This is a genomic window from Flavobacterium sp. (genome assembly GCF_027531905.1).
Classification (GTDB): Bacteria; Bacteroidota; Bacteroidia; order Flavobacteriales; family Flavobacteriaceae; genus Flavobacterium.
Window position 1 is genome coordinate 1 of sequence record NZ_JAPZSU010000013.1, and the last position, 57,671, is coordinate 57,671.

The following is a 57,671-nucleotide window of genomic DNA, read 5'->3' on the forward strand; positions in this document are numbered from 1 at the left end:
ATTGTTGATGGTTTGTTGTTGATGGTTTGTTGTTGATGGTTTGTTGTTGATGGTTTGTTGTTGATGGTTTGTTGTTGATGGTTTGTTGTTGATGGTTTGTTGTTGATGGTTTGTTGTTGATGGTTTGTTGTTGATGGTTTGTTGTTGATACGTGAACTATAATTTATATTATGTAAAATAGAAAATGCAATATTTTAAAACAAATGGAATCGTCTTCAATTTAAACAATTTTGAGTAATCTATTTATTAACTAAATCTTAGCGTTTGTAGCCATTGGTTTGGCATTAAAACTTGGATTGATTCCTTACTTTTGTCCTCCAATTATTTTACACCATGAAAAAACATATTTCACTTCTAGTAGTAGCGATTTTTTTAATTATGCAATCCTGTTTTGCTTGGGGAAAAAAAGGTCACGCCTTGGTTGCTGAAATTGCCTTTACTTATCTTGATCCTTCGGTACAAACCATCGTGACAAAATACCTAGATGGCCGCTCCATTCAGGATGCCGCCAATTGGATGGACGAACTTCGAGACGATCATTCCTACGATTATCTAAAACCATATCATTATGTAAATTTTGACAAAGGCGCAAAAGTAGTCAACCACGAAGGCGACAATATCATTTTCCGACTGACCCAAACCATACAGGAACTAAAAAACTACAAAAACCTCTCCGATAAAGAAGTAAAAATGAAAATCTGCATTATTTTCCACTTGGTGGGCGATTTGCATCAGCCGCTGCATGTTGGTTATGGTGCTGACAAAGGCGGAAATACCCAACAAATAAACTACAACAGAAAAGGTACCAACTTGCATTCTTTTTTCGATAGCGGCATCATCAATGCTAGAAACATTTCCCTCAGCGATTGCTTGGCGCTTAACACCTATTCCAAACACCAAATCAAACGCTTGGGCAAAATTAATACCGTAAAATGGGCCAAAGAATCCCGAAGCTACTTGCCTACTATTTACGATTATAAAAGCAATGTCATTAGCGAAACTTATGTAGACACCCAAACGCCAATCATAAAAAAACAATTACTACATGCTGGACTTAGACTAGCTGCTGTACTTAGTTCGATTTTTGGCTAATTCAATTTAGATTTCATTAAGTAAGCTTGTCTATGTTTAGAAGCAGCACTATTTTGCTATACCACACGAGTCGTCCCGCTGTACGTTATATCTTGCTAGGCGAACCCCGCCCAGCAAGGATGCCACTTCCATCGGGGCTAAACTAAAACGTAAGGTTTTCATAAGCCATCTTTTCACAATATAACAATTTAGTACAAAACGATTCAAATATTACAATGTATTGACACCTAACAGGTTTTTAAAACCTGTTAGGTGTTGTTCTATAAGGTTTGCAAAACGGAGCTATAGTTCTTTAAAATAATCTTTGCTTATCTGAGTTTGGGAGATTTATTTGTCAATTTTTTGTGCTATAAGAGTAAAACTCATTGGAAATTGGACTGCATCATTTTGTAAAGTTTTGTAGGTATCGGAAATGTCTTGTGAATATTCTCCAAAATGTGTCAGTTGAAGTTCGCTTGTAAAACAAGCACCTAAAATATCTGAGATTGTGTGTGGAAACCAGTATGATGTGGCTTTTGCTTGCCCTGTTTTGTCAATATACTCAGGCACAATTTCATCTTTAAATGGTTCTTTCTGGAAATAAGATGCATCAATTTGGTGAGGTGGTACAGGATTAAACATTCCTAAAATTGGATGTTGCTCATAAATGAAAATTTGTCCATTAGGTTTGAGTAACTTATTTACGATTTGGAAAAATTTTGAGAGGTCAGGCATCCATCCTAAAACACCAACCGTTATATAAACTAACTCAAATTCACCAAAGTGATTTTCGTTAATTTCATAAATGTTTGTACTCTCAAATTCAACAGAGTGTCCTGAAGCTTTTGAAAGTTGTTTAGCTTGCTGAATAAATTTTTCTGAGATATCTATTCCCAAACAATATCCAGCACCATTCTTTTTAAGGTTTATTAATTCTGTTCCATTATTACAGCCAATTTGAATCACATTTTTTGCTGTTACGTCAATTCTAGAGTTGAAAATACATTGTTCAACTTCATCAAAAGTTGTAAAGTTTTTTTGTTGCACTCTTTTTAAAGCATCATTAAACCCATCTGCTTGGTAAATATCAGTAGTTAGTTCCCACATTTTTCGGTTAATTTCAATATGATTTATTTTGTCTGTCATTTTTATTTAAAGTAGTTATACGATTACCTCCCGCCTGACCCAATTGCAAGGATTTGCAATCTGTCCGAACAAAGCAGATCAACATTCAAAAATATAATAAAAGCTACAAAACAAACCAATACATCACTTATATTTCTTTGTCTTAGAGTTGATATTTCGATAGGAAAGAGGAGTTTTTTTTATATCTTTTGAAGAGGTTTGCAAAACTGTACTAGCGGGTTTGACCCTGATGTTTTTTTGAGAATATAAGAGAAAACAAAGAAGATAAGGAGGATTAAAAATGTTGTAACTCCCTCATTCTGTCAAGGATAGTAACGAAAAGCCCGTAAAGGAAGCCGTTCTTTTTATAAAACAAACCCCAAAAGAGCGACCAACGGAAGCTCCTTTTGGGGTTATGTTTTATGAACGGGTTCCTGCGGACTTGCAGTGGATAGCCTGCCCGGACAGCCTATTCGAACTCCTGTTTTTGAAGTAAATACTAGAGCAAAAAAAACCGTCTCTTTAAGAAACGGTTTATTTTTTTTATTTCGAAAACTCTACTTTTTTCAATTTTTCCCATCCGCCGCGAGTGAAATCTGGAATTTGAACGGGTGCTGAGTTATTATCTAACGAAAGTTCTGTTAAAGGCGCCAAACAAGACCATTCGGCCAAATCGTACACGTCCATATCTAGTGGTAATCCTTTTTGTAAACAATAAATCAAACGATAATCCATGATATAATCCATACCGCCGTGCCCGCCTACTTTCTTGGCTTTTTCCTCGATATCAATTACAATTGGGTTTTTGTATTTTTTCATTAACGCTTCTTTGACTTCTTTAGGAACGTAACTATGAGCGTTTAAATTTTCGTGATTTGGTGCTACATCTTTATCTAAATTTTTAGCATCCAAAGCATAGCCTTCTAATGGATATTTGTTAGCAAAACCTTTGGTTCCCGTTAACTGATACATTCTTGAATACGGTCTTGGGTTCGCCACATCGTGCTGAATTTGAATGGTTTTTCCTTTTTCGGTACGAATCATGGTCATGGTATGATCGCCATTGCGAAAATCTTTCAACTCTTGTCCTTTGGTTTCCTTTATGAATGCTGGGATTCCGACCGCTTTAGTATCCATAGACACTAAATAATTCATTTTGTCGCCACGATGAATGTTCAAGGCCAAACAAGCCGGTCCCATACCATGTGTAGCATAAATATCACCACGGTGTTTTGCGTTGTAATCTAAGCGCCAATTGTTCCAATATTCTCCCCAATACGGCTCCAAATTATGAATATAAGCTCCTTCTGCGTGTAAAATTTCACCAAAAAGACCTTGTTGCGCCATATTCAAGGTTGTTAATTCAAAAAAATCATAGACACAATTTTCTAACTGCATACAATGTTTACGGGTTTTCTCGGAGGTGTTGATCAAGTCCCAAATTTCATCCATAGTCATGGCTCCAGGTACTTCAATCGCAACGTTTTTGCCATCTTTCATGGCTTGCACGCCAATTTGTGCATGATGTTTCCAGTCGGTGGCGATGTAAACCAAATCAACATTTGGAAGCGCAGTAACTTGTCGCCAAGCGTTTTCATTTCCAAAAAATTCTTTGGCTTTTGGGAACCCATTTTTTACTAGCGCTTCGTTGGACGCTTTTGTATTGGTTTCAAGCATATCGCAAAGTGCCACTATTTCTACACCTGGAATTTGTGTCATGCGCTCAACTGCATCAGCACCTCTCATCCCTAAACCAATAAAAGCAACTCTTACTGTTGGGATTGGTGCAATAGCAAGGCGTAATACATCGGTTTGTCCTTTGGGACGTTTAGGGGTTGGTGTTTTTATCATTTGAGCACTGGCATGTTGCCATCCCATAAAAAGACAAAAAACAAGAATAGCGTTAATGAAACGTGTTTTCATAATTGGTATAGTTAATTTAGTGGTTAAAGTTATTTTTTAAAAAACATATTCAAGTCTTTGAAAACAAATTTCAAAAGATCAATGAGAATAAGTTAAAAGTTATTATTAATGAGATTACTAACCAAAAACTACATTTGGACTAATGACCCAATAGTAATTTGTTGCATGGATTTGAGGGTTTCTTCACGAACAGATATTAATCCATGGCGCAAATGGCAAGTCGCTTCATTTTTACAATCTGCACAAGGTTCGTAAAAATTAAGTGAAGCACAAGGTAGCAAAGCGATTGCTCCATCAAACAAGCGATGTACATCGGCCAAGGTAATATCATGTTTGGATTTCAAAAGATAATATCCTCCTAGCTTACCTTGCTTACTTCCAACAAAATGCGCTCGTTTTAAATCTAATAAAATTTGTTCCAAAAATTTCTTTGGGATATTAGCTCCCTCAGAAATGGCAATGGTTTTGGCTATTTCACCTTCTTTTTGTTGTGCCAAATAAAGAAGTGCTTTTAAAGCATACTTGGTTTTTTGTGATAGCATTTTGATTATTTTCTGCTAAAATACAAAAAAACCAATACAGCTGATATAAATTATATAGTTCGTAATTTTCTGTGCTTTCTAGCTTTAAATTCGTGTTGAATTTACTTCAATAAAAAAATAAATGTTTTTTTTAATCAAAGGAGATTTATATAATCACTATTTGTTGACGCATTATCAATTTATTTTTCGAGTTCTCGGATGTAATTGACCAATTTCCATCGTTGCTCTTCGGTTAATAGTTCTTCATAAGAAGCCATTGGAGGTTTTCCATTGGTTAATTTCCAAAAAATTACACCATCAGTTTCATTTTTAACTTTGAGAGCTAAGAAATTGGCAGGTTTTCTTTCTAATGTGAGACCAGCTTCACCGTTGCCTTTTCCTTTAATTCCGTGACACAGCACACACATTTGTTCAAAAATATGTTTTCCTTCTACAGTTGCATTAGCATTTCCCTTAAAAGGATTTTTGAGTGCTTCGGCTGATTTTGGAGCTTTCCATTCAGCCTCTTGCGCAAAGGAAAAATGTCCTCCGATGATACATAAAACTATAACAAATACATTGGAAAAATAGGTTTTCATGGCGATATCGATTTAGAATTACACTCAAATTTATAACAATTGCTAGGTGAAAAAACTGATAAATATCATTTATCCTCAATTTTGCAAAAAAATCATAACATTTTGGCTACTAACTATGTATAAAAAAAACACCTCATATCAAAAGAATGAGGCGTTTAGGTAAGTAAAAAATTGATTTTTACAAGATATAATCGGAATTAATAAAATTAGATTCTTTGCTATCTAATAAATCTTGTAAAATAGCATTATTATAAGCATTGTCTTTTGAAGCTACAAACGTCCTTATTGAGAAAGAACGTAAAGCATCATGAATACTCAAGGTAGCCACAGCCGAGTCTTTACGACCTGTAAAAGGAAACACATCAGGTCCTCTTTGACAAGAGCTGTTGAGATTTACTCTACAAACCAAATTGACCAAAGTATCAATTAGTGGCGCGATGGTTTTGATGTCTTTTCCAAACAAACTCACTTGCTGTCCGTAATTGGATTCTGCCATATCGTTCAAAGGTTCTTGAATGTCTTTGAAGGATAAAATTGGAACTATAGGACCAAATTGTTCTTCGTGGTACACACGCATCTCTTTGTTTACTGGAAAAACAACCGCTGGGAAAATTGAATTCTCGGTTTTTTGCCCTCCTTTAGCATTGATAACTTTTGCTCCTTTGGCGATGGCATCATCAATTAATTCTTGAATATAATTGGGTTTTTCAACTTCTGGAAGTGGGGTCAACATAACACCTTTTCCCCAAGGATTTCCGTACTTTAATTCATCTACTTTTGCTGCAAAACGCGTATTAAATTCGCTTGCTATAGATTCATGTACATACAAAACTTTCAAAGCAGTACAACGTTGCCCATTGAACGAAAGAGCACCTGTGATACATTCTTGAATCGCTAAATCCAAATCGGCATCAGGCAAAATGATTGCTGGATTTTTGGCTTCTAAACCTAAAACCAAACGCAAACGGTTTTTATTAGGATGCTGATCTTGTAAAGAAATAGCTGATTTACTATTACCAATTAATGCTAATATATCTACTTTTCCCGATTGCATCACCGGAGTGGCTACTTCCCTACCTCGTCCATATAAAATATTTATGGCACCTTTAGGGAAACTATTTCTAAAAGCTTCTAATAAAGGAGAAATCAATAAAACTCCGTGTTTTGCAGGTTTAAAAATTACTGGATTTCCCATAATCAAAGCGGGAATCAGTAATGAAAAGGTTTCATTCAAAGGATAATTGTAAGGTCCTAAACAAAGTACAACGCCTAAAGGACCACGGCGAACCATGGCATGAATTCCTTGAACTTTTGAAAAATGAGCGCTACTCCTATTTAACTCCTTTAAACTTTCGATAGTGTCGTAGATATATTCTACCGTTCTGTCAAATTCTTTTTCGGAATCACCTAAGGTTTTACCAATTTCCCACATCAACAATTTTACGACTTCCTCTCTCGTATTTTTCATTTGAGAAACAAAGTTTTCCATGCACTTAATACGATCCGCAACTTTCATGGTGGGCCATAACCCTTGACCATTATTGTAAGCTGCGTGAGCTGCTTCAACCGCTTCTAGAGCTTCTGCCTCCCCCATAAATGGTATGGAGCCTAATAATGTAGGAGCATAATCAGCTGTAGAAGAAATGGAAGAATAAATGGGAGTGGTTTTTCCAGTCCATTTTTTTAATACTCCATTAACCAAAAAAGTATCTTGATTGAGTAAAGTGGTTATTTGATATTCTTGAGGTATTACATCCATTGATAAAATTTTAAAGGTTAATAAAGAGAATTTTTCAACGCAATTAATCAGGCGCTACAATCTCTCCGTTCCATGCCAAAATACCTCCTAATAAGTTATAGGCATTTTCAATACCCAATTCATTCATGATTTCACAAGCTTTTGCACTTCTTGCACCAGAACGACAGTACACGTAATAATTTTTAGTTTTGTCCAATGCTTCTATGGCTGCAATAAAATTTGGACCTTGGTGAATATCAATATTTATCGATGAAGCAATCATTCCATCATTGTATTCGTCTTCAGTTCTTACATCAAGTATAACTGCATTTGAATCGGCTTCTAACTGCTCAATCCAATCTTCTTGTGTTAAATTCATAGTATTTTTTTTTGTAAAATTACGATGTTTTACAGAAACAAAAAGACGCATAAATGTTAAATGGATATTATTTTGTAGAAAACGATGTAGTAAATTACAAATAACAACAAAACTACATTTTTACATAGTTATTAGTAAAAAAGTATAATATTTCATAAATAAGTGTGTAATTATTCAATTTATGACTCAATTAATATCATTTAATCAGTAAATACAAAACACAACAGACAAGTTCTTTTATGCTATATTTGTAGTGTTAAAAACACACACATTTAATACTCTCATAGATGAGCTCTTCTTTACAACAAATTTTTCCCTCCTTCTCTACCCCATTAATTGAAGCTATCAATCAAAATGCGAACGAACAATTTGTATCTGCTGGAACTGTGATTATGCGAACAGGGCAATACATCAAAAATACGATGCTAGTGATTAGTGGTAAAGTTAAGATTTACCGTGAAGATGAAAATGGTGGGGAATTTTTCATGTACTATTTACAACCTGGTCAGGCCTGTGCGCTCTCCATGGTGTGCGCAACTAAAAGCGAAAAGAGTCAAATTATGGCTAAGGTGGTTGAAGATGCTGAACTCATTTCGGTACCATTATCATTGATGGACAAGTGGATGATGGAGCATCGTTCTTGGTATGAATTTGTAATAGCCACTTACCGCAATCGTTTTGAAGAGGTATTAGAAGTATTAGATAGTGTGGCCTTTAGAGCCATGGATGAACGTTTAGAGTTTTATCTAAAACGCCAAGTAGCTTCTTGTGACTGTAAAGATTTAAAATTGTCGCATCAAGAAATCGCTATGGATTTGAATACTTCAAGAGAAGTCGTTTCGAGGCTTTTAAAAAAAATGGAGCAAAGAGGCTTATTAAAATTACATCGCAACCATATTGAAGTGGTAACAAAATAATCTCAAGGAACTCCATATCGCTTCCATTACTTATTCGATACATTTTACTAAAATACATCAATGTGACTAAAATTACAATGCGATAAAAAGTAATGTCACATCTTTGCTGCATAAAAAAAAGATTCATGGAATATATTGGCTATTTTGCTTCAATAATTATTGGTTTATCACTTGGGTTGATTGGCGGTGGAGGCTCTATTTTGACGATACCTATTTTGGTTTACTTATTCAAAATTGATCCCGAGTTAGCGACTAGCTATTCTTTATTTATTGTTGGATTATCGGCTCTTTTTGGGTGTTATAGTCATTACAAAATGGGAAATCTAAAAATCAAAGCCGCTTTATATTTTGCGATTCCATCGGTATTTTCGATACTAATTATTAGAGAGGTTATTTTTCCAAAAATTGCCTCTACCCTATTTTCTATAGCTAATTTTCAAGTCTCTAAAGACTTTTTAATTATGATTGTCTTTTCTGTATTGATGATATTGGCAGCGGTATCAATGATAAGAAGACAATTACCAGAAATTGTATCCACTTCTACCAATTATCTTCAATTGGGAGTTATTGGATTTGTGGTTGGAATCATTACTGGTTTCTTGGGTGCTGGTGGCGGTTTTTTAATTATACCAGCCTTACTCTTTTTTGCCAATTTACCAATGAAACAGGCGGTTGGTACTTCGCTTTTAATCATTTTTATCAATTCGGCTATTGGCTTTGGAGGCGATTTATACATCGGAACCCCAATAGACTATACTTTTTTACTGACTATTGCCGCTATGGCTTTTATCGGAATTCTAATTGGGATTCAGCTTTCTAAAAAAATTGACGGAGCCAAACTCAAACCGCTTTTTGGTTGGTTTATTTTGGTGATGGGGATTTACATCATTACCAAAGAAGTCTTTTTTTAACCCATAAACATGTAACATTTATCACTTTTTCTATAAAAAATCAATAGTACCTTTGTGTACTCAATAAAACAAAATACCATGCAAATAGAACAAATATACACAGGTTGTTTAGCTCAAGGAGCTTACTACATCACTTCAAATGGAGAAGCAGCTATTATTGATCCTTTGAGAGAAGTACAACCATATTTAGACCGTTTAGAACGAGATGACGTTCGATTAAAATATATTTTTGAAACACATTTTCATGCCGATTTCGTTTCGGGTCACTTGGATTTGAGCAAGGCTACTAATGCTCCCATTGTATATGGACCAACTGCAAAACCAGAATTTGAAGCTATTGTGGCTACAGATAATCAGATTTTTGAAATTGGAAACATCAAAATTAAAGTATTGCACACTCCAGGACACACTATGGAAAGTACTACCTATTTGTTGATTGACGAAACAGGTAAAGAACATGCCATATTCTCTGGAGACACTCTATTCATTGGAGATGTAGGACGTCCTGACTTAGCACAAAAAGCCGCTGGAATGACACAGGAGCAATTGGCAGGCATCTTATTTCATTCGTTAAGAGATAAAATTATGACTCTAGCTGATGAAGTGATTGTGTATCCTGCGCACGGAGCTGGAAGTGCTTGTGGTAAAAACATGAGCAAAGAAACAGTTTCTACGATTGGACAACAAAAAGCTACCAATTATGCTTTAAGAACCAATATGACTGAAGCCGAATTCATAAAAGAAGTAACCGACGGTTTATTGCCTCCTCCAGCCTATTTTGGAATGAATGTAGCCATGAATAAAAAAGGCTACGAAAGTTTTGAAAAAGTATTACACAACGGTATGAAAGCACTTTCGGCTACTGATTTTGAAAGAATAGCTGATGAAACAGGTGCTTTAGTTTTAGACACCCGAAATAATGGTGATTTTTATAAAGCTTTTATTCCACAATCAATTAATATTGGAATCAATGGTGATTTTGCTCCTTGGGTGGGCGCCATGATTGCTGATGTTCAACAACCCATACTTTTGGTTACCGAAAAAGGAAGAGAAGAAGAAACCGTTACCCGATTGAGTCGTGTGGGCTTTGACCATATTTTAGGACATCTTGAAGGAGGTTTTGAGTCTTGGACAAACGCCAATAAAGAAATCGATACGATTAATAGAATTTCAGCTGCTGAGTTTGAACAAAAGGTAAACACCGATAAAGATGTAATTGTTGATATTAGAAAAGAAAGCGAATATTCAGCTGAACATATTGCCGAGGCTTACAACAAACCGTTATCAGCCATCAACGACTGGATAACCACTATCGACCCGAAACAACATTTCTTTATGCATTGTGCCGGTGGATATCGTAGTATGATTGCGGCTTCTATTTTGCAAGCAAGAGGGTTTAGAAATTTCACTGAAATAGAAGGCGGTTTTAGCGCAATAGCAAAAACAACCGTTCCTAAAACGGATTTTGTGTGCCAAAGCAAAGTATTGAAGTAAGGTAAAGGTTAGAAATTAGAGGTTAGAAGTTTTGCGTTCTTTGCGTAATCCATAGCGAACCTTGCGGTTAGAAATACAAGAAGTAAAATACTACTTGAAAAAGACAATACTTGAACAAATAGTACATTAACAACTAAAATTAATCATCATGAAAAAAAACATGGGTGTTACCGACAAAAGAATTCGAGTTTTCATAGCCGTCTTGCTTTTTGGGCTATACTATTTCAAAGTAATTGAGGGAACTTTGGGTATGATTGGATTAGGGTTAGCGCTAGTATTTGTGTTAACGAGTTTTATTAGTTTTTGTCCGTTGTATTTGCCGTTTGGAATTTCGACGATTAAAAAAAAATAAGTATGAAGGATTTGAATTGTTGTGTAACGAGTTGTGAGAAACCATTAGACGAATCGTATTGGGATTTGCAATACCAATCTGAAACTACAGGTTGGGATTTGGGAGCGATTTCTCCACCAATCAAAGCATATATTGACCAATTGAAAGATACTGCAATTTCGGTATTGATTCCGGGTTGTGGGAATACGTATGAAGCGGAATACCTTTTAGAAAAAGGGTTTACCAATATTACTGTGATTGATATTGCTCCAACTCTAGTTGAAAAGTTAAAAGAAAAATTCAAAAGTACAGCTGCTATTCGTATTATTCAAGGGGATTTTTTTGAACATCAAGGCAGTTATGATTTGATTTTGGAACAAACTTTCTTTTGTGCTTTGCCTCCGCAAATGCGTCAAAAATACGTTTGGAAAATGCATCAATTAGTGTCCAAAAATGGAAAAATAGCGGGGCTACTTTTTAATCGCAGTTTTGAGGTAAGTCCTCCTTTTGGTGGGAGTAAAACCGAATACGAACAGTTATTTTCAGAAGCTTTTCAATTTAAAATTCTAGAAACATCCTATAACTCGGTTACGCCTAGAGCGCAATCGGAATTGTTTTTTGTTTTTGAGAAAAAATCGGAAGTGATTGTACAATGTTTTGCTTTGAGTGGCATTACTTGTTCGAATTGTACGAAAACGGTACTTCAGAAAATAGGTGCAATTCCAGAAGTAATTAATGCACAAATCAATAGTACTTTTACTGATTTGATTGTTATGAGTACCAACGAAATCTCTCTAGAACAATTGAAAGAAGTACTTGCTTATGAACCAGAGTACAGTATTGCGCTTGTTGATTAAACTTTCGTACTGTTGTATGCTTTTGAAATCATTATTTTTTCAAGTTAAAGGCTAAAGTATTTAAAATATACCTACAAGGTTTTGAAAACCTTGCAGGAAATTGAACTCAAAAAAACACCTATAGGATTTCGAAAACCTTGCAGGAAATCGAATTCAAAATATACCTACAAGGTTTTGAAAACCTTGCAGGAAATGAAATTCAAAAACACCTATAGGATTTCGAAAATCTTGCAGGAAATTGAACTTAAAAATACCTACAAGGCTTTGAAAACCTTGCAGGAAATGGAGTTTAAAAAAGGCTTAAAATTTTTTGAAAACCTTAAAGGAAATTGAACTCGGGTTTGCAAAATAAAGAATAGCAACAATGAATACTAAGATGCAAATTGCTGCTCTTTAACCCCGATAGCAGCGGCATCCTTTGCTTTTTTCCTTTAAAAAAGCAAAGATATAGCGGATAGCGGGACGGTGTTTCCTGAAATGCCCATTTGTTGCTGTTCCTAAAAATAATAATAAATCAAAATTATAAACACAAAAATGAAAACACTTTTATTTAGCAATTGGCATTTGATGCGCTGGGTTCGATTGGTTTTTGCCCTATTCTTATTTGGAGAGGCTTATGCTACTCGAGAATGGTTTTTTATTGTTTTTGGTTTGTTTTTCTTATTACAAGCTTTGTTTAACTGGGGTTGCGGGGCAAATGGTTGCGCTATTCCTAAAAAATAAATAGACTATGAATGCTTTTCAAGAATTGATACAGAAAGACCAACCTGTTTTGGTTGACTTTTTCGCGACTTGGTGTGGTCCTTGCCAAATGCTCGCTCCTATTCTAAAACAAGTAAAGGAAAGCCTTAGCGAACGTATCACAATTATCAAAATTGATGTGGACAAAAATCAAGCGATTGCGGCTCAGTACCAAGTAAGCGGGGTGCCCACCATGCTTTTGTTTCAAAACGGAAAACAATTGTGGAGACAATCTGGGGTGGTGAGCAAAGATGAATTGGTCAAAATTATCGTAGAAAAAAGCAACTCATGAGTAAACAAGTTATTATTGTAACTGTAATTGGAATCGCTATTGGATTACTCGCAGGATATTGGTATTATGCAGCCATTGGTTGCTCTTCTGGGAGCTGCGCTATTACCTCAAAACCAATCAATAGCACTTTATACGGTGGGTTATTGGGAGGATTAATTGGCAATTTGTTTGAAAAAAAGAATAAGAAATAATTCTCCTTAATCTTTTACATGTAACCATTTTAGGATCATTTGCTCTAAATCGTTTGGTAAAATAGGTTTTGATAAATAGTCATTCATTCCAAATTTTAAACTCTTCTCTCTTTCCCCATCCAAAATTCCTGCTGTTAGTGCAATAATGGGAACATTTTTATACTTTTCTATTTTTCTAATTGCTGTAGTTGTTTCAAAACCATTCATGATTGGCATTTGAAGATCCATTAATATCAAATCAAATAGCGTTTCATTAATACAAACAAGTGCTTCTTCTCCATTTTGAGCTTCTACAATGGTAGCTTTTGGGATAATTTTTTTTATGAGGGTAACTGCTAAAAAACGATTTACAATATTGTCTTCGACAATCAAAACTACCGCTTTTTCTTCTATAGCTTTTTTTTGTTTTCCTGTTTCAATTATTTTTTCCAATGATTTCATTTTCTGTACATTATTTTTCAAAGATAATAGAAAAATTAGAATTCCCTATCTTACATATTTTGTCTTTTTTTTTGTAATTGTTTATTATAGAACGAAATAACTCATATTATTCAGCATCTTATGTTTAAATCTAAATAAAATGTTAAAGTTTAAACATTTGTATATACATATAAAAAAAGTGATACATTTGTATCGACAAATAAAGTAAGTACAAACATGAAAATAGAAGAAATTTTAAAAAGCACTGTTGATTATAACCCGTCAACACGTGTAAATTTGAATATCATGTATACTCAAATTGTTATTTCAGAAAGTTTTAATGAAATACTGAAACCACATGACATATCTAGTGAACAATATAATGTATTGCGTATTCTGAGAGGACAAAAAGGAAAACCTGCTAATATGTGTGTAATTCAAGAGCGCATGTTGGCCAAAACAAGCAACACCACTCGTTTAGTAGATAAATTATTGTTAAAAGATTTGGTAACACGTAATGTTTGTCCTGAAAACAGAAGAAAAATTGAAGTTTTAATTACAGCAAAAGGACTTGCTCTTTTGGAAGAATTAGAACCACAACTTAAAGTACATCAAGAAACATTTGCAAATAATTTAAGTCTAGAAGAATTACAACAATTAAATTACTTATTAGAAAAATATAGAACTAAATCAATATAAATCAATCAATATGAATACATTTTTAGACCATCAAAATTGGAGATACGCAACTAAAAAATTCGACGCTAGCAAAAAAATAAGCACCGAAGATTTGAACACCTTAAAAGAAGCCATTCGTTTGAGCTCTTCTTCTTATGGGTTACAATTATACAAAGTTATAGTTGTTGATAATCCGGAATTAAGAGCCCAGCTACAACCGGCAGCTTGGGGACAAAGTCAAATTACAGAAGCCTCTCACCTATTTGTTTTTGCCAATCAAACTGTTGTTGGTAACGAAGATATTGAGGGGTATTTAAAAAATGCAGAACAAACTAGAAATCTGCCAGAAGGCGCCATGAATGCATACGGAGATTTTATGAAAGGCGGTATACTTACTATGCCAGAAGAGGTAAAAAAAGTTTGGACAGCTAAACAAACTTATTTAGCTTTGGGTAATTTACTTAATGCGGCTGCTGAATTAAAGATTGACACTACTCCGATGGAAGGTTTTGACCCTGCTCAATTTAATGCTATTCTAGGTTTAGATAAACTTAACTTAAATGCAGCAGTTATTGCAGCCGTAGGATACCGTCACGACGAAGACAAAACGCAACATTATGCAAAAGTTAGAAAATCTACTGAAGATTTATTTATTACACTATAATTAACAATTCAAAAATTAATATTAAAACCAATTTACACATGAAAAATTTAAAATCAATTGCATTAGCATTCCTAGCTTTGGTTACAGTAACAGTAACGGCACAAACAAAAAAAATTAACGTAGCTGGAAGCTCTATCGAATGGTTGGGTAAAAAAGTAACTGGCCAACACAATGGAACTGTAAACTTCAAAGATGGTGCTTTAGTTTTCAAAGGAAAAGCTTTAAAAGGAGGTTCTTTTACAGTAGATATGAATTCTTTAACCGCAACTGACTTAAAAGGAGAATACCAAGGAAAATTGAATGGTCACTTAAAGGACGATGATTTTTTTGGTACTGAAAAATTCCCTACAGCTACTTTAGTTTTTAAAAATATTGGAGCAAAAGCCAAAGATGTGTATGCGGTAACTGCAGATTTAACCATCAAAGGGATTACAAAACCTGTTACATTTGATATTACTGTAAAAGGCAATACTGCAACAACAACCTTCAACGTAGATAGAACGAAATATGGTATTGAATATAATTCAAAATCAATCTTTTCTGCTATTGGTGACAAAGCGATCAATGACGAATTTGAGTTGAAAGTGACTTTGAAATTCTAATTTCAGCCCATTATACTTTAAAAGCCTCAATTATGTTGGGGCTTTTTTTTTAAATAAATTCAATGTAAGTCACTTTACCAAATCGTAAAAAAATGATTAAATTCATCAGGAAATACACCTTTTTAATAATATATTCTTAACCTTTTTTAGTTATTATTTTAAAACACTACTACTACATTTGACTTGTTAAATAAGCCGATCTTATCAATAGACTTTATTTTAAACAATCGTAAAAAATGAAAAACAAAGTAGTACTTATTATCTGCACCTTGAGCTTTTTTTCTTTATCGGCTCAACAAGTAAAAGGAATTTATGGCTCTTCAAATTGGATGGACAATTGGACCAATTTTAAACCAAGCACAACAGAATATCATGAAGCTAATGCGATCTTAACCGGAATAATCGACAAAGACACCAAATTAGATAGCAACAGCACCTATCGCTTGGAAGGAACAGTATATGTTATCAATAACGCTACATTAACTATAGAAGCTGGCACCATTATAAGAGGGGACGATATGACTTGTGGTACCCTTGTCATAACAAGAGGTGCCAAAATCATTGCTGAAGGAACAGAAAAAAATCCGATTGTTTTCACATCAAACAAAGCAACATCTGTAAGAAAACCAGGTGATTGGGGCGGAATTTTGTTACTTAGCGACGCCCCCATCAATAAAGCTGGAATCAATGGTCAGTCTTTATTAGACTTTAACTTGGATGCTTCTAAATGTACTTATGGAGGCGCAAATCCAGAGGCTAATTCAGGTATTCTGAAATATGTTCGCATAGAATATGCTGGAAGAAAACTAAATGCTTTAAAAGAGTTAAATGGTTTATCATTGGCTGGTGTAGGTAAGCAAACCACGCTAAATCATATTCAAATAAGCTATTCAAATGACGACTCTTTTGAATGCTATGGTGGAGATGTCAACCTAGATCACTTGATTTCTTATCGTACTACTGATGATGACTTCGATTTTACTCAAGGGGTGCAAGCTACAATCACTAATACTATTGCTATACGTCATCCGTTTTCGTCAGATGCTTCTGGATCAAGATGTTTTGAAGTAGATTCCTATGACAAAATTGAAAATGCTGACCCAAACAAAAAACTTACCACTATCCAAGCAAGCAATATCACACTAGTTAATCTTGAAGAAAACAACCAAGGTTTAGTAAAAGAATCCATTCATCTTAAAGAAAAATGTTATTTCTCTTTAAAAAATAGTGTAGTCTCTGGTTTTGCACCATTTATATTATTGGATGGAAAAATTGGCCTTAACCCAGACAATTTAGCTAAAATTATACTAAAAGACATTGCTGTAAACAACTGCAAAGGGTCTATTGTTAGTGAAGATCAAAGTTTTAACGACAAATTAAAATATTGGCCAGATCCAGCAGCTATGGGAATTGAATTTACAACCACTCCAATTGTAAATTTGTTCAAATCCTCACAAATAAAAAGCAATCCAGATTTTAGAATAAAAGAAACTGCCGTATTAGTAAGTACGAACTAAAAATAACGTTACTTCATCGCTGATTCACTTTTACAAAATAAAAATTATTGGTAAAGAGCTAATTGTACTTCAATTAGCTCTTTTCTATTTTACTGCATTTCTAGCGACTTTTTTATCAATAAAGAAGATAAATATACATCAAAAAACTATTTTTAGTATAAAACTGTTAAGTTTTGGTTATTGTTATATTAATTTATTACTTTAGTTTTTTAGTTAACCAAAAACAAAGTAAAGCCCCACTTTAAAACAATAAAAATGAAACAAAAAATCTTACTTATTATTTGTATTACCTACAGTTTAACTCTTTTTGCGCAAAAAAGTAATGGTATTTATGGAGACTCTAATTGGATGAACAATTGGACTAATTTTAGACCTGCAACAGCAGAATATCCAGAAACCAATGAAGTATTGCCAGACATTATCGACAAAGATACCAAACTAGTAAGTACCAAAACCTACCTTCTAAACAACAGGGTGTATGTGACCAATAATGCTACACTTACAATTGAACCAGGTACTGTAATCAGAGGAGGTGTAGGCGATATCGACTATTGCGGAACCTTAATCGTTACGCAAGGATCCAAACTTATTGCTGAAGGGACAGAAAAAGCACCAATTGTTTTTACTTCTGAAAAAGCAGCTACGGTAAGAAAACCAGGTAATTGGGGTGGAATCATCATCCTAGGTAATGCGCCAGTAAACAAAATTGACAAAGACAACAAGCATGTTTTAACAGATTTCAATCTCGATACTTCAAAAGCTACCTATGGCGGTGATAAACCAGAAGATAATTCTGGAAGCTTAAAGTATGTTCGCATTGAATTTGGTGGAAAAAAAATAAACGGTTCAAAAGAAATCAATGCGCTTATCTTAGCTGGAGTTGGAAAAAAAACAACCTTGAGCCATATTCAAGTTAGTTACTCAAATGGTGATGCTTATCAAATATCAGGTGGAGAAGTGGCAATGAATAACGTAATTTCTTTTAGAAATGATGACGATGATTTTGATTTTTCAGAAGGAACTCAGGCAACACTAAATAATAGTATCGCAATTCGTCACCCTTTTTCTTCTGGTTCAGGGAATTCAAGATGTTTTGAAATTGATTCGTATGACAAGCCAGAAAATGCCGATATGACTAAAAAGCTTACGAATGTAAAAGCGAGTAATATCACTTTTTTAAATATTGAAGAAAACAATCAAGATTTAGTTCGTGAAGCTATTTATTTAAAAGAAAATACTAATCTATCTTTTACTAATAGCTTAGTTTCTGGATTTGCACCTTTTTTATTACTTGGAGAAAAAATAACACTTTCGCCTGAAAACTTTTCCAAAATTGAATTAAAAAACATTACACTTAATCGCTGTAAAGAAAATTTAGTTAGCGAGGAGCAAAGTTTTAATGGAAAACTAAAATATTGGCCAGATCCCGCTACAATGTTTGACATAACCAATACTTTTATTGCTGATTTATTTGGTTCTATAGACTTAAAAAACAATCCTGATTTTAGAAAAAAAGAAAATGCTATTTTAGTCAATAATCGTTAACAAAAAAAACGAATAAAAGGATAACTGTTTGGGATTTAACAAAAAACAATAAAATAATTATTTTATTTTCTTGTTTTACTTTTGATTAATTCAATTTCATTTATATATTTGCTGAACAAAATAAAATACATGAGAACAAAAACAAACAATACTTGGTGGTGGAATACTTTACGTCAAACGTCGTGAACAAAGCTCCTATAGTATTAGTTGAACTATTATAAATAAAAAGGCTTGTCATCACGACAGGCCTTTTTTTTGTTCCCCACCCCAACCCTCGCCAAAGGGAAGGGCAGAAAAGATCAAAAACTTAATAACTAAAAAAATAATTTAAAACCTATTTTACCCCAATAGGTACTCCCCTCCTTCGGAGGGGTTGGGGGAGGAAAAAAATGAAAACATATTTATTAAATACCCATTATAAGCAAATCCTTGCCGACACCATTACTCCCGTTAGTGTTTATTTAAAAATTAGAGATAAATTCCCTAACAGTTTATTATTGGAAAGTAGTGATTATCATGGAAACGATAACAGTTTCTCCTACATTTGCTGCAATCCTATAGCTTCTTTTAAAATAGAAAACGAAATCATCTCTAAGAATTATCCAGATGGAACTTCAGAAACTATTAACATAGATGCTACCACCAAAATTCCTGAGATTATTCAGAACTTTTCGAGTCAATTTCAATCCAAGAAAAATGATTTCAAATTCATAAATAATGGGCTATTTGGCTACATTGCTTATGATGCTGTTCGCTATTTCGAAAAAGTAAGTATTGCCAAAAAAGAAAACAGTAATTCCATTGCAGATGTGTATTATGCGGTGTACCAAAACATAATTGCCATCAATCATTTCAAGAATGAGGCCTATATTTTTTGTCATAGTTTAGATGAAAAAAATAACATCTCCGAAATCGAGCAACTCTTGCAATCCCGAAACATCGCTTCTTATAAATTCTCAAAAGAAGGCGAAGGTTTTTCGAACCTTACAGATGAAGAATTTAAGCACAATGTGGCATTAGCCAAAAAACATTGTTTCCGTGGCGATGTTTTTCAATTGGTTTTATCACGACGTTTTACACAAGGTTTCAAAGGAGATGAATTTAATGTGTATCGTGCTTTGCGAAGCATTAACCCTTCCCCCTATTTATTCTTTTTTGACTATGGTGATTTCAAATTATTTGGTTCTTCTCCCGAAGCTCAAATTATTGTAAAAAACAGAAAAGCCGAAATTCACCCTATCGCCGGAACCTTTAAACGAACAGGTGATGATGAAAAAGATGCTGTTTTGGCCAAAGCTCTTTCTGAAGATAAAAAAGAGAATAGCGAACATGTGATGCTCGTAGATTTAGCCAGAAATGATTTAAGTCGCAACGGACATGACGTTCAAGTAGAAAAATACCGTGAGGTGCAATTTTTCTCCCATGTTATCCATTTAGTTTCCAAAGTTACGGGGTATTTACACGAAAAAGCCTTGACCTTACAAGTGGTCGCAGACACCTTCCCTGCAGGAACGTTGAGTGGCGCTCCAAAACATAGAGCGATGCAATTGATTGAAGAGTATGAAAAAACCAATCGTGCTTTTTATGGAGGTGCCATAGGTTTTATGGATTTTGAAGGCAATTTTAATCATGCCATTATGATTCGAACGTTCTTGAGCAAAAACCATCAATTGCATTCACAAGCAGGTGCTGGAATCGTAGCCAGCTCTGATGAAGAAAGCGAAATGCAAGAAGTCTATAATAAACTAAGAGCCTTAAATACGGCATTGGATTTGGCAGAGACGATTTAAACACGATAAAATTAAAAATATGAAAACAACAATCAGTTGCTTACTAATGATTGTCCTTTTTACAGCCTGTAATCTAGCTGAAAAACGAGAGGATTCTAAGAAAAATAATAACATCGAAGGCACTTGGCGACTCATATCAGCAGTTAAAATTATAAAAGACAGTACTTTTTCAACCTTCAATCCCAAAACGAAGATGATAAAAATAATTAATGGCACCCATTTTTCTTTCTTCAACCATGATTTGAATAATGGAAAAGACAGTGCAGCCGTCTATTTTGCTGGAGGAGGAAAGTATACTTTAAAAGATAGCCTTTACACTGAAAATCTAGAATACTTTTCACTTAGAGAATGGGAAAATAACAAATTTGATTTTGTAGTAAAAGTTCAAAATGACACTTTAACACAAAAAGGAATCGAAAAAATTGAAAAACTTGGTGTAGACCAAATCATAATCGAAAAATACGTTCGAGAAAAATAATCAAACAATATGAAAAAAATACTAGTCATAGACAATTACGATAGCTTCACCTACAACTTAGTGCACTATTTAGAAGATTTAGATTGTGAAGTAACGGTGTACCGAAATGATGAATTTGATTTAGATGAAATCGCTCATTTCGACAAAATTTTATTATCACCAGGACCCGGTATTCCTGACGAAGCAGGCTTGCTCAAAGCAGTCATTCAAAAATACGGCCCCACCAAAAGCATTTTTGGAGTATGCCTTGGTCAACAAGCCATTGGAGAAGTCTACGGAGGTACTTTGTCCAATTTAGACAAAGTGTACCACGGAGTAGCTACAACGGTAAAAACGATTGTAAATGACGAACTCCTTTTTGACGGATTAGAACCAACATTCGAAGTGGGGCGCTACCATTCTTGGGTGGTCGATGCGAATGTCCCGGATGTTTTAGAAATCACATCCATAGACGAAAATGGTCAAGTCATGTCTTTGCGCCACAAAACCTTTGATGTTCGTGGCGTACAATTCCACCCCGAAAGTGTATTGACCCCTGACGGAAAAAAAATGTTAGAGAATTGGGTGAAAAATTAGTGCTCAGTTTTCAGTATTAAGTAAACAGTCCTTTTTGAAAACAAAACTAAGAATCTTAGTTATTTACAAACTTAGTATTTCATAAAAATGAAAAACATATTAAACAGACTCATCAATCACGAAATGCTTTCGAAAGAAGAAGCAAAAAATGTATTGATAAACATATCCAACGGAAGTTATAACCCTAGCCAAATTGCCTCTTTTTTGACCGTTTATATGATGCGTAGTATTAGCATAGACGAGTTAGCTGGTTTCAGAGAAGCATTACTGGATTTGTGTATCAAAGTAGATTTATCCGCCTATAATGCCATTGATTTATGTGGTACAGGTGGCGATGGAAAAGACACCTTTAACATCTCCACTTTGGCTTCATTTGTAGCAGCAGGAGCAGGAATAAAAGTAGCCAAACACGGTAATTACGGAGTGTCTTCTATTTCTGGCTCCAGTAATGTACTCGAAATAATGGGAGTACAATTTAGTAACGACGCTTCTTTTTTAGAAAAATGTATTGACCAAGCAGGTATCTGTGTCTTGCACGCACCACTTTTTCACCCAGCGATGAAAAATGTAGGTCCTATACGAAAAGAATTGGCAGTAAAAACCTTTTTCAATATGTTGGGTCCAATGGTCAATCCTTCCTTTCCCAAAAATCAATTGGTAGGGGTTTTTAATTTGGAATTGGCGAGAATGTATGGCTATTTGTATCAAAACACCGAGGTGAATTTTACTATCCTGCATACACTCGATGGTTACGATGAAATTTCATTGACGTGTCCAACCAAAACAATTACCAAAACAATGGAAGGTATGTTGCATCCGAATGATTTTGGTGTGTCCCTTTTATCTCAAAACGAAATCGAGGGTGGAAAAACCATCGAAGAATCAGCAACTATGTTCCTTACTATTCTTTCAGGAAAAGGAACAGAAGCCCAAAACAATGTGGTTTGTGCCAATGCTGCTATGGCCATTGCAACCGTTACCCATTGCACTCCCTTAGAAGGATTTCAAATAGCGAAAGAAAGTTTGCTATCTGGCAAAGGCTTGGTAGCTTTGAACAAAGTAAAAGAGTTAAGTAACTAAAAATAGTTTAAAAGTTTAAGGTTTAAAGTGGTTGAAATAGTGCACAACTTTAAACATTAAACAAAGAAAACTTTAAACAAAAAATTAATGAACATACTAGATAAAATCATCATCGATAAAAAAAGAGAAGTCCTTCTCAAGAAATCCATCATTCCTGTTTCGCAATTGGAAGCTTCTGTGTTTTTTGAAAAACAAACCATTTCGCTTAGCCAAAAATTAAAAGAAAGTCCTTCTGGAATTATTGCCGAACACAAACGTCGTTCGCCTTCTAAATCCATTATCAATAATAATTTCACGGTTGAAGAAGTCGTAAAAGGTTATGAAAATGCTGGTGCTTGCGGAATTTCGGTACTAACAGATGGTAAATATTTTGGGGGTTCGCTAGACGACTTGCTTTTGGCTAGAGCCTCGGTAACTATTCCTTTATTACGAAAAGAATTCATTTTAGACGAATACCAAATCCTAGAAGCCAAAGCCCAAGGAGCCGATTTAATCCTACTCATCGCTGCGGTTTTAACTCGTGAAGAAATCCAATCTTTATCTGAATTTGCTAAAAGTTTAGGGCTTGAAGTGCTGCTTGAAGTGCATAATTTAGAAGAATTAGAAAAATCAATAATGCCCACTCTGGATATGATTGGAGTGAACAACCGCAACCTCAAAACCTTTGAAGTGAGTTTGGATTTTAGCAAAGAGCTTGCCTCCAAAATCCCAAATGATTTTGTCAAAGTATCCGAAAGTGGCATTTCGACTATTGAAGCGATTCAAGAATTAAAACCTTATGGATACCAAGGCTTCTTGATTGGAGAAAACTTTATGAAAACAGATAATGCAGGTCAAGCTGCCACAAAATTTATTGAAGAGCTATTAGCAATTGGCAATTAGCTTTTAGCTAACTATTAACAACTCCATATTTCCAAACCATTAACTGCTAATGGCTAAAAGCCAAAAGCTAAAAGCTAAAAACAATGAAACTTAAAATCTGCGGTATGAAATACCCTGACAATATACTCGAAGTAGCAGCGCTCCTACCCGATTATATGGGCTTTATCTTTTGGGAAAAGTCAGCACGGTATTTTGAAGGACCTATGCCTGAGTTACCCAAATCTATCAAAAAAGTGGGGGTTTTTGTCAACGAAAAAAGTGATAGCATACTAGACAAAGTAACCCAATACGATTTACAAGCAGTACAGTTGCACGGACAAGAATCGGTAGCTTTTTGTTTGGAATTAAAAAATAAATTAGGGACTAGTGTAACAATCATCAAAGTATTCTCAGCAGATGAAACCTTTGATTTTAGCGTATTGAAACCCTATGAGCCAGTTTGCGATTTCTTTCTTTTTGACACCAAAGGCAAATTACCCGGAGGTAACGGAACCACTTTTGACTGGAGAATTTTACAAAACTATCCTTCCTCAAAACCATTTTTCCTTAGCGGAGGCATCGGAATTGACGAAATAGTAGCAGTAAACGAAATTTTGAACACCCATTTACCTCTTTACGCCATAGACGTAAATAGTAAATTTGAAATAGAACCTGGATTAAAAAACATCTCTCTTTTGGGGAAAATAAAAAAATAAAAAAATGTCATACAACGTAAACGAAAAAGGCTATTATGGTCAGTTTGGAGGAGCTTACATTCCTGAAATGTTATATCCTAATGTAGAAGAATTGCGCCAACACTATTTGGACATTACCGCTACACCCGATTTTAAAGAAGAATTCAACCAACTATTAAAAGATTATGTGGGGCGTCCTAGTCCATTGTATTTTGCAAAGCGATTGTCTGAAAAATACAATACCAAAGTTTACTTAAAAAGAGAAGACCTAAACCATACCGGAGCACACAAAATCAACAACACGATTGGACAAATTTTAGTCGCCAAAAAATTAGGCAAAAAACGCATCATTGCCGAAACAGGTGCGGGACAACACGGTGTGGCCACCGCTACCGTTTGCGCCTTAATGGGATTAGAATGCATAGTGTATATGGGCGAAATCGACATTGCTCGTCAAGCGCCAAACGTGGCTCGAATGAAAATGTTGGGCGCAACCGTTCGTCCAGCGTTATCTGGCTCTCGCACCCTCAAAGACGCTACTAACGAAGCCATCCGCGATTGGATTAACAATCCCGTAGACACGCATTACATCATCGGTTCCGCCATTGGACCACACCCTTATCCTGATATGGTAACCCGTTTTCAGAGTGTTATTTCTGAGGAAATCAAATGGCAATTAAACGAAAAAGAAGGTCGCGAAAATCCAGACTATGTCGTAGCTTGTATTGGTGGCGGAAGTAATGCTGCTGGGACATTTTACCATTTCTTAGACCAAGAAGAAGTCGGTATTATTGCCGTTGAAGCCGCAGGAAAAGGCGTAGATTCAGGGCATAGTGCCGCCACGAGTAAACTAGGAAAAATGGGAATCATTCACGGTTGTAAAACCCTATTGATGCAAACCCCAGATGGACAAATTACGGAGCCCTACTCTATTTCGGCTGGACTAGACTATCCGGGTGTAGGGCCTATGCACGCGCATTTGGCGGAATCCGGTCGTGCCGAATTCTATTCCGTAACCGATGATGATGCGATGGAGTTTGGACTCGAATTGTGCAAATTAGAAGGCATCATTCCCGCCATCGAAACCTCGCACGCCTTGGCTATTTTCAAACAAAAACAGTTCAAACCCTCAGATATTGTCGTGATTAGCCTTTCAGGACGAGGAGATAAAGATTTAAATACGTATATTGACTACTTTAAATTGTAGTAGGGCGTTACCACAAGGGTCGGGCTGTACGCTATATCTCTAGGGGCGAACCCCGCCCCTAGAGGATGCCGCTCCCATCCCTAACGCAAACCCTGCAACACCACAAATGAAGTAGTCATTAACACCAAAGCACTATGCAAAAATTATTTACATACGGAACATTACAGCATCCTGAGGTGCAAGAAGATCTTTTTGGTAGAACACTCAAGGGAACCCCAGAAACGCTTTTGGGCTATCGTGTCAGAGAAATCCAAATTGAAGAAGAATTTGGTTTAATCAACTATCCCATCATCGTTGAAACCGAAAATCCTGAAGATACCATTCAGGGTATTGTGTATGACGTGACAACCAATGATCTTCAGCAAGCAGATCGCTACGAAGGAAAGCATTATAAACGTGTCGAAGTAATTTTGCAAACCAACCAAAAAGCTTGGGCTTATAGTTTGGTGGTGTAGACATAAAAACCGCAAATTCGCAAATTTTTATTCATAGAGTAAAAACAATAATATTAGAATTTGCGCCTAATACAATTTTTTAAACTTTAAAAAAAACAACCAAAGATTTGTGAATTTTATTTCATCAAGTAAAAAAAACAATTTGCGGTAAACACAAATTTAACTTTTAAGTATTACCATAAATTTCTGAATCTTTATTCAACAAATGAAGAAAAATAATTTGCGAATCTGTGGTAATAACAATTTTGAACTTAACTAAAATGTCTCATTTACAATAGATTTGAGACCAAAAAAAATAGAATTTTAGACAGAAAGAATAAACTATGAACCGAATCAATCAAAAATTACAAGAAAATAAAAAAATATTGTCCATCTATTTTTCAGCGGCCTATCCTAACTTAAACGATACCGTTCAAGTCATTCAAGATTTAGAAAAAAATGGCGTCGATATGATCGAAATCGGATTGCCTTTTAGCGATCCTTTGGCCGATGGCCCAACTATTCAAGCGAGCTCCACTCAAGCCTTGCACAACGGAATGACCACTCAAGTATTGTTTGAACAATTAAAAGACATTCGAAAAACAGTCAACATTCCTTTAGTGATTATGGGATACTTTAATCCGATGTTACAGTATGGTGTGGAAAAGTTCTGTGCTACGTGCGCCGAAATAGGAATCGATGGATTGATTATTCCTGATTTACCTGTAGATGTATATGCTGACGAATACAAAGCTATTTTCGAAAAATACGGTTTAAAAAACATCTTTTTAATCACGCCGCAAACTTCTGACGAACGCATCCATTTTATAGACAGCGTTTCGGATGGTTTTATTTATATGGTAAGTTCGGCAAGTGTAACAGGTTCGAGTGCAGGATTTGGAAACACACAAGAAGCGTATTTCCAACGCATCGCTCAAATGAATTTGAAAAATCCTCAAGTTATCGGCTTCGGAATCAACAATGCCGAAACTTTCCAACAAGCTACTCAATTTGCCAAAGGAGCCATTATTGGAAGTGCCTTTATCACCTATTTAAAGGAAAATGGAACTAGCAACATCAAAACATTCGTGGAATCCATTCGATAACTAGTCATCAAAATGCTACTAAAAAGAACCACATCCAACAATCCTGATTTTCAAAAGCTAGTCCTACTGCTGGATCAATTTCTGCGATCTAAAGACGATGAAGATCACGATTTTTATGCCCAATACAATAAAACAGATCATATTAAGCACGTGGTCGTAGTTTACCATGAAAATGAGGCCATCGGTTGTGGCGCTTTTAAAGCATTTGACGAAAACAGTTTTGAAATCAAGAGAATGTTTGTAGTAGCATCTTTCCGAGGCAAACAAGTAGCACATCATATTATAGCAGAACTTGAGCAATGGGCCAACGAACTGCAATACAACAGTTATGTACTCGAAACCGGCACTAACAATCCTGTAGCCATTGCATTATATCAAAAACTAGGGTATAAAATCATCCCTAATTATCCTCCTTATGAAGGCGTAGCTACAAGTGTGTGTCTAAAAAAAGAAAAGCAATGCTAAAGCCAACTCTTGTTACTTTACCAGAAACCCAATTAGTGGTTAAAAAAAGAAGCATGTCGTTAATCGACAATCAAACTCAAGCACTTTGGCAAAGTTTTATGCCAAGACGAGAACTCATTACCAACTGAATAGGCAACGATTATTATTCGGTTCAAAACTACAATCCGGATTATTTTGAACATTTTAATCCTTCCAAGACTTTCGAAAAATGGGCAACTGTAGCGGTGAATGCTTTTGAAAATATCCCCGAAGATATGGAGCCCTTTACCCTACCCACCGGGCTTTATGCCTTTTTTGAACACAAAGGAATGGACACAGCAATTTTTCATCAAATTTTTATGGAGTGGCTACCCAAGGCTTCGTATATTTTGGATCATCGTCCTCATTTTGAACTACTGGGCGAAAAATACAAAAATGGAGACCCTAACTCGGAAGAACAAATATGGATTCCGATTCGCCAACAATGATTCATTTCTATTATTTTGTTAATACTATGTTAAATAAAAACTAAACAATTGTTTAATTTAAACAGTTGTTTAATTTTGTTTAACAAAAAATCAAGGTGTTGAAAACCGAATTTACCGAAAAACAAATCCAGATCCTTGAAGTTGCAGAAACTCTTTTTGCTGAAAAAGGATTTGACGGCACTTCCATTAGGGATATTTCTAAAGTAGCAAAAATCAATGTTGCTATGATATCCTATTACTTTGGATCGAAAGAGCGATTACTACAGTCGCTGATTGTTTATCGAACAACAGATATCAAAACCCAACTCGAACATTTACTAGAAGAAGACCTTGAACCCATTGAAAAGGTAAATAAATTGATTGAAATTTATATTAATCGCATCAATAACAACAAGGGAATCTATCGCATTTTACATTTTGAACTCTCTTCAAAAAAAAGAGAACAAAATTTACAGGCATTTACAGAGTTCAGAAAAGGCAATCTCAAATATTTAGAATCCATCATTGAAGAAGGCCAACGTAAAGGTGTATTTAGAAAAGATATCATTATCCCATTAATAACACCAACGATTTTAGGTACCTTTTTTCATTTCCATATGAATAAAACCTACTTCGAAAATCTATTGAACTTGTCTACGGAGACTTTATATAACAATTACATCAAGACCAACTTGACAAAGCACATTCAACAAACAATTAAAGCCCTTTTGATTTATGAAAATTAGCCCACTATTTGTCTTTGGGATTTTGTGTTGGGGAACTTCGACGGTAAGCGCTCAAGAAAAAACACATCTTAAGCTAGAAGATGCTGTACAATTGGCTTGGACCAAGAGTAACGAAATATCCCTTGCTACTTCAAAAGTAGCTACCAAAAAATACGAGCTACAAGCCAGTAAAAACAATCAATATCCTGATTTAAAACTCTCAGGTCAATACCAGCACCTAACTAGTGCCAAAATTGATATGAAATCCAGTTCAGGTGGAAGCGGACTTGCAGCTGGTCCTGTGGATCGTTTACTATTAGGACAGGCTACTATAAGTCTTCCCATTTTTGCAGGATTCAAAATTCAAAACAACATCGATTTACACGATTATTTATACTTGGCAGAAACAGCAAACTCGGTTCAATCTAAGGAAGAAATTGCGCTAAAAGTCGTTAACCATTATGCCAGCTTGTACAAAGCGCAAAAGACGATCGAAATCCTAAAGGAAAATCAAAAACGTGCCAAACAACGTGTAGTTGATTTTATCGATTTAGAAAAAAACGGCATTATTCCTCGCAATGATTTATTGAAATCACAATTGCAAGTGTCCAAAATACAATTAGCCATAGACGAAGCAACCAATAATTTGAACATTGTAAACTTCTATTTGGTCAATCTTTTGAAATTGAATGCCAATACTCAAATTGAAATTAAAGAAAGTGATTTTGTAAATTTTCAAATGAACAATGTCCCTTCAGATGAGACGCCAGCTTTAGAAAACAGAAAAGATTTAGAAGCGCTACGTTTTCAAGGAAAAGCCAGCCAATATAATGTAAGGATTTCTAGAAGTGCTTACTTCCCTTCTATTACAATTTTAGGCGGATACACAGCATTAAATTTGCACAACGTAGTCACAGTCCAAAATGCGATGAACATCGGGGTTGGAATTTCATATGATTTAACCAGCTTACTCAAAAATGATGTATTGGTAAAAGTAGCCGAAAGCAAAGCCTTAGAGGTTCAAAATACCGAAGCAATCTTAACGGATTACATCAAAGTGCAGGTACAAAAAGCTATTGAAGAGTATCAATTGGCCATCAAACAAGACATAGTATATGCCGAAGCTGTAGATCAAGCTTCTGAAAACTACCGAATCGTAAAAGATAAATACGATAATGGACTCTCTAACACCAATGATTTACTGGAAGCAGATGTAGACCAACTAACTGCCAAAATCAACAAAGCCTTAGGAAAAGCCAATATCATTCAAAAATATTACGAATTACTATCCGTAACCGGCCAATTAACCCAAACCTTCAACCCATCAAAAATATAAGTACCAGTACCATGGAAAAGAAAAAAACAAATATAAAGTTCCTAATTATCTCCCTGTCTTTGCTTGTATTAGGCAGTATTTATGGTATTTACAAATACAACCATGCATTATCACATGAGGAAACAGACGATGCTCAAATAGAGAAAAACATGACACCTATTATTCCCAGAGTAGCAGGTTATATCAGTAAAGTATATGTAAAAGATAATGATTTTGTAAAAAAAGGTGATACTTTGTTTACGATAGACAAAAAAGATTTTGAAGTAAAAATTGAAGAGGCCAAAGCGGCATTGATAGGTGCTGAAGGAGGTTTTGAAGTAGCCAAAGCGGATATTGGAAGTGCTTTAGCAAGTATTTCAGTTTCTGAAGCTAATGTACTTTCTGCAGGTGGCAACATCGAATCGGCAAAAATTAGACTAGGAAGAGTCACTAGTGATTTTGCTCGTTATGAAAACTTATACAAGAATCATACAATTACCAAACAACAATACGAACAAGCATTGGCTACCAAACAAGAAGCTGAAAGTCAATTGAGAGTATTACAACAACAACAGCGCGCCAGTTCTTTTCAAAAATCGGTGATTGAAGCCAAATCAAAAGTTTCAGACAAACAAACTGAAGTAGCAGCTGCCAATATCAAAAGAGCACAAGCCGTTTTAGATGCTGCCAAACTTAATTTAACTTATACCGTAGTTACTGCTGCCATCGATGGGCAAGTATCTAAAATAGACATTCAACCAGGACAATTGGTTCAAGCTGGGCAATCCTTGTTTTATATAATAAATAATGATGAAGCGTGGGTTGTAGCGAATTTCAAAGAAACACAATTGAACAAAATGGTGATTGGTCAAAAAGTAACGATGAAAGTTGACGCTTATCCTGACTATGAATTTGTAGGGCTAATTACTTCATTTTCTCCTGCAACAGGTTCTAGATTCTCTTTGTTACCTCCGGATAATGCTACTGGAAACTTTGTAAAAACCATTCAACGTTTGCCTGTGAAAATTAGTTTAGATAAAACCAATGATGCTAATAAAATCAAACTTTTGCGTCCTGGCATGAATGTCGAAGTTGATGTCCATTTGAAATAAATAGCTGTTAGCAGGCAGACTATTAAGGACTTTTCGCCACGCACTATTCACTAAGGACTATTCACTAATTACTAAGGACTAAGAACTATTCACTAGGGACTAATCACTAAAAAAAATGGTACAATCAGAAGCTGACGATTTAATAGAATATGGTTTTAGAAGAGTAATTATTACGATTACTTGTGTCCTTTGCGCTATGCTTGAAGTGGTAGATACCACGATTGTCAATGTAGCACTGAATAACATGCGTGGTAGTTTGGGAGCAACGCTTACAGATGTAGCTTGGGTAATTACAGCCTATGCCATTGCCAATGTTATTATCATACCGATGACAAGTTGGTTGTCGCAACAATTTGGTCGACGCAATTATTTTGCGGTATCTATTATCATCTTTACCGTTTCCTCCTTTTTGTGTGGAAATGCAACCAATATATGGGAATTGGTGGCTTTTCGTTTCATACAAGGACTCGGTGGCGGAGCACTACTAGTTACTGCACAAACCATTGTGACCGAAAGTTACCCTTTGGCCAAACGAGGTATGGCACAGGCTATTTACGGGATGGGTGTTATTGTTGGGCCAACCCTAGGTCCGCCTTTGGGAGGGTATATTGTGGACCGTTTTTCATGGCCGTATATCTTCTATATCAATATTCCGATTGGGATCATCGCTACATTACTGACGCTTTCGTTTATCAAAAGTCCAAAATACGGCGCAAAATTAAAAGCCAACCAAGTCGATTGGTGGGGCATTGTGTTCCTAACTGCATTTATTGGATCGCTTCAATTTGTGTTGGAACACGGACAACAAGACGATTGGTTCAATAATTCGGTAATCGTGACGTTGAGCATTGTTTCGTTCTTTGGTTTGTTGTTTTTCATTTGGCGAGAACTCACTTACGAACACCCGATTGTAAATCTACGAGTGCTGAAAGATTCTAATTTACGCATTGGTACCGTTATGTGTTTTATCCTTGGTTTTGGATTGTATGGCTCTACGTTCATTATTCCCATTTACACTCAATCCATTTTGGGATGGAGTGCCACAGATGCCGGATTATTACTGATTCCGAGTTCGATTACTACTGGAGTGATGATGCCTTTTATTGGCAAAATGATTCAAAAAGGAGTGCCACAAGCGTATTTAGTTGCTGCGGGATTTTTTATCTTTTTTGTTTTTACGTATTGGATGCATTTGGTGATTACACCTGATTCGGGTGTCGAGCATATGTACTGGCCTTTAATCTTGCGAGGAATAGGTTTAGGACTGTTGTTTGTGCCTATCACAACGCTTTCTCTCTCTACGCTTTCCGGCAAACATATCGGCGAAGGAGCGGCCTTTACTGGAATGATGCGTCAATTGGGAGGTTCATTTGGAATCGCTATCATCACTACTTATATCGCTAGAATCAATCAAGAACATCGGGTAAATTTGATTGGTTATCTCGACAACACCTCTTTTGAAGTTCAACAAAGAGTTCATCAATTACAAATGGGATTTATGTCTAAAGGCTATGCCATGAATGAAGCCTTGTCTAAAGCATATAAAACCCTCGAAATGATGGTAACACAACAAGCCGCGGTACTTACTTTTTCGGATATATTTTTGTATTTGGGGTATTTGTTCTTGTTTTGTATTCCTTTCATTCTTTTGGTCAAAAAAGGAAAAAGCAACATCAATCCCGCCGATGCAATGCATTAACGAAAAAGCCGATTTCTAGTACTGAAATCGGCTTTTTGGTTGTATCTATTTATTCACTTTTTACTCTAGTGGAGTGCAGCATATCAAACTTCCAACCTTTGTCGGTTAAAATGGCTGTGGCGCTTTCTAGCCAATGTACTTTTCGAATGATTTTATCGTCAATGGAAATGGTTGCGTAGTTGTGATAAGCCACCCAAGCGGTTTTGTTATTGACTTTGACATCAATGATTTCAATTTTGTTTACTCGTTTTGGAATGGGTAATTTGAGTTTGCCTTTATTCAAATACTTCGCAATGGTATCGTTATTCCAGACTTCGCCGTGTTCCAAAAGCAAGAAATCTTTGGTATAAAATTTCTCAATGTTTTTAGCTTCTAGTTTTGACCAAATTTCGTCAAACGATTCTTGTACCAAATTTTGAAACTGTTTTTTGTGGGCTTCAATGGAACCTTGAGCGATTGCTATTGTAGTGAAAAATAGCATTAAAAGTAGGGTGGTATATTTTTTCATTATTGTTGAGATTATAGTATTGCGTTTATTTGTACTGGGTTTGGAACTAAATTATATCTTGTTTCCTGATTTGCCAAATCTAGCAAATACAAAACCAACTTTCTATTAGTCCAATTGTCGAAATGCGTTGTAGTAACTTTTATTTGCTGATTTAATCAATACTTTAAATTTGTATTCTTAGAAATGAAATCAATTGCAAGTTTTACTTTTTCAGCTTTTGTCAACAACAATATCTTTTTTTTATTAAGCTGTTTTTCATCAATCATAACTATTGAAAAACAAGTTTCTGAATGGTTTAAATCTGGTTCCCAATGATGAAAATCTATACTAGCATTTGAATAAGCATAGTTTGTTGAACGTTTTCCACTTGACAAAATAAGTTGTTTAAAATTTGAGGTTTCAATAAGCTTTTTCCACAATACAAAACCGAATAAAAAAACAGCTTCGTAAAGTTTTTCATTGTAGATTATCAAACCTTTCTTAAGGAATAAAATTGCAATGAAAATTACAATCAAAAAGAACAAAATCCATTCAATAATGTAATAAGATTCATCATCAACTGAGTTAAGCATGCCAAAAAACACCATTAAAGTTATAAAAGTCAAAATAATCAAATTTTGAAACTGTTTAAAATCCAAACATTTTTCTAATACTATTTCCATTTTTAATCCGAGTTTTGGAAACTAGCAACTATTTTTTTTTTTTTCCATAATAGTCGGTTAGAGAGTAAATTAAAATCTTTTTTTCGGTAATTACTAAACTACCAAACACAAAAACAATTGCCCATTAAATCAATAGCCAAAATCGTTTGTAGCGTGTTTTATAAACAGTGTTTTTTTTTTCAATAATATTCAATTTTGTATTTATACTTCTCATAACTTTCGTAACGAAAATTTAAATTATTTTCATCAATTATTTTTTGTATTTCCGAATGAACTATGTTAATCGTTTTATCATTTCCACTTCCCATAATTTGGTAGGTATAACCTTTTTTTGAATACTTATAGTTTTCAATAATTGGTTTTTTGAATTGATTACTGAAACTTATTCGTTTGATAATTCTATTCTTTTTATCAAAATAAGTTGTGTCCGTTAAAACAGTAGAGTTTTCATAATCTGGAAATTTGACAGGAAAAAACTCCCAAGAATTCGTTTTAGAAATTGCAATGCCTTTTTTCATTTTGATTTCTCGAATAAAACGAATTAAAGAATCAGACTCATATTTAGTTTGGGTTTCGATTCCTGTTTTTGGGTCATATTTATAATTTGAAAATGAACGGATTATACAAGTATCTTTTGAAACAAATTCTTCACAGTCATATTCAAAAACTCTTTTTCCGTTCTTATATTCAACAAGGTGATTAATATTTCTATATGTTTTTAAAATATCATCAAATTCTCCAAAAATTACTTCTTTTATCAAGTTTCCTGAATTATCAAATGTGGTTTTGCGTACTTTTATTAAACTATCTTTTTCGCTTTTAAATTCAATTATTGTTTTGATTTTTTGACCAAAACTTAATAAACTAAAGAGAAATATCGATAGATAGGTTGTTTTTTTTAGCATTGTGCATAATTTGAACATAGGTCTGACTGTAGCCTAACTTTTTCTTCTCCCAAATATATCCTTTTCCTTACAAAAAACATAAAAATTTTCTGAAATATTCTTTACTGTTTTTCCTTTAACTCTCGTGATTGCCCGCGTGAGGGATAGGAATAAACTACCGAAGTAGTATGTATAGCCCGACCGCAGCCAGACAAAGGGGTGAATAACACGTTTGCTATTCGCCCCTTTGGGTGGATGGGGTCACGCCCTAATTATTTTAAAAAATAGGTTATCGGGTAAAAACGAGTTGGTTGCCTTTGGATAAATTGGCATCAAAGGCATAGCCGTCGTAATTGAAGCCTTTTAGGTCGTCGATGGTTTCGGCTTGGGTGTCGATGATGTAGCGCACCATCATTCCGCGGGCTTTTTTGGCAAAAAAACTAATCATTTTTAGTTTTCCGTCTTTGTAGTCTTTGAACTCGGGCGTGATTACGGGTACTTTGAGCGTCTTCGCATCTACGGCAGAGAAATATTCGTTGCTCGCCAAATTGACAAACAGTTCGTCTTTTTTGAGTTCCTTGTTCAACGCTTCAGTCAGGGTAGTTTTCCAGAATTGGTATAAGTTTTGGCTCTCGCCTACGGGCATTTTGGTTCCCATTTCTAAGCGGTACGGCTGAATCAAATCTAAGGGTCTGAGCAAGCCATACAAGCCCGAAAGGATGCGCAAGCGGTCTTGTAACAAGGGCAATTGGTCTTCGGAAAGCGTGTAAGCATCTAGACCAGTGTAGACATCGCCATCGAAAGCGTACACCGCAGGGCGAGCATTGCTAGGTTTGAATGGGGTTTTCCAATCTTTGTTGCGCTGCCAATTCAAGTCGGCTAGTTTATCCGAAATCGACATCAGACTAGCTAGTTCTTTGGGCGTTTTGAGTTGCAATTCGGCGTGCACGATTTTGGATTGCTTTAAAAAAGCAGGCTGCGTAAAGGTTTCAACGGGTAATTCTTTCTCGAAATTTAAGGACTTGGCTGGCGATATAACAATTTTCATAACTGACTTTTCTTTGTTTTCAAAAATACAATTTGAATTTTAGATTTCCGAAGCCTAGTATTGATTTGTTTAATAACTGTATAACGTTAGCTAATTTGCCCGATTGGTTTGACTAAGTTTTCTGTTGGGTTTAGGGAATGTAAGGAAAAGTATTGTTACTATTTACTTTTTTCCCACCACTTCGTTTCGAAAATGAATACCCCATTTCAACATCTCATCTAGCAAATTATTCATTGATAGTCCTAATGGAGTAAGAGAATATTCTGTAGTAACAGGCATGGTGTCATGTAATGTGCGCTTGATTATCTTATTCATCTCTAAGGATTTTAATTCTTGCGATAACATTTTAGGGGAAATATCTGCAATATCTCTTTGAATTTCTCCAAATCGTTTATTCCCATAAGTTAAAGAAATGATTATAGGAATACGCCATTTACCCTGAATAACTTCCAAAGTATCTCGAGAAGCCATCAATTTATACTGACAAAGCTGTTCTTTATTGCTCATATCTATTTGATTATCAATTCACTTACTTTATTGTAACTACTTACCAATAGGTAACAAGTATATTTTAGTAAGCAAATTTAAATAAATTTGCATCATTATTAACTATAAAATTTTAAAAAGAATGTCAAAAAGAATGTATCAAATTGCACTAGTATTAGCAGCAGCTATATTTTCAGCTAATGTTTATTCACAAGCAAACTTGAAAAAAACGAATCAATTTACACCTCAAAATGCTGCCATCTTATTGGTTGATCATCAAAAGATGACGATGGATTGGATTTACAGCCAAGACAAAAAGAATGTAGAGAACAATTTAAGAATGCTTTCTAGAATTGGAGCTGAAGTAAATGTTCCTTTACTTGTTACCACAACCATGGAAGAACAAGTAGGTTTGACTTGGGAAGGAATTCAACAAACTGCACCAAAACAATTTGCTAATAGAATTAAAAGAGGTGGCACATTAAACTGTTTTATCGATCCAAATTTTAAAGCAGCTGTAAAAAATTTGAACAGAAAAAACCTTATCATTTGTGGTCTTACTACTGATATTTGCTTATTACATACTGTTACCACAGCTATTGAATTAGGATATAATGTAATTGTAGTAGCCGATGCAAGTGGAAGTATGAGCAAATTAGCGGATGAAACCTCTTTTGATTATTTCAGACAAATTGGAGCAAAAGTGTTATCTGCCAATGCAACTGTTACAGAATTATTCCAAGATTTCAGTACACCAGACGGACAAAAAGTAATGCAAATCAATTTGCAAGAAGTAGTTTCTAAATTAGGAAAATAAAAACATTTCAACCTTATTCAAAAATAGTCTTGTTTCCAAAACAAGGCTGTTTTTGTTTCTTATAAAAAAAATAAAATGATACAAATAATAAAAAAATCAGAGCAATTTAATGACGTAATCTTTGGTGGACGATTTTTCGCTAACAAACCCGTTTTTAATGGAAACGAGCAAACAAAACCTTATTCAAATCTTTTTTATTGGAGCAATGGTTATGTAACTGAACCTTGTGAATTTGGGTTACATCCCCACGAAGGATTTGAAATAATGACTTTTATTTTTGAAGGATCAAATGAACACTATGATACTGCAACTCAAACTTGGACTTCCTTAAATGCTGGAGATTTTCAGATTATTCAATCTAACAGTGGCATAAAACACCAAGAAAGGATCGCTAAAGGAACAAGAGCCTTTCAAATATGGTTTGACCCCAATTTTTATGAAGCGATAAAGTTAGAACCAAGTTATACAGATTATCATGGTAAAAACTTTCAACCCAAAGAAGAAAACGGAATATCAATCTTAACTTACGTTGGAAAAGAAAGTACAGCAAAAACCTTGACACCAAATTTAACCATCAAAAAACTAACTTTTGATACCCAAACTAAAATTGACTTTCCATTAAACGACAGTATGAGTTATACTTTTTATGTACTAAATGGAAAAGGTTTTGCAAATAATCAAGCCATAGAAAAAGACGATGCTATTAGAATTGTAAATACCGACAAAATAAACATAGACTTTCAAGGTGAGCTTTTTTATATAGAAACACCAACAGTATTGGAATACAAACCTATTTGGATGTAAAATAAATGTATACGATCACCAATAGTTTTTTTTAATATAAGTTTTTAAAATGTTCTATTCCTAGAATTTATATTTCATGAATAAATGAATTATTCTAGCTAAAATGTAACTTTTGGAATGTTTTTACTACTAATGGGTAATGATTTTATCTACCTCCATTAAATAGTAAGACCGTGCATCAATCATCATTTTTCAAAAAACGTATTTATTGTACTATTCTCGTAACAGTGTTCATTTGGGCGCTTTTGCTTTGGGATTATTTTCACGGAGGCGTGCCCAGTCATCATCTTTTGCAAAACAAGGACTTGCCCTCATTTTCGAATTGGTGGGGCGGTATTTTGCTTCCTTTGTTAACTTGGTTCTTGCTGTACCGCGCCCAAGTGCGAATAGAGAAAGAATCAACGAGTAGTGGTGTACCAAACAGTTTTGTGGCTTATTTTGTAGGTGCTTTGCTTTTTGGGATGGTACTTTCGGTATTCTTTACGCTGGGCAATCAAGAGGTGCCTTTTTATATGCTTATTGGCTTGTTGGTACTTGGTTTTTTCTTGCCCGTTTATCGTGCAGAATGTTTACTTGGTTTTGCAATTGGGATGACCTTTACTTTTGGAGGTGTACTTCCAATTCTTATTGGAAGTATTTTAGTACTCCTTTGCAGCGCACTGTATTTAGTACTTCGACCTATGGCACTCTTTGTTTACTCGAAAATTGCCAACCTACTTCATAAATAATACTTTAATCCGTTGATTGAAATACAAATAGGAAAGAATTAACCACATAGGAGATTCATAGAGTAAAGCTAATCAACATAGAAAAAACAGAAATAGCACTATTTCTCACATAGCCGCACTAGGTGAATATATTTCTCAAAAAAAAATAAAAATTCTATACTTCTAGCCTGCACTGAGGGATCTAAATCAATGTCGTTAAGTTAAGAGGAAAGAGAAAAATAGCGCGCAGATTCAACTGATATTAACTGATTTTTCTGTGAAAATCTGCGAAATCTGCGTGAAAATAAAAAGAGTAATTCCTTACTTAATGACATTGGAATCTAAGTGTGGTAAAAAACAATTTTACCCAACGGGTTACATTACTGAACGACAATAAAAAAAGCTTTCTGAACTAGTACTAGACTTCAGAAAGCTTTTTTATTTTTCATTCTTGGGGAACTACTCCGTTATATTGTAGCTGCCTACATAATAGTTGTTATCCACTTCAAGTGTTGATTTTTCTGTTGTACCCAAAGGCAACATTTTCCATTCGTTATTAGGTTCCAAAATTTGTGCGGTACCATTTAAAAACACTTTTACAGGGAGATTGAAATTGGCCACACTATTCGCCCAACGATACCCTAATTGATTGTTTTTAAAGAAATACTCTAACGTCGGAATGCGCGTATCACGCAAATATTGGTTAAAAACAGGGGTCAAATCTCTTCCAATTTTTTCACTCAAATAACTTTCAATTTGCTGTGTCGCCACTGTTTGATGGTAAAAAGTAGCATTCAAACCGCGCAAGATTTCACGCCATTTTTCGTCATTGTTTACCACTTGTCGCAAAGTATGCAGCATATTGGCGCCTTTGTAGTACATATCTCCAGAACCTTCATTGTTTACATTATAAACTCCAATAATCGGTTTGTCATTTTCGATGTTTTTTCGAATTCCACGAACGTAAGTGTAGCCCGCTTCTTTACCAAAGTAATACTCCAAAAACAAACTCTCCGAATAATTGGTAAAGCTTTCGTGAATCCACATATCGGCGATGTCTTTATAAGTAATATTGTTCGCAAACCACTCGTGCCCCGACTCGTGAATGATGATAAAATCAAACTTCATTCCCCAACCCGTGCCACTCAAATCACGTCCTAAATAACCGTTCAGAAATTTATTGCCATAGGTTACGCTACTTTGGTGTTCCATCCCCAAATACGGAGCCTGCACCAATTTGTAGCTGTCTTCATAAAATGGATAAGGACCAAACCAATGCTCAAAAGCCTTCAACATTTTGGGTACATCTTGAAACTGTTTTTTGGCTTTGTCCAAATCATCACGCAATACATAATACGTACAATCCAAGTCGCCTTTTTCTCCTTTGTATTTCTCAGAAAAAGAAACATAATCGCCAATATTAATGTTCACCCCATAATTATTGATTGGATTTTTAACCACCCAATGAAAGGTTTTAGTACCGTCTTTTTCCTTTTGTACGCTTTGCAAACGCCCGTTAGAAACATCCGTCAAATTGCCAGGTACATTCACACTGATGCGCATTCCCTCTTCGACTTCGTCATACATATGGTCCTTACAAGGCCACCAAACACTAGCACCCAATCCTTGACAAGACGAGGCGATAAATGGATTTCCGTTTTTATCTTTTTTCCAAGTAATCCCTCCATCCCAAGGCGGATTAACAGCTACTTTTGGCTTTCCACCATAAAATACCACAATTTCTTTTGTCGTTCCAACTTTTTGAGGAGCCGTTAAAGTGATAAAATAAACATTTCCCTCTCGCTTGTAGGTCAACTGTTTACCGTCTTGAGTGACATTGGTAATGGCCATCGGATTTTGCAAGTCAATTTGCAACACCGAATTTTCCTGAAGCACCTGATAGCGAATCGTATTCGACCCCGAAATAGTACTATCCGAAGGATTTACTTTGATGGCTAAGTGATAGTATTTCAAATCCCACCAAGCACGCTCTTTGGTAACGCTACCTCTAAGACTGTCTTGTCGGGTAAAAGTGGTTTCATTTTTATTCAATAATCCTTGGGCTTTACTGACCGAAATCGAAGTCATCAATAGAAGGATAGCTATTTTTTTCATCGGGTTTAGTTTTTTTCAAAACTACATACTTTTTTAGATTTGCAGTAAAAAAGAAACAAGAATTCCTTACATAAATTTTATTTGGAGCAGAAAAAATAGGCATTTCAGCCAGCATCGTCCCGTGATTCGCTATATCTTTTGTAGTAATGGATTTAGACCCCATCACTACAAAAGGATGCCGCTACTCCCCTACCGTCTGGACACAAATATTTTTATGTTAAAATGGCACGCAGATTAGGCAAATTATCCCCGGTTTTTGGTTGTATGTTAAAAATATTATTTATAAAACTTAATGTTTTTTCAACACTTTTTTTTAAAAGACAACAAACTTATTGGTTTAAACCCGTTCAATCTGTGTCATCTGTGGCCTATCAAAAGATGTGTCCAGACGGTAGGCTACTCCCGGGGCTATAAGGAAAGAAGGTTTTGTTTTTGTGAGGATTACAATGATTAATACCTTTTATAGCAACGGATTAAAATCCGTCGCTACAAAATATTTCGTTCCTATGGAACTTTAACCTCTATTCAAAGAGTCGTAGACTCGATACATTTTGTAAGGCTGGACTTTATCCAGTGACAACAAACCAATCTCTACTTCTGTCTCCCCTTCAACACTTCCACTACATCATTCAATTGAAACCCTTTGGCTTGCAATAAAATCAAATAATGAAAAAGTAAATCGGCACTTTCACTCAAGAACAAGTCATCGTTATCATCTTTGGCTTCAATAACCACTTCAACTGCTTCCTCTCCTACTTTTTGAGCAATTTTGTTGATGCCTTTTTCAAATAATGAAGCCACATAACTCTTCTCAGAATCGGCATTTTCGCGACGTGTTTTAATGGTCGACTCCAATTGTGAGATAAAACCATAGCTTGCGGAATTCGCTTCTTGCCAACAGGTATCAGCACCAGTATGACAAGTAGGCCCAACTGGTTTTGCTTGAATCAATAAGGTGTCACCATCGCAATCATTTTTAATGGAAACCAATTCTAAAAAATTACCACTTTCTTCTCCTTTGGTCCACAATCGCTGTTTGGAACGGCTAAAGAAGGTTACTTTTTGAGTATCTATGGTTTTTTGAAGCGATTCTTCGTTCATATAGCCCAACATCAAAACATTTTTTGTTTCAGCATCCTGAATAATCGCTGGAATTAATCCGTGAGCACTTTTAATATCTACATTCATTTTTTTTTAGTATTAAGTATTGAGAATTAAGTAGTAAGACTAAATTCTGACTTCTATAGTATTATTTTTAAGTTCTTTTTTTAGAGTCTTAATTTCTATTTCTTTGAAATGAAAGACACTAGCTGCCAAAGCCGCATCAGCTTTTCCGTCAATAAAGGTATCCACAAAATGCTGAATGTTTCCTGCGCCTCCTGAAGCAATAATCGGAATATTAACCAATTGGGATAGTTGAGCTAAAGCTTCGTTGGCAAAACCATTTTTGGTTCCATCGTGATTCATAGAAGTAAAGAGTATTTCCCCCGCACCGCGTTGTTCTACTTCTTTCGCCCAATCGAACAAGCGGATTTCAGTTGGCACCTTCCCTCCTACCAAATGCACCATCCATTCGCCTTCTATTTGTTTCGCATCGATGGCTACCACTACACATTGACTACCAAATTTCTGTGCCAAATCATTAATCAGTTGCGGATTTTTTACTGCCGAAGAATTGATAGACACTTTATCAGCACCATTTTGCAGCAATACTTCCACATCTTCAACAGACGAAATACCACCACCAACAGTAAAGGGAATATTGATAGTAGCCGCCACTTTTCGCACCAAGTCAATCAAGGTGCTGCGTCGCTCCTCAGTAGCCGAAATGTCCAAAAACACCAATTCATCTGCCCCTTCTTGTGAATAGATTTTGGCCAATTCTACTGGGTCACCCGCATCGCGTAAATCGACAAAATTCACCCCTTTTACGGTTCGTCCGTTTTTAATATCTAAGCAAGGTATTATTCTTTTTGTAAGCATAACGTTGTTTATTGTTTGTTGTTTTGGGTTAATGGTTCAATATTTCAACTACAAACCATTAACTATCAACTATGAACTTAAAATGAATTTTTCTAATTGTTTCAGCCTGATTCTTCCTTCATAAATCGCTTTTCCTATGATGGTTCCTTCACAACCTAGTTCAGCTAATTTAGGCAATTCATCGAAGGTGGAAATCCCTCCAGAAGCAATCAATTTTATCTCGCCTCTCGACTTCGCTCGAGGTGACATGCTCGATATGACATTACATTGTTTCAATATTTTTTGGTACAAATCAAAACTAGGGCCTTCTAACATTCCATCTTTCGCGATATCGGTGCAAATCACGTACTGAATACCTTTGCATTGATAATCTTGAATAAATGGAATCAAGTCTTCATTCGAATCCTCCAGCCAGCCAGAAACAGCCACTTTTTCATTGTTGGCATCTGCTCCCAAAATGATTTTATCCGAACCGTATTCAGCAATCCATTTCTCAAAAATGGCTCGATTTTTTACGGCTATGCTTCCTCCCGTTATTTGGTTGGCACCACTTTCAAAAGCAATTTTCAAATCGGCATCGGATTTCAAACCACCACCAAAATCAATCTTCAATTTCGTTTTAGTCGCTATTTGTTCCAATATTTTATAGTTTACAATTTGGCTCGATTTGGCTCCATCCAAATCTACTAAATGCAAATACTCAATTCCGTGTGCCTCGAATGATTTAGCGACTTCCAGTGGATTTTCATTATAAATAATTTTAGTATCGTAGTCACCTTTGGACAAACGCACACATTTTCCTTCGATGATATCTATTGCGGGTATTATTCTCATAGTAGCCCCCTAGCCCCCAGAAGGGGGAATTCCTATTAGGGGTAAATAGGATTTATTGTTAATTTATGTTTTGAATTATAATCATTCGAGAGTTCCCGCCACGGCAGGTTGAAGGGCTAGAAAGTTGTTTAAAATTTGCTCGCCAACATCACCGCTCTTTTCAGGATGAAATTGTGTTCCGAAGAAATTGTCTTTCTCTAAAGCCGATGAATATTCTAATTCATAGTTTGTGGTAGCAATGGCTTCTTTGCAAAGTGGCGCATAAAAACTGTGTACCAAATACATATACGCATTCTCGGCAATCCCTTTGAACAAATCCGATTTTAGATTGTAAATAGTATTCCAACCCATTTGTGGCACTTTCACTTTGGAAGAAAATTTCACTACATCCACATCAAAAATCCCCAAACCTTTTGTGTTGCCTTCTTCAGAGGATTGACACATCAATTGCATCCCCAAACAAATGCCCAAAACGGGTTGTTTTAAGTTTGGAATCAACGAGTCCAGTCCGCTTTCTTTAAGCATTTTCATTGCATAACTCGCTTCGCCCACACCGGGAAAAATGACTTTATCTGCTGCTTTAATTTCCTCAGGATTGTTGCTCAAAACTGCTTTGTATCCCAATCGTTCTATGGCAAACATAATGCTTTGAATGTTTCCTGCGCCGTAATTTATAATAACTATCCCCCCAGCCCCCGAAGGGGGAGTTGAAGTAGATTGTGTTTTATTTTTTTCCATAATTTTTAATTTCAAACTTTGTAATTCCCCCTTCGGGGGTTAGGGGGATTTTACAACATTCCCTTCGTACTTGGTAAAATCATTTTCTCTGTATCGCGTTTCACGGCTACTTTTATAGCTTTGGCGAAAGCCTTAAAAATAGCTTCGATTTTGTGGTGTTCATTGGTGCCTTCCGCTTTGATGTTAATGTTCGCTTTTGCTCCGTCTGAAAAGGATTTAAAGAAGTGATAAAACATCTCGGTTGGCATTTTACCTACCATTTCACGCTTGAATTCAGCTTCCCAAACTAACCAATTTCTTCCACCAAAATCAATCGCCACTTGTGAAAGACAATCGTCCATTGGCAAACAAAAACCATAGCGTTCAATCCCTAATTTATTACCTAAAGCTTTGGCAAAAACTTCTCCCAAAGCAATGGCGGTATCTTCGATAGTGTGATGCTCGTCTACTTCCAAATCGCCTTTGACCGAAATCTCTAAATCCATTTGCCCGTGACGCGCAATTTGGTCCAGCATATGGTCAAAAAAAGCAATTCCAGTATCGATTTTGCTTTTTCCTGTTCCATCCAAGTTCAGCTGAATGTTGATATCGGTTTCGTTCGTTTTTCTGGCAATACTAGCTGAACGAGCTTCTAATTTCAAAAACTCATAAATTGCTTTCCAATCGGTAGTTTGCAAGGCAATTACGGCGTCTAATTCTTCTTTTTTACTAGACAATTCTGCTGCTCCCAACCCTTCTTCTTGCTTCAAGAAAATGGCTTTGGCTCCTAGATTTTTAGCCAATTCCACATCGGTCAAGCGGTCGCCAAGTACAAAAGAATTCGCCAAATCATACTTAGGATTGTCGATATACTTGGTCAACATTCCCGTTCTAGGCTTGCGCGTTGGCGCATTGTCTTCTGGAAACGAACGGTCGACAAAAATATTATCAAACAAAACGCCCTCGTTTTCAAAAGCTCTCAGAATAAAATTTTGAGTAGGCCAAAACGTATCTTCAGGAAAACTAGCGGTTCCCAAACCATCCTGATTGGTAACCATCGCTAATTCATAGTCCAATTCCTTGGCGATTTTTGCCATATATTGAAACGCTTTAGGGTAAAATTCTAATTTACTCAAACTGTCCAACTGATACCCTTCTGGTTCTAAAACTAATGTTCCGTCACGGTCTATAAAAAGTACTTTTTTCATCTTGTTTTATTTTATTTAGAACTCTGTCAGGGTTTAAAACCCTGACAGAGTTAGTGCTTCTATCAATTTCTTATTTTCTATTGCTGTACCAATCGTCAATCGCAAACAATTGTCGCAAAGGGGTTGCGTAGTTCGGTTCCGAATCACGATGCCTTTGGCGATTAACTGATTGTATCTTTTGTTCGCATCGTCTACTTTAATCAAGACAAAATTCGCTTCTGTTGGGTAGACAACTTCAACAAAATTAACTTTAAGTAATGCTTTAAGTAAAAGTTCTCTTTGCGCAATAATAGAATCAATTTCTAAATCAATTTTAGCAGGTTGTTGCAAACGTTCAATTGCTCTTTGCTGCGTTAATTCATTAACATTATAAGGAGGTTTAATTTTATTCAACACCCCAATAATAGCTTCTGAGGCATAGCAAATTCCCAATCGGATACCTGCCAATCCGTAAGCTTTGGACAAGGTTTGTGTAATGACCAAGTTAGGATATGCGTCCAATTCGTTCACCCAACTGGCTTTTGTAGAAAAGTCAATATAGGCTTCATCAATAACCACTAATCCGTTGAAATTATTCAACAAATACACTACGCTTTCATCCGAAAACGAGTTGCCTGTTGGGTTATTCGGTGAACACAGAAAAATGATTTTGGTATTGGCATCCACCGCTTCCAAAATGGCTTCTACATTCGGCTGGAATTCATTGGTCAACAACACTTCTTTGTTGGTTACATCATTCAAATTCGCCAAAACACTGTACATTCCGTAGGTTGGTGGCAATGTGATAATGTTATCGATTTTTGGCTCACAAAATCCTCTAAACAATAAATCCAGCACCTCGTCGCTACCGTTTCCAAGTAGGATTTGTTTCTTTTGCAATCCTTTATTTTGCCCTAAAATCGATTTTACCGATTGTTGCTGTGGGTCTGGATAGCGATTTACTCCATTTTCAAACGGATTTTCATTCGCATCCAAGAAAATCATTTGAGCAGTGTCAAAATCTTCAAATTCATCACGTGCCGAAGAATAAGGTTTCATTTCCTTGACGTTTTCTCTAGTTATGGTGTTTATATCAAAAGTATTCATAATAAGTTTTTTATTTCTGCAAGGTTTCAAAAACCTTGTAGGTTTTAGTTAACAAATAGCAATCTAAAATATAGACCTACGAGGTTTTAGAAACTTCGCAAGACTGTAGTCTAAGTGTTACCGCATTTTTATGGGCTTGCAATCCTTCAGCCTCTGCCATTAGTTCAATTGCAGGACCAATGTTTTGAATGCCCTCAGCTGTAATTTTTTGAAACGTCATCGATTTTAAGAAACTATCCAAATTAACACCACTATAATTTTTAGCATAACCATTAGTTGGCAGAGTGTGATTGGTTCCAGAAGCATAATCTCCCGCACTTTCGGGCGTGTAATTTCCAATAAAAACCGACCCAGCATTACCAATGTTATTTACATAAAAATCTTCGTTTTTAGCGCAAATAATGAAATGTTCAGGTCCATATTCGTCAATCAAGTCTAAAGCAATCTGGTCATTTTCTACATAAATCAATTTAGAGTTTTCAATGGCTTTTGTTGCAATGGCTTTTCTTGGCAGTACTTCCAATTGCGTTTGGATTTCAGTTTCAACCGCATCAATTAAGTCTTTTGAAGTCGAAACTAAAATCACTTGACTGTCGGTACCGTGTTCCGCTTGCGACAACAAATCCGAAGTTACAAAGGCTGGAACGGCTGTATCATCAGCTACAATTAACAATTCTGAAGGTCCCGCAGGCATATCGATAGCGACTCCAAATTGGGTAGCTAATTGTTTTGCTACCGTTACAAATTGATTTCCTGGTCCGAAAATTTTATAAACTTTCGGAATTGCAGCTGTACCAAAAGTCAATCCTGCAATAGCTTGAATGCCACCCACCTTCAAAATTTTGGTCACCCCACACAATTGTGCGGCATACAAAATGGCTGGATTGATTTTTCCTTTTTTGTCTGGAGGCGAACACAACACAATTTCTTTACAACCTGCAATATTCGCTGGAACAGCCAACATTAAAACGGTCGAAAACAAAGGAGCTGTTCCACCCGGAATGTACAACCCAATCTTTTGAATCGGGCGTTTTTCTTGCCAGCAAGCAACACCTTGGGTGGTTTCTACGCTTACACGAGTGGTTTTTTGAGCCGTATGGAATTTCTCAATATTGGATTTTGCCAATTGAATAGCGTCTTGTAATTCTTGAGGAATTGATGCAATCGCCTCATTGATTTCTTCTGGACTAACTTCAAGATTAGCTACTGCTACTCCATCAAAAAGAGAAGTGTATTTGGTAATGGCTTCGTCGCCTTTTTTTTGTACTTCTTTAAAAATTTCTTTTACAGTAGCTTCTATATCATCTACTGTTTTAGTGGGTCTTTCTAAGAGGGTTGACCACGTTTCGGGTTTTGGATTATATATTTTGTTCATTATTCTATTTTTTTAACCGTAAAGGCGCAAGTTTTTTTGTTATTCTTAGTTTTTAAAAACGCTAAGTTCGCAAAGCTGTTGTCTATATTTAGTTTATACTGAGTGAATTCGAAGTGTTTTTATTTGGAATTTGGAATTTTTATATTGGAATTTCCTTTATAACACCATTTTCTCAATTGGGCAAACCAAAATTCCTTCGGCGCCAACTTCTTTTAATTGGTCAATCACCTCCCAAAACGTATCTTTATCAATAACCGAGTGCACACTACTCCATCCTTTTTGAGCTAATGGTAATACCGTTAAACTTCTCAAAACAGGAAGGATTTTACCCACTGCATCAATTTTATCATTGGGAATATTCATCAAAATGTATTTGGATCTTCTGGCTCGCAACACCGATTCGATTCTGAATTTCAAAGTATCGATGATCTTTTGAGATTCCTTACTCACTTTAGGTGAAACGGCTAAAACAGCTTCACTCTTGAAAATCACTTCAACTTCTTTCAAATTGTTTTTGAACAACGTACTGCCACTTGAAACAATATCAACTATAGCGTCGGCTAAACCTATGTTTGGGGCGATTTCCACCGATCCTGAAATTTGGTGAATATCAACCGTAACGCCTTTGGAATTGAAAAAATTAATTACTGTATTTGGGTAAGAAGTGGCGATTCGCATGCCTTCCAAATCTTTTACGTAAGTATAATTGAACGATTTTGGAACAGCTACAGAAACTTTGCATTTAGAAAAACCTAACTTTTGAATTACTTCAATGTTTTTTCCTTTTTCTACTAACAAATTATCGCCTACGATAGCTATGTCTACTACGCCATCGATAAGATATTGAGGGATATCCGAATTTCTCAAGTACAATACTTCAAGAGGAAAATTAGAGGCTTCTGCTTTTAATTGATCGATACCGTTGTCTATTGATATTCCGGCATCTTTTAGAATTTGGATGCTATCTTCGTTTAATCTTCCTGATTTTTGGATAGCAATTTTTAGTGTACTCATTTTAGTTTTTTGTTTAGATTGATAAAATTTGAGTACAACTAAGAAGGCATAAAAAAACCCGTTTGATGTACTCAAACGGGTTTTTAAATATGATGATTTACAAACATATCATTAACACATCGCTTGAGAGCAATAATGTAAATGATGATGATGTAATTGAGTGCCGAACATTGATTTTGTTTTTTTAACAGTGCAAATATATAGAAATATTATTTTAAAAAACTAATTATTTTGCAACATAGTGTTGATAAATTGTTAAATCACTGTTTTTTTAATTAAGAAACACTCGTTACAACATGCTATTAGCTAGAAGTAACGAGTGCTCCAAAAAAAAACCAACTTAATTATTTTTACAACTCTTCCGCTATTACAGTTGTGGTCCAGCAGCAACTAAACGTTTACCTTCTTCGGTATTAGTGTATTGCTCGAAGTTTTTAATATATTTAGAAGACAAGTCTTTAGCTTTAGTTTCCCATTCTGCTTTGTCTTTGTATGTATCTCTAGGATCTAAGATTCCTTCACTCACGTTTGGTAAAGCTGTTGGGATCGTTAAATTCAAGAATGGGATTTTTGCTGTTTCTGCTTTATCAATTTCTCCACTAATGATGGCATCAATAATCGCTCTAGTGTTTTTCAACGAAATTCTTTTTCCTGTTCCATTCCATCCTGTATTTACAAGATACGCTTTTGCTCCGTGTTCTTTCATTTTACCAATCAATGTTTTAGAGTACATCGTTGGGTGCAAGGTTAAGAAGGCTTCACCAAATGCTGGAGAGAAAGATGGTTCTGGTGCAGTAATTCCTCTTTCTGTCCCTGCTAATTTAGAAGTATATCCACACAAGAAGTGGTATTGTGCTTGATCTTCGTCTAAGATTGAAACTGGAGGTAATACACCAAAGGCATCTGCAGATAAGTAAATGATTTTCTTAGCGTGTCCTGCTTTTGAAGGCAATACAATTTTGTTGATGTGATAGATTGGGTAAGAAACTCTTGAGTTCTCTGTGATACTGTGATCATAATAATCAATATCTCCGTACTCATCCACAATTACATTTTCTAGCAAAGCATCACGTTTGATAGCTCTCCAAATGTCGGGTTCGTTGTTTTCGCTCAAGTCGATTACTTTTGCATAGCAGCCTCCTTCATAGTTAAATACTCCATTGTCATCCCAACCGTGTTCGTCATCACCAATCAAGTAACGTTTTGGGTCAGCAGATAAAGTTGTTTTTCCAGTTCCAGAAAGCCCAAAGAATATCGCTACATCTCCATCTTCTCCTACGTTTGCAGAACAGTGCATAGAAGCCATTCCTTTTAATGGTAGGTAGTAGTTCATCATCGCGAACATTCCTTTTTTCATTTCACCACCGTACCAAGTTCCTCCGATAATTTGGATTTTTTCGGTTAAATTGAACATTACAAAGTTCTCAGAGTTTAATCCTTGCTCTTTCCAGTTTGGATTAGTTGCTTTTGAACCATTCATTACGATAAAATCTGGCTCTCCAAAGTTTTCTAATTCATAAATAGAAGGTCTGATGAACATATTGGTTACAAAGTGTGCTTGCCAAGCTACTTCCATTACAAAACGCACTTTTAAACGAGTGTCTGGGTTAGTTCCGCAGAATGCATCGACTACATATAATTTGGGAGAAGTTGATAATTGGTTCAATACTAAATCTTTACACTCATCGTAAATTACTTTTGAAGTTGCAAAATTCACCTTTTCGTCCCAATAAATGGTATCTTTAGTTACATCATCTTTAACGATATATCTATCTTTAGGAGAACGCCCTGTAAAAATACCCGTTTTTACTGCTACTGCTCCAGTTGATGTTGTTGCTCCTTTTTCGTACCCTTTTCGTTTTGAAGAAACTTCTGCTTGATACAGTTCTTCATAAGATGGATTGTAAACTACTTCATGATAACCAGTAATCCCCAAATTGTGTAATTCCTGAATAATTTTAATATTTTTCATTGTTATGTTGTTTTAATTTTTTAACCTTATTTTTTTTTATGAATTTCTTAATTTTTGATAGTCAAATTTATGATTATTATGGTTTATAAAAACTGATATTTATCATAAATAAAAGAAAAAATCAAGAAAACGTTTTCAGCTCACACCAATGATTATAAGGGTTTTAAAGCGAAATCGTTTTCTTAACAAATTTATGCATTTATTTTAAAAATAGGTACAATAACTGATTTTTATCATGCTAATTAATTCATAAAATTGATTCATTTACACTACTTTTAATAATACTAAATTTTAACATTATGTTTGAATGGTTTAAAATATTGTTTACTCCGACCGAAGAGCCGGAGTTGGCGCAGTCGTTACTAGTTTTATTCTTAGCAATAAGCTTAGGTTTCTTTGCTGGTAAACTCAAAATTGGCAAAGTTTCTCTTGGAGTTTCTGCTGTAATGTTTGTTGGGCTCTTTTTGGGGCACTTGGGTTTTAGTATGCAGGCCGATTTAATTCAATTTGTTAGAGAGTTTGGTTTAATTTTATTTGTGTATGGCATAGGTATCCAGGTAGGTCCAACTTTCTTTTCTTCCTTTAAAAAAGAAGGCTTAATTTTCAATGCCTTAGGTATCGGAACCGTTTTCCTAGGAGGTTTACTTGCTTATCTAATTCATATCTTCGCCAATGTAAAAGTTGAAAACGCTGTAGGTTTAATGTCTGGATCTGTAACCAATACTCCCGGATTAGGGGCTGCCAAATCTACTTTGATTGAAATACAAAATCAATTAAATCTTCCTGCGGATCATTTTTCAGACCCTGCTATCGCCTATGCTATAACCTATCCAATTGGAGTATTTGGAATTATTCTTCTTATTATAATTTCCAAAAATGCCTTAAAAATTGATCTTGAAAAAGAGGTAATCTTACTCAAAAAGAAAAATAAAGATCACGAAAACACAATCGTTCGCCAAAAATGTAGAGTAACTAAACCTGAAGTTATTGGCAAAACCATCAAGCAAGTATTCAAAGAATATCACATTGCAAATGTTATTATTTCTAGACAAAAACAAAGCGGAACCAAAGTCGTTTACTCACCTTCATTGGATTCTGTTATAAAAGAAAAAGATGTTTTGATGGTGGTAGCCAAACAAAAAGACATCAACCAATTTATTGATATCGTTGGGAAAATTTCTACGGATTTATTTATTGAATCTGAAGAAGATGTGACTACAAAAATACTTAGTGTAACCCATAAAACAGCAATACATAAAACATTGGCCGAATTAGATTTATACAATCAATATGACGTGAAAGTTACTCGTGTTATTCGTTCTGGATTAGAAATTTTGGCTCAACCCTCTTTAGAATTATTTTATGGAGATACCCTGATGGTTGTTGGCAATAAAGAGGCTATTCATGAAGCCGAAAAAATCATTGGAAACTCTAAAAAAATATTGCTAGAACCCGATTTTCTCTCTTTGTTTGGCGGTTTAATTTTTGGGTTGATTATTGGTTCTATTCCCATTGTAATTCCTTCATTACCGGTTCCATTAAAATTAGGTTTAGCGGCAGGTCCTCTTTTAGCCGCATTATTTATTAGTAGATATGGCGGTGTTGGTGTAATTCATTCCTATATAAACAACGGAGCCATTCACTTTATGAAAGATCTGGGAATTTGCATGTTCTTTGCAGCTGTGGGCATCAAAGCAGGACATGGTTTTTATGATAATTTTGTAGCCAATAATGGTTGGATGTGGATTTACTACGGCTGTTTTATCACTTTTATTCCGCTAACTCTTTTGGTACTTATCAGTCGTTTTGTTTTCAAGCTCAATTTTTATCAAATGGTAGGTATTATGAGCGGCGCTTATACTGATCCTGCAGCCTTAGCATTTAGCACCAAATACTTAGATTCTGATATCCCTAATCAATCGTATGCTACCGTTTATCCCCTTGTAACCATCAGTAGAATTCTGGTCGCACAACTACTTATTTTACTTTTTGCTAGTTAAACTCATAATTCAAGTACAATAAAAAAGGATGCCAAGTTGTATTTGACATCCTTTTTTTGTGCTTTAGCTAATTTAAAATTAATCTTTGTCATCCATCTGAACGTCTGATGGAATCGCCACTGACCTTATCTCGGTATGACGAATCTCACCTCCTGTTGTTCCCGTTTGTTGTCCCAAATACACCGCCACAGCAGCAATAACAAGCGCTACATAAGTAATTAGAGTCGATTTAACTGATTTTTTGTAATTCAAATACAAAGCGAGTAAAGAAGTAGCTGCCAATACATAAAGTGCAATAGCTAATTTTTCGGCCATTTCTTCGTGTTCGTGAATGATGTCATGACCAATAGACGGCATATCCTCAACCAATTCCTCTGCTCCTTCACCTGTTCCCATACTCACTGCAGCAAAAATAGCCGCAACAATAAACAGAAAAAAAGCCGTATTCTTAACCGAATTGTTCTTCAACAACAACCCAACTACTAAAATTCCTAATCCTAAAATCGTCCCGATAATAGGAAAATGGTTCACCACAAGGTGCAAATGTGCTTCATTCATAAGTATTAGTTTTTAAGTTAATTTTTTTATTCTGCTAAATCAAAAACGCCTTTGGTTAAAATTTTAGTAGAAGCGTTTATGGCAGTATTTGGAATAATTTCGCAAAAATCTTCATTTTGTTCCCCTAAAGATACAGCTAATTTTTTGAAGGCGTACCCATTTTTATTAGTTACCAAAGTAAAAACGTAATACTTGTTGTTTTCTTTCATAATGGCTTCTGTAGGTACCGCTAATCCTTTTTTAGTATCAAAAATAATGGCTGCTTCTACGAACATACCCGTAAGTAATCTTTGCTTGGATTCGTCTTCTAAATGTCCGTGAACATTGATGGTTCTGTCATTTCCTTCAATTGATTTACCTACCAAATGTACTTCGGCATTGAACATTTCCTTAGTGGCTTCGGGAACGGTAAATTTGATTTTTTGCCCTTTAGTTACTTTCAAAATGTCTTTTTCAAACACAGCTAATTCTAAGTGCAAGTGATCTGTATCTACAATTTCTAGAATGACATCTTCGGGCGCCATCAGCATTCCCACATTAGCATTCATAATCACAATATCTCCAGAAATAGGAGCGTAAATAGTTATTACCGAGGTGAATTTGCCTTTCTCTACCTGAACCGGGCTAATGTGCATCAAAATTAGTTTTTGTTTCAAGCTCTGATACGTCGCCAAAGCCCTTTTGTACTCGCTTTCCGCCTTGAAATAATTCTTTTGAGAGGTTATTTTTTCATCATACAAGGTTTTTTGTCGTACAAACTCAGATTTGAGGTACTTTAACTGTTCGGCTACTTCTAAATATTCTTTTTGAATATCAATAAAAGCTGTGTTTTCAAGAGTTAATAATGCTTGCCCTTTACGAACTCGATCTCCCACCAAAAGCTGCGTACTTTTGACGTAACCTCCTATAAAAGTGGTGACTTTCGCTCTATTTTGAGGCGGAACATCAATCTTGCCAGACACTTTTATGGTTTCGTCAAAATCTTTCATAACAGGGCTACTAATCACCATTCCAGCCGATTGAAATTGTGCCTGAGTAACTCTAACCAAACCATCGTCTTCTGTTGTTGCTGGTGTAGTTTCTTCTTTTTTACAGCCTATAAAAAGCAGTGTAAGCACTAATATATACAGTTGTTTTTTCATAATCTAAACTAATAATTAAGGTAGTGTAATTCTAATTGATTGCTGTTGAATTGCAGCACAGCTTCTACATATTCTATTTTTATCGCCACAGCATTTTCTAAACTCTGAATGTATTGAAAAAAGTCAATTTCTCCATTTTTATAGCTGCTATTCGCCACTTTGATTATTTCCTCAGATAATTTTTTCCCAGTAGCATTGTAATAATTGATGCTTTCTTGGTACTTGGCAATTTCATTTTGCTGTTGACGGATAAATTGCGTCATTTTTTGTTCTTGATTAAGTTTTTCCTCTTCCCAACTTTGCGATTCTAATTGTGCTACTTTGGTTTTGGAAACATTTCCTGTGAACAAAATAGGAACCGCAATACCTACTTGAAAGCCATACAAAGATTGTGAGAGACCGTTATTTCGTCCCTGAAAATATTCCAAATTCAAATCGGGTAACCAATGCTGTTTTTGCAAAGCAATTTGGTTTTTATAGGTTTTGCTAATACTTTCTAAATAAGCAGTATGTAAAGCTTTATTTGAAGTAGTATCCAAAGCACTAATTGGCAATAATTCTTTCTCAAGAATGCTTATTTTTTCATCGGATTGTACCAAAGCTTGCAAAGATTCGTATTGTGCTTTTTTCTCAAAATTGATTTGTGTGAGCTTGGTTTTAATTTGTCTGTATTTCGATTGGGCTGTAATTTTTTCTAAATAATTGGTTTCGCCCAATTCAAAACGACGGTCGCTGGCTTTAGAGAAGTTTTGATACAAACTATCCAAATAAAAATACAAACGTTCCTGATGTTGCCAATACACGATTTGCTCATAAGTTTTGGCTACTTGCAGTGAAAGTTTATTTTTTTGAAGCTCATAATTGGCTTTCTCTTTCTCAAATTCTGAGGTATTTGCTTTCTTTTGCACTCCATAAACGGTAGGAAACAAAAAGCGTTGTTGTACTCCGAAAACTTTTAGCGGTAGATTATTCAAGGCCAAATTATTTTGGTCATATGAATAATACAGATTAGTTTTTTCGAAAGTAAAACTGCTTTTAATGTTCTCTTCCATTTTATTGACTTGCAATGCTGCAGCCTTAATGCCTTTGTTGTTTTCAATAGCTTTGGCTATTACCGCTTCTCGTGACATATTGGTGTTTTGAGCAAATCCAAAACTACTAGCCAACAAAAGTAAAACAGCGGTAAGGTGATTTTTGCCTTTTTTCAATTTTGGTCTTTTGAATTCTTTTGAATCAAAAACTTTAAAAAGAATCGGTAGTACAATTAATGTCAATACCGTAGCTGTAAAAAGTCCACCAATAACCACGGTGGCCAAAGGACGTTGCACCTCTGCTCCTGCCGATGACGAAATTGCCATAGGTAAGAAACCTAAAGCAGCAGCGGCAGCTGTCAATAGTACTGGACGCAAACGGTTGGTAGTTCCTTTCAAAATTAAGGCATTCATATCGGTCATTCCTTGATGTTTTAGTTCTTTAAAATGTTCAATAAGCACGATTCCGTTCAATACTGCAATACCAAAAAGGGCAATAAAACCAACCCCTGCCGAAATACTAAAAGGCAAATCTCGTATCCATAAAAATAAAATGCCTCCCACGGCCGATAATGGAATCGCCGAATACACCATCAAAGCTTCCTTCATTGAGCCAAAAGCAAAATGCAATAATAAAAATATCAAAAGTAAAGCAATAGGCACTGCTATGAGCAATCGGGCTTTGGCACTTTCTAAATTTTCGAATTGCCCGCCGTATTGCACATAATATCCCGCGGGTAGCTTAATTTGCGTATCCACAATTTTTTGAATATCAGTCACTACACTTTGTAAATCTCTATTACGAACATTGATTCCAACTACAATACGTCGGTTGGTATTGTCACGGGATATTTTGGCTGGACCTTCGGCATAATCAATTTTAGCTAACTCATTCAACGGGATTTGGCTCCCATCAGGGATAGAAACATACAAGTTTTTTAAATCCTCAATACTTTTTCTATCGGTTTGGTCTAAACGAATCACCATATCGAATCGTTTTTCGCCTTCAAATACATTTCCAACTACTTTTCCAGCGAAGCTCAGCGCGATGGCATCGTTCAAATCTTCAATATTCAAACCGTAGCGCGCAATTTTGGAGCGGTCGTATTGTACATACATTTGAGGCAAACCTTCTGTTTTTTCAATGATAACATCAGAAGCGCCAGGTACTTTTTTGATGGCGCGTTCTATTTCGTGCGCTTTTCTAGCCAAAACATCCAAATCGGTTCCGAAAATCTTAATTGCCACATCAGAACGTGTTCCAGAAATCAACTCATTAAAACGCATTTCAATAGGTTGTGTAAACTCGATTTCCATATTCGGAATTTGAGCATTTAAGGCTTCTTTTATCTTATCAGCCAATTCATCTTTGGAAGTGGCAGAAACCCATTCTGATTTAGGTTTTAGTTTCACAATAATATCACTTTCCTCCATCGACATTGGATCGGTTGGGACTTCGGCAGCACCAATTCTAGATACGACTTGCTCTACTTCTGGGAAATTCTTCAATATAATTTTCTCCATTTTAGTAGTCGTTTCGATGGTTTTGGTCAAAGAAGTTCCTGTTTTTAAAACGGGTTGAACCACAAAATCCCCTTCGTCTAAAGTCGGAATAAATTCTCCTCCCATGGTGCTAAATAAAACAACAGCAAACATCAGTAAAGCAACTGCACCGTACATTACTTTTTTAGTATTATTTAAAGCCCATGTAATAACGGGAATATACCAAGAATTTAATTTACGAATGAGCTTCTCAGAAATTGAGTTTGGATTTTCTCTTGTTGGTTTTAAAAACATCGAAGCTACAACAGGAACATAAGTAAAACAGAAAATCATCGCACCCAATAAAGCAAAGCTAAACGTCATTGCCATTGGCTTGAACATTTTTCCTTCGATGCTTGACAAAGACAAAATCGGAATGAAAACTATCAGAATGATTAACTGACCAAAAATGGCAGAATTCATCATTTTGGAAGCGCTTTTATAGGTGATTTGGTCAATTTCAATTTGGCGATTTTCTTTGTTTAATCCCGCCAAATGTGCCGAATTTTGAGCAATTTGAAAGGCAATAAATTCGACTATGATTACTGCTCCATCGATGATAATTCCAAAATCAATGGCACCCAAGCTCATCAAATTGGCATCGATTCCGAAAATATTCATAAACGAAATGGCAAACAGCAAACACAACGGAATCACAGAAGCCACGACCAAT

Annotated in this window: 59 protein-coding genes (1 of these 59 running past the window's edge); 34 read left to right on the top strand and 25 right to left on the bottom strand. The window is 35.5% G+C overall.

Translation table 11 applies throughout. From position 1 onward, the window contains the following. The first annotated feature begins 333 nt into the window (after positions 1-333). Complete coding sequence (locus tag O9307_RS04010; protein WP_298295582.1) at positions 334-1,092, top strand: S1/P1 nuclease; 759 nt, start codon at positions 334-336, stop codon at positions 1,090-1,092. A 327-nt stretch (positions 1,093-1,419) separates the two neighbouring features. Here O9307_RS04010 and O9307_RS04015 read toward each other — a convergent pair whose 3' ends face one another. The 6 genes from O9307_RS04015 to O9307_RS04040 all read right to left on the bottom strand — a co-directional run bounded on the left by O9307_RS04015 (position 1,420) and on the right by O9307_RS04040 (position 7,356). Continuing rightward, positions 1,420-2,217, bottom strand: coding sequence for a class I SAM-dependent methyltransferase (locus O9307_RS04015; RefSeq protein ID WP_298295584.1), 798 nt, complete (start codon positions 2,215-2,217; stop codon positions 1,420-1,422). Between the two features lie 522 nt (positions 2,218-2,739). Then, a complete protein-coding gene (locus tag O9307_RS04020; protein WP_298295757.1) occupies positions 2,740-4,122 on the bottom strand; it encodes a Gfo/Idh/MocA family oxidoreductase in 1,383 nt (460 codons plus the stop codon). 125 nt (positions 4,123-4,247) lie between these two features. Next, positions 4,248-4,661 carry an Rrf2 family transcriptional regulator gene (locus tag O9307_RS04025; protein ID WP_298295586.1) on the bottom strand — a complete coding sequence of 138 codons (414 nt, stop codon included), beginning with the start codon at positions 4,659-4,661 and terminating at the stop codon, positions 4,248-4,250. A 179-nt stretch (positions 4,662-4,840) separates the two neighbouring features. Next, positions 4,841-5,239: a c-type cytochrome gene (locus tag O9307_RS04030; protein ID WP_298295587.1), complete on the bottom strand. Its 399-nt coding sequence runs from the start codon at positions 5,237-5,239 to the stop codon at positions 4,841-4,843. A 178-nt stretch (positions 5,240-5,417) separates the two neighbouring features. Beyond that, on the bottom strand, positions 5,418-6,998 hold the full coding sequence (locus O9307_RS04035; protein ID WP_298295589.1) for an NADP-dependent glyceraldehyde-3-phosphate dehydrogenase: 1,581 nt from the start codon (positions 6,996-6,998) through the stop codon (positions 5,418-5,420). Between the two features lie 43 nt (positions 6,999-7,041). Next, entirely contained in the window at positions 7,042-7,356 is a 315-nt protein-coding gene (locus O9307_RS04040) for a rhodanese-like domain-containing protein (protein ID WP_298295591.1), read from the bottom strand. A gap of 287 nt (positions 7,357-7,643) precedes the next feature. Here O9307_RS04040 and O9307_RS04045 point away from each other — a divergent pair, with 287 nt between their 5' ends. The 8 genes from O9307_RS04045 to O9307_RS04080 all read left to right on the top strand — a co-directional run bounded on the left by O9307_RS04045 (position 7,644) and on the right by O9307_RS04080 (position 13,090). After that, positions 7,644-8,273: a Crp/Fnr family transcriptional regulator gene (locus tag O9307_RS04045; RefSeq protein ID WP_298295593.1), complete on the top strand. Its 630-nt coding sequence runs from the start codon at positions 7,644-7,646 to the stop codon at positions 8,271-8,273. A 125-nt stretch (positions 8,274-8,398) separates the two neighbouring features. Continuing rightward, positions 8,399-9,184 carry a sulfite exporter TauE/SafE family protein gene (locus tag O9307_RS04050; RefSeq protein WP_298295595.1) on the top strand — a complete coding sequence of 262 codons (786 nt, stop codon included), beginning with the start codon at positions 8,399-8,401 and terminating at the stop codon, positions 9,182-9,184. A gap of 78 nt (positions 9,185-9,262) precedes the next feature. Then, on the top strand, positions 9,263-10,678 hold the full coding sequence (locus O9307_RS04055; RefSeq protein WP_298295597.1) for an MBL fold metallo-hydrolase: 1,416 nt from the start codon (positions 9,263-9,265) through the stop codon (positions 10,676-10,678). Between the two features lie 148 nt (positions 10,679-10,826). Further along, the gene (locus tag O9307_RS04060; protein ID WP_298295599.1) at positions 10,827-11,030 is read left to right on the top strand and encodes a DUF2892 domain-containing protein; all 204 of its coding nucleotides are present in this window, start codon (positions 10,827-10,829) and stop codon (positions 11,028-11,030) included. Between the two features lie 2 nt (positions 11,031-11,032). Then, the gene (locus tag O9307_RS04065) at positions 11,033-11,866 is read left to right on the top strand and encodes a methyltransferase domain-containing protein (protein WP_366099997.1); all 834 of its coding nucleotides are present in this window, start codon (positions 11,033-11,035) and stop codon (positions 11,864-11,866) included. A gap of 534 nt (positions 11,867-12,400) precedes the next feature. Next, positions 12,401-12,589 (top strand): hypothetical protein, encoded by a 189-nt coding sequence (locus O9307_RS04070; RefSeq protein WP_298295601.1) that lies wholly within the window; start codon positions 12,401-12,403, stop codon positions 12,587-12,589. Between the two features lie 7 nt (positions 12,590-12,596). Further along, entirely contained in the window at positions 12,597-12,899 is a 303-nt protein-coding gene (gene trxA, locus O9307_RS04075) for a thioredoxin (RefSeq protein ID WP_298295603.1), read from the top strand. Beyond that, positions 12,896-13,090: a DUF6132 family protein gene (locus O9307_RS04080; protein WP_298295605.1), complete on the top strand. Its 195-nt coding sequence runs from the start codon at positions 12,896-12,898 to the stop codon at positions 13,088-13,090. Before trxA ends, O9307_RS04080 begins: the two co-directional genes overlap by 4 nt. Positions 13,091-13,096: 6 nt before the next feature. Here O9307_RS04080 and O9307_RS04085 read toward each other — a convergent pair whose 3' ends face one another. Continuing rightward, positions 13,097-13,531, bottom strand: coding sequence for a response regulator (locus O9307_RS04085; protein WP_298295607.1), 435 nt, complete (start codon positions 13,529-13,531; stop codon positions 13,097-13,099). Between the two features lie 216 nt (positions 13,532-13,747). Between O9307_RS04085 and O9307_RS04090 the strand changes: the two genes are divergently transcribed. The 21 genes from O9307_RS04090 (at position 13,748) to O9307_RS04190 (ending at position 32,505) form a co-directional block, all read left to right on the top strand. Next, positions 13,748-14,209 (top strand): MarR family transcriptional regulator, encoded by a 462-nt coding sequence (locus O9307_RS04090; protein WP_298295609.1) that lies wholly within the window; start codon positions 13,748-13,750, stop codon positions 14,207-14,209. 10 nt (positions 14,210-14,219) lie between these two features. After that, on the top strand, positions 14,220-14,852 hold the full coding sequence (locus tag O9307_RS04095) for an NAD(P)H-dependent oxidoreductase (RefSeq protein ID WP_298295611.1): 633 nt from the start codon (positions 14,220-14,222) through the stop codon (positions 14,850-14,852). A gap of 38 nt (positions 14,853-14,890) precedes the next feature. Continuing rightward, complete coding sequence (locus O9307_RS04100) at positions 14,891-15,454, top strand: YceI family protein (protein WP_298295613.1); 564 nt, start codon at positions 14,891-14,893, stop codon at positions 15,452-15,454. A gap of 236 nt (positions 15,455-15,690) precedes the next feature. Then, on the top strand, positions 15,691-16,971 hold the full coding sequence (locus O9307_RS04105; RefSeq protein ID WP_298295615.1) for a hypothetical protein: 1,281 nt from the start codon (positions 15,691-15,693) through the stop codon (positions 16,969-16,971). A 255-nt stretch (positions 16,972-17,226) separates the two neighbouring features. Further along, positions 17,227-18,516 (top strand): hypothetical protein, encoded by a 1,290-nt coding sequence (locus O9307_RS04110; RefSeq protein WP_298295617.1) that lies wholly within the window; start codon positions 17,227-17,229, stop codon positions 18,514-18,516. Positions 18,517-18,905: 389 nt separating this feature from the next. Continuing rightward, positions 18,906-20,306 carry an anthranilate synthase component I family protein gene (locus O9307_RS04115; RefSeq protein ID WP_298295619.1) on the top strand — a complete coding sequence of 467 codons (1,401 nt, stop codon included), beginning with the start codon at positions 18,906-18,908 and terminating at the stop codon, positions 20,304-20,306. Positions 20,307-20,325: 19 nt separating this feature from the next. After that, complete coding sequence (locus O9307_RS04120) at positions 20,326-20,784, top strand: hypothetical protein (RefSeq protein WP_298295621.1); 459 nt, start codon at positions 20,326-20,328, stop codon at positions 20,782-20,784. A 9-nt stretch (positions 20,785-20,793) separates the two neighbouring features. Further along, positions 20,794-21,360 (top strand): aminodeoxychorismate/anthranilate synthase component II, encoded by a 567-nt coding sequence (locus O9307_RS04125; protein ID WP_298295623.1) that lies wholly within the window; start codon positions 20,794-20,796, stop codon positions 21,358-21,360. 87 nt (positions 21,361-21,447) lie between these two features. Then, positions 21,448-22,440 carry an anthranilate phosphoribosyltransferase gene (gene trpD / locus O9307_RS04130; protein ID WP_298295625.1) on the top strand — a complete coding sequence of 331 codons (993 nt, stop codon included), beginning with the start codon at positions 21,448-21,450 and terminating at the stop codon, positions 22,438-22,440. An 87-nt stretch (positions 22,441-22,527) separates the two neighbouring features. Continuing rightward, complete coding sequence (trpC, locus tag O9307_RS04135; RefSeq protein ID WP_298295627.1) at positions 22,528-23,322, top strand: indole-3-glycerol phosphate synthase TrpC; 795 nt, start codon at positions 22,528-22,530, stop codon at positions 23,320-23,322. A 104-nt stretch (positions 23,323-23,426) separates the two neighbouring features. After that, a complete protein-coding gene (locus O9307_RS04140; protein WP_298295629.1) occupies positions 23,427-24,017 on the top strand; it encodes a phosphoribosylanthranilate isomerase in 591 nt (196 codons plus the stop codon). Between the two features lie 4 nt (positions 24,018-24,021). After that, the gene (trpB, locus tag O9307_RS04145; RefSeq protein WP_024980933.1) at positions 24,022-25,203 is read left to right on the top strand and encodes a tryptophan synthase subunit beta; all 1,182 of its coding nucleotides are present in this window, start codon (positions 24,022-24,024) and stop codon (positions 25,201-25,203) included. 134 nt (positions 25,204-25,337) lie between these two features. Next, positions 25,338-25,658, top strand: coding sequence for a gamma-glutamylcyclotransferase family protein (locus tag O9307_RS04150; protein WP_298295632.1), 321 nt, complete (start codon positions 25,338-25,340; stop codon positions 25,656-25,658). 323 nt (positions 25,659-25,981) lie between these two features. Further along, a complete protein-coding gene (trpA, locus tag O9307_RS04155) occupies positions 25,982-26,743 on the top strand; it encodes a tryptophan synthase subunit alpha (RefSeq protein WP_298295634.1) in 762 nt (253 codons plus the stop codon). Positions 26,744-26,755: 12 nt separating this feature from the next. After that, positions 26,756-27,208: a GNAT family N-acetyltransferase gene (locus O9307_RS04160; RefSeq protein ID WP_298295636.1), complete on the top strand. Its 453-nt coding sequence runs from the start codon at positions 26,756-26,758 to the stop codon at positions 27,206-27,208. After that, positions 27,202-27,336, top strand: a complete 135-nt coding sequence (locus tag O9307_RS04165; protein WP_298295638.1) for a hypothetical protein — start codon at positions 27,202-27,204, stop codon at positions 27,334-27,336. Before O9307_RS04160 ends, O9307_RS04165 begins: the two co-directional genes overlap by 7 nt. Continuing rightward, a complete protein-coding gene (locus tag O9307_RS04170) occupies positions 27,337-27,675 on the top strand; it encodes a GyrI-like domain-containing protein (RefSeq protein WP_298295759.1) in 339 nt (112 codons plus the stop codon). It abuts the gene before it with no gap. Positions 27,676-27,773: 98 nt separating this feature from the next. Further along, entirely contained in the window at positions 27,774-28,400 is a 627-nt protein-coding gene (locus tag O9307_RS04175) for a TetR family transcriptional regulator (RefSeq protein WP_298295640.1), read from the top strand. After that, entirely contained in the window at positions 28,390-29,715 is a 1,326-nt protein-coding gene (locus O9307_RS04180) for a TolC family protein (protein ID WP_298295642.1), read from the top strand. Before O9307_RS04175 ends, O9307_RS04180 begins: the two co-directional genes overlap by 11 nt. Positions 29,716-29,726: 11 nt before the next feature. Beyond that, positions 29,727-30,806 carry an HlyD family secretion protein gene (locus tag O9307_RS04185; RefSeq protein ID WP_298295644.1) on the top strand — a complete coding sequence of 360 codons (1,080 nt, stop codon included), beginning with the start codon at positions 29,727-29,729 and terminating at the stop codon, positions 30,804-30,806. A gap of 115 nt (positions 30,807-30,921) precedes the next feature. Then, complete coding sequence (locus O9307_RS04190; protein ID WP_298295646.1) at positions 30,922-32,505, top strand: DHA2 family efflux MFS transporter permease subunit; 1,584 nt, start codon at positions 30,922-30,924, stop codon at positions 32,503-32,505. Between the two features lie 49 nt (positions 32,506-32,554). On the opposite strand, the gene O9307_RS04195 is transcribed toward O9307_RS04190, so the two are convergent. The 5 genes from O9307_RS04195 to O9307_RS04215 all read right to left on the bottom strand — a co-directional run bounded on the left by O9307_RS04195 (position 32,555) and on the right by O9307_RS04215 (position 36,114). Then, positions 32,555-33,013 carry a DUF4440 domain-containing protein gene (locus O9307_RS04195; RefSeq protein WP_298295647.1) on the bottom strand — a complete coding sequence of 153 codons (459 nt, stop codon included), beginning with the start codon at positions 33,011-33,013 and terminating at the stop codon, positions 32,555-32,557. Between the two features lie 155 nt (positions 33,014-33,168). Then, positions 33,169-33,675, bottom strand: coding sequence for a hypothetical protein (locus O9307_RS04200; RefSeq protein ID WP_298295649.1), 507 nt, complete (start codon positions 33,673-33,675; stop codon positions 33,169-33,171). Between the two features lie 179 nt (positions 33,676-33,854). Then, positions 33,855-34,580 (bottom strand): hypothetical protein, encoded by a 726-nt coding sequence (locus O9307_RS04205; protein WP_298295651.1) that lies wholly within the window; start codon positions 34,578-34,580, stop codon positions 33,855-33,857. 268 nt (positions 34,581-34,848) lie between these two features. Continuing rightward, a complete protein-coding gene (gene yaaA, locus O9307_RS04210) occupies positions 34,849-35,607 on the bottom strand; it encodes a peroxide stress protein YaaA (protein WP_298295653.1) in 759 nt (252 codons plus the stop codon). Positions 35,608-35,769: 162 nt separating this feature from the next. Further along, complete coding sequence (locus tag O9307_RS04215) at positions 35,770-36,114, bottom strand: helix-turn-helix domain-containing protein (protein WP_298295655.1); 345 nt, start codon at positions 36,112-36,114, stop codon at positions 35,770-35,772. Positions 36,115-36,235: 121 nt separating this feature from the next. Between O9307_RS04215 and O9307_RS04220 the strand changes: the two genes are divergently transcribed. The 3 genes from O9307_RS04220 (at position 36,236) to O9307_RS04230 (ending at position 38,442) form a co-directional block, all read left to right on the top strand. Continuing rightward, a complete protein-coding gene (locus O9307_RS04220) occupies positions 36,236-36,910 on the top strand; it encodes an isochorismatase family protein (protein WP_298295657.1) in 675 nt (224 codons plus the stop codon). A 75-nt stretch (positions 36,911-36,985) separates the two neighbouring features. Next, positions 36,986-37,714, top strand: coding sequence for a pirin family protein (locus O9307_RS04225; protein ID WP_298295659.1), 729 nt, complete (start codon positions 36,986-36,988; stop codon positions 37,712-37,714). A gap of 173 nt (positions 37,715-37,887) precedes the next feature. Continuing rightward, positions 37,888-38,442 carry a hypothetical protein gene (locus tag O9307_RS04230; RefSeq protein ID WP_298295661.1) on the top strand — a complete coding sequence of 185 codons (555 nt, stop codon included), beginning with the start codon at positions 37,888-37,890 and terminating at the stop codon, positions 38,440-38,442. A gap of 438 nt (positions 38,443-38,880) precedes the next feature. Here O9307_RS04230 and O9307_RS04235 read toward each other — a convergent pair whose 3' ends face one another. The 10 genes from O9307_RS04235 to pckA form a co-directional block, all read right to left on the bottom strand. Then, the gene (locus O9307_RS04235; protein WP_298295663.1) at positions 38,881-40,536 is read right to left on the bottom strand and encodes a M1 family metallopeptidase; all 1,656 of its coding nucleotides are present in this window, start codon (positions 40,534-40,536) and stop codon (positions 38,881-38,883) included. A 591-nt stretch (positions 40,537-41,127) separates the two neighbouring features. Then, complete coding sequence (gene hisIE / locus O9307_RS04240; protein ID WP_298295665.1) at positions 41,128-41,724, bottom strand: bifunctional phosphoribosyl-AMP cyclohydrolase/phosphoribosyl-ATP diphosphatase HisIE; 597 nt, start codon at positions 41,722-41,724, stop codon at positions 41,128-41,130. Positions 41,725-41,763: 39 nt separating this feature from the next. Next, the gene (gene hisF, locus O9307_RS04245; protein ID WP_298295667.1) at positions 41,764-42,519 is read right to left on the bottom strand and encodes an imidazole glycerol phosphate synthase subunit HisF; all 756 of its coding nucleotides are present in this window, start codon (positions 42,517-42,519) and stop codon (positions 41,764-41,766) included. Positions 42,520-42,588: 69 nt separating this feature from the next. After that, complete coding sequence (hisA, locus tag O9307_RS04250; RefSeq protein WP_298295669.1) at positions 42,589-43,353, bottom strand: 1-(5-phosphoribosyl)-5-[(5-phosphoribosylamino)methylideneamino]imidazole-4-carboxamide isomerase; 765 nt, start codon at positions 43,351-43,353, stop codon at positions 42,589-42,591. Between the two features lie 81 nt (positions 43,354-43,434). Then, positions 43,435-44,091, bottom strand: coding sequence for an imidazole glycerol phosphate synthase subunit HisH (gene hisH / locus O9307_RS04255; RefSeq protein ID WP_298295671.1), 657 nt, complete (start codon positions 44,089-44,091; stop codon positions 43,435-43,437). Between the two features lie 50 nt (positions 44,092-44,141). Next, the gene (gene hisB, locus O9307_RS04260) at positions 44,142-45,278 is read right to left on the bottom strand and encodes a bifunctional histidinol-phosphatase/imidazoleglycerol-phosphate dehydratase HisB (RefSeq protein WP_298295673.1); all 1,137 of its coding nucleotides are present in this window, start codon (positions 45,276-45,278) and stop codon (positions 44,142-44,144) included. A 33-nt stretch (positions 45,279-45,311) separates the two neighbouring features. Beyond that, entirely contained in the window at positions 45,312-46,364 is a 1,053-nt protein-coding gene (hisC, locus tag O9307_RS04265; protein ID WP_298295675.1) for a histidinol-phosphate transaminase, read from the bottom strand. Between the two features lie 76 nt (positions 46,365-46,440). Continuing rightward, on the bottom strand, positions 46,441-47,739 hold the full coding sequence (gene hisD / locus O9307_RS04270) for a histidinol dehydrogenase (RefSeq protein WP_298295677.1): 1,299 nt from the start codon (positions 47,737-47,739) through the stop codon (positions 46,441-46,443). A gap of 156 nt (positions 47,740-47,895) precedes the next feature. Next, positions 47,896-48,753, bottom strand: coding sequence for an ATP phosphoribosyltransferase (gene hisG / locus O9307_RS04275; RefSeq protein WP_298295679.1), 858 nt, complete (start codon positions 48,751-48,753; stop codon positions 47,896-47,898). Positions 48,754-49,120: 367 nt separating this feature from the next. Next, entirely contained in the window at positions 49,121-50,725 is a 1,605-nt protein-coding gene (pckA, locus tag O9307_RS04280; protein ID WP_298295681.1) for a phosphoenolpyruvate carboxykinase (ATP), read from the bottom strand. Positions 50,726-51,024: 299 nt separating this feature from the next. Between pckA and O9307_RS04285 the strand changes: the two genes are divergently transcribed. Beyond that, entirely contained in the window at positions 51,025-52,725 is a 1,701-nt protein-coding gene (locus tag O9307_RS04285; protein ID WP_298295683.1) for a putative transporter, read from the top strand. Between the two features lie 78 nt (positions 52,726-52,803). Here the strand turns inward: O9307_RS04285 and O9307_RS04290 are convergent, their stop codons facing one another. The 3 genes in view from O9307_RS04290 to O9307_RS04300 are tightly spaced (at most 26 nt apart) and all read right to left on the bottom strand, a layout consistent with a single transcriptional unit that may run on beyond the window. After that, entirely contained in the window at positions 52,804-53,283 is a 480-nt protein-coding gene (locus tag O9307_RS04290; RefSeq protein WP_298295685.1) for a hypothetical protein, read from the bottom strand. A gap of 26 nt (positions 53,284-53,309) precedes the next feature. Next, complete coding sequence (locus O9307_RS04295) at positions 53,310-54,425, bottom strand: efflux RND transporter periplasmic adaptor subunit (protein ID WP_298295687.1); 1,116 nt, start codon at positions 54,423-54,425, stop codon at positions 53,310-53,312. Between the two features lie 8 nt (positions 54,426-54,433). Beyond that, positions 54,434-57,671: the 3' portion of a CusA/CzcA family heavy metal efflux RND transporter gene (locus tag O9307_RS04300; RefSeq protein WP_298295689.1), read on the bottom strand. 1,097 nt of this gene lie beyond the right edge of the window; only the last 3,238 of its 4,335 coding nucleotides appear in the window; its start codon lies beyond the right edge, outside the window — the gene reads right to left on this strand; its stop codon occupies positions 54,434-54,436.

Coding starts and splice junctions, on each gene's coding strand:
- O9307_RS04010 (WP_298295582.1), top strand. CDS start 334: ATGAAAAAACATATTTCACTTCTAGTAGTAGCGATTTTTTTAATTATG.
- O9307_RS04015 (WP_298295584.1), bottom strand. CDS start 2,217: ATGACAGACAAAATAAATCATATTGAAATTAACCGAAAAATGTGGGAA.
- O9307_RS04025 (WP_298295586.1), bottom strand. CDS start 4,661: ATGCTATCACAAAAAACCAAGTATGCTTTAAAAGCACTTCTTTATTTG.
- O9307_RS04030 (WP_298295587.1), bottom strand. CDS start 5,239: ATGAAAACCTATTTTTCCAATGTATTTGTTATAGTTTTATGTATCATC.
- O9307_RS04035 (WP_298295589.1), bottom strand. CDS start 6,998: ATGGATGTAATACCTCAAGAATATCAAATAACCACTTTACTCAATCAA.
- O9307_RS04040 (WP_298295591.1), bottom strand. CDS start 7,356: ATGAATTTAACACAAGAAGATTGGATTGAGCAGTTAGAAGCCGATTCA.
- O9307_RS04045 (WP_298295593.1), top strand. CDS start 7,644: ATGAGCTCTTCTTTACAACAAATTTTTCCCTCCTTCTCTACCCCATTA.
- O9307_RS04050 (WP_298295595.1), top strand. CDS start 8,399: ATGGAATATATTGGCTATTTTGCTTCAATAATTATTGGTTTATCACTT.
- O9307_RS04055 (WP_298295597.1), top strand. CDS start 9,263: ATGCAAATAGAACAAATATACACAGGTTGTTTAGCTCAAGGAGCTTAC.
- O9307_RS04060 (WP_298295599.1), top strand. CDS start 10,827: ATGAAAAAAAACATGGGTGTTACCGACAAAAGAATTCGAGTTTTCATA.
- O9307_RS04065 (WP_366099997.1), top strand. CDS start 11,033: ATGAAGGATTTGAATTGTTGTGTAACGAGTTGTGAGAAACCATTAGAC.
- O9307_RS04070 (WP_298295601.1), top strand. CDS start 12,401: ATGAAAACACTTTTATTTAGCAATTGGCATTTGATGCGCTGGGTTCGA.
- trxA (WP_298295603.1), top strand. CDS start 12,597: ATGAATGCTTTTCAAGAATTGATACAGAAAGACCAACCTGTTTTGGTT.
- O9307_RS04080 (WP_298295605.1), top strand. CDS start 12,896: ATGAGTAAACAAGTTATTATTGTAACTGTAATTGGAATCGCTATTGGA.
- O9307_RS04085 (WP_298295607.1), bottom strand. CDS start 13,531: ATGAAATCATTGGAAAAAATAATTGAAACAGGAAAACAAAAAAAAGCT.
- O9307_RS04090 (WP_298295609.1), top strand. CDS start 13,748: ATGAAAATAGAAGAAATTTTAAAAAGCACTGTTGATTATAACCCGTCA.
- O9307_RS04095 (WP_298295611.1), top strand. CDS start 14,220: ATGAATACATTTTTAGACCATCAAAATTGGAGATACGCAACTAAAAAA.
- O9307_RS04100 (WP_298295613.1), top strand. CDS start 14,891: ATGAAAAATTTAAAATCAATTGCATTAGCATTCCTAGCTTTGGTTACA.
- O9307_RS04105 (WP_298295615.1), top strand. CDS start 15,691: ATGAAAAACAAAGTAGTACTTATTATCTGCACCTTGAGCTTTTTTTCT.
- O9307_RS04110 (WP_298295617.1), top strand. CDS start 17,227: ATGAAACAAAAAATCTTACTTATTATTTGTATTACCTACAGTTTAACT.
- O9307_RS04115 (WP_298295619.1), top strand. CDS start 18,906: ATGAAAACATATTTATTAAATACCCATTATAAGCAAATCCTTGCCGAC.
- O9307_RS04120 (WP_298295621.1), top strand. CDS start 20,326: ATGAAAACAACAATCAGTTGCTTACTAATGATTGTCCTTTTTACAGCC.
- O9307_RS04125 (WP_298295623.1), top strand. CDS start 20,794: ATGAAAAAAATACTAGTCATAGACAATTACGATAGCTTCACCTACAAC.
- trpD (WP_298295625.1), top strand. CDS start 21,448: ATGAAAAACATATTAAACAGACTCATCAATCACGAAATGCTTTCGAAA.
- trpC (WP_298295627.1), top strand. CDS start 22,528: ATGAACATACTAGATAAAATCATCATCGATAAAAAAAGAGAAGTCCTT.
- O9307_RS04140 (WP_298295629.1), top strand. CDS start 23,427: ATGAAATACCCTGACAATATACTCGAAGTAGCAGCGCTCCTACCCGAT.
- trpB (WP_024980933.1), top strand. CDS start 24,022: ATGTCATACAACGTAAACGAAAAAGGCTATTATGGTCAGTTTGGAGGA.
- O9307_RS04150 (WP_298295632.1), top strand. CDS start 25,338: ATGCAAAAATTATTTACATACGGAACATTACAGCATCCTGAGGTGCAA.
- trpA (WP_298295634.1), top strand. CDS start 25,982: ATGAACCGAATCAATCAAAAATTACAAGAAAATAAAAAAATATTGTCC.
- O9307_RS04160 (WP_298295636.1), top strand. CDS start 26,756: ATGCTACTAAAAAGAACCACATCCAACAATCCTGATTTTCAAAAGCTA.
- O9307_RS04165 (WP_298295638.1), top strand. CDS start 27,202: ATGCTAAAGCCAACTCTTGTTACTTTACCAGAAACCCAATTAGTGGTT.
- O9307_RS04180 (WP_298295642.1), top strand. CDS start 28,390: ATGAAAATTAGCCCACTATTTGTCTTTGGGATTTTGTGTTGGGGAACT.
- O9307_RS04185 (WP_298295644.1), top strand. CDS start 29,727: ATGGAAAAGAAAAAAACAAATATAAAGTTCCTAATTATCTCCCTGTCT.
- O9307_RS04190 (WP_298295646.1), top strand. CDS start 30,922: ATGGTACAATCAGAAGCTGACGATTTAATAGAATATGGTTTTAGAAGA.
- O9307_RS04195 (WP_298295647.1), bottom strand. CDS start 33,013: ATGAAAAAATATACCACCCTACTTTTAATGCTATTTTTCACTACAATA.
- O9307_RS04200 (WP_298295649.1), bottom strand. CDS start 33,675: ATGGAAATAGTATTAGAAAAATGTTTGGATTTTAAACAGTTTCAAAAT.
- O9307_RS04205 (WP_298295651.1), bottom strand. CDS start 34,580: ATGCTAAAAAAAACAACCTATCTATCGATATTTCTCTTTAGTTTATTA.
- yaaA (WP_298295653.1), bottom strand. CDS start 35,607: ATGAAAATTGTTATATCGCCAGCCAAGTCCTTAAATTTCGAGAAAGAA.
- O9307_RS04215 (WP_298295655.1), bottom strand. CDS start 36,114: ATGAGCAATAAAGAACAGCTTTGTCAGTATAAATTGATGGCTTCTCGA.
- O9307_RS04220 (WP_298295657.1), top strand. CDS start 36,236: ATGTCAAAAAGAATGTATCAAATTGCACTAGTATTAGCAGCAGCTATA.
- O9307_RS04225 (WP_298295659.1), top strand. CDS start 36,986: ATGATACAAATAATAAAAAAATCAGAGCAATTTAATGACGTAATCTTT.
- O9307_RS04235 (WP_298295663.1), bottom strand. CDS start 40,536: ATGAAAAAAATAGCTATCCTTCTATTGATGACTTCGATTTCGGTCAGT.
- hisIE (WP_298295665.1), bottom strand. CDS start 41,724: ATGAATGTAGATATTAAAAGTGCTCACGGATTAATTCCAGCGATTATT.
- hisF (WP_298295667.1), bottom strand. CDS start 42,519: ATGCTTACAAAAAGAATAATACCTTGCTTAGATATTAAAAACGGACGA.
- hisA (WP_298295669.1), bottom strand. CDS start 43,353: ATGAGAATAATACCCGCAATAGATATCATCGAAGGAAAATGTGTGCGT.
- hisH (WP_298295671.1), bottom strand. CDS start 44,091: ATGGAAAAAAATAAAACACAATCTACTTCAACTCCCCCTTCGGGGGCT.
- hisB (WP_298295673.1), bottom strand. CDS start 45,278: ATGAAAAAAGTACTTTTTATAGACCGTGACGGAACATTAGTTTTAGAA.
- hisC (WP_298295675.1), bottom strand. CDS start 46,364: ATGAATACTTTTGATATAAACACCATAACTAGAGAAAACGTCAAGGAA.
- hisD (WP_298295677.1), bottom strand. CDS start 47,739: ATGAACAAAATATATAATCCAAAACCCGAAACGTGGTCAACCCTCTTA.
- hisG (WP_298295679.1), bottom strand. CDS start 48,753: ATGAGTACACTAAAAATTGCTATCCAAAAATCAGGAAGATTAAACGAA.
- pckA (WP_298295681.1), bottom strand. CDS start 50,725: ATGAAAAATATTAAAATTATTCAGGAATTACACAATTTGGGGATTACT.
- O9307_RS04285 (WP_298295683.1), top strand. CDS start 51,025: ATGTTTGAATGGTTTAAAATATTGTTTACTCCGACCGAAGAGCCGGAG.
- O9307_RS04290 (WP_298295685.1), bottom strand. CDS start 53,283: ATGAATGAAGCACATTTGCACCTTGTGGTGAACCATTTTCCTATTATC.
- O9307_RS04295 (WP_298295687.1), bottom strand. CDS start 54,425: ATGAAAAAACAACTGTATATATTAGTGCTTACACTGCTTTTTATAGGC.